General features: G+C 67.2%; 52 protein-coding genes, 1 tRNA gene, 1 pseudogene and 1 riboswitch (1 of these 55 cut by a window edge). Of the genes and pseudogenes, 25 read left to right on the top strand and 29 right to left on the bottom strand.

Features of this window, described 5'->3' with window-relative positions:
* The 4 genes from CVA01_RS15495 to CVA01_RS11720 form a co-directional block, all read left to right on the top strand.
* Positions 1–319, top strand: the 3' end of a protein-coding gene (locus tag CVA01_RS15495) for an ABC transporter transmembrane domain-containing protein (RefSeq protein ID WP_141330923.1). The gene continues 1,193 nt to the left of window position 1, outside the view; the window shows 319 of its 1,512 coding nt (coding positions 1,194–1,512); the start codon falls outside the window, past its left edge; the stop codon is at positions 317–319.
* A gap of 104 nt (positions 320–423) precedes the next feature.
* A complete protein-coding gene (locus CVA01_RS11730; RefSeq protein ID WP_141330921.1) occupies positions 424–2,061 on the top strand; it encodes a circularly permuted type 2 ATP-grasp protein in 1,638 nt (545 codons plus the stop codon).
* On the top strand, positions 2,055–2,966 hold the full coding sequence (locus CVA01_RS11725) for an alpha-E domain-containing protein (protein ID WP_141330919.1): 912 nt from the start codon (positions 2,055–2,057) through the stop codon (positions 2,964–2,966). The genes CVA01_RS11730 and CVA01_RS11725 overlap by 7 nt, the downstream gene beginning before the upstream one ends.
* 15 nt (positions 2,967–2,981) lie before the next feature.
* Positions 2,982–3,833 (top strand): transglutaminase family protein, encoded by an 852-nt coding sequence (locus tag CVA01_RS11720; protein ID WP_141330917.1) that lies wholly within the window; start codon positions 2,982–2,984, stop codon positions 3,831–3,833.
* Between the two features lie 64 nt (positions 3,834–3,897).
* On the opposite strand, the gene CVA01_RS11715 is transcribed toward CVA01_RS11720, so the two are convergent.
* The 3 genes from CVA01_RS11715 to CVA01_RS11705 form a co-directional block, all read right to left on the bottom strand.
* Positions 3,898–3,971 (bottom strand) — tRNA-Pro (locus tag CVA01_RS11715).
* Positions 3,972–4,035: 64 nt separating this feature from the next.
* Positions 4,036–4,536 (bottom strand): ribonuclease E activity regulator RraA, encoded by a 501-nt coding sequence (gene rraA, locus CVA01_RS11710; protein WP_141330915.1) that lies wholly within the window; start codon positions 4,534–4,536, stop codon positions 4,036–4,038.
* Between the two features lie 23 nt (positions 4,537–4,559).
* Positions 4,560–5,423: an alpha/beta hydrolase family protein gene (locus CVA01_RS11705; protein ID WP_141330912.1), complete on the bottom strand. Its 864-nt coding sequence runs from the start codon at positions 5,421–5,423 to the stop codon at positions 4,560–4,562.
* Between the two features lie 78 nt (positions 5,424–5,501).
* On the opposite strand from CVA01_RS11705, the gene secA2 reads away from it, so the two are divergent.
* From secA2 to CVA01_RS11685, 4 genes are all read left to right on the top strand, one after another.
* Positions 5,502–7,817 (top strand): accessory Sec system translocase SecA2, encoded by a 2,316-nt coding sequence (secA2, locus tag CVA01_RS11700; protein ID WP_141330910.1) that lies wholly within the window; start codon positions 5,502–5,504, stop codon positions 7,815–7,817.
* A gap of 164 nt (positions 7,818–7,981) precedes the next feature.
* Entirely contained in the window at positions 7,982–8,416 is a 435-nt protein-coding gene (gene odhI, locus CVA01_RS11695; RefSeq protein ID WP_014009840.1) for an oxoglutarate dehydrogenase inhibitor Odhl, read from the top strand.
* 119 nt (positions 8,417–8,535) lie between these two features.
* Complete coding sequence (gene ftsR / locus CVA01_RS11690) at positions 8,536–9,300, top strand: transcriptional regulator FtsR (RefSeq protein ID WP_014009841.1); 765 nt, start codon at positions 8,536–8,538, stop codon at positions 9,298–9,300.
* 230 nt (positions 9,301–9,530) lie between these two features.
* The gene (locus CVA01_RS11685; protein WP_014009842.1) at positions 9,531–10,076 is read left to right on the top strand and encodes a MerR family transcriptional regulator; all 546 of its coding nucleotides are present in this window, start codon (positions 9,531–9,533) and stop codon (positions 10,074–10,076) included.
* Here CVA01_RS11685 and CVA01_RS11680 read toward each other — a convergent pair.
* The 6 genes from CVA01_RS11680 to gnd all read right to left on the bottom strand — a co-directional run bounded on the left by CVA01_RS11680 (position 10,073) and on the right by gnd (position 17,093).
* Positions 10,073–10,588, bottom strand: coding sequence for a hypothetical protein (locus tag CVA01_RS11680; RefSeq protein WP_141330908.1), 516 nt, complete (start codon positions 10,586–10,588; stop codon positions 10,073–10,075). The genes CVA01_RS11685 and CVA01_RS11680 overlap by 4 nt on opposite strands.
* Before the next feature lie 41 nt (positions 10,589–10,629).
* Positions 10,630–11,562: a 3-methyladenine DNA glycosylase gene (locus tag CVA01_RS11675; protein ID WP_312775128.1), complete on the bottom strand. Its 933-nt coding sequence runs from the start codon at positions 11,560–11,562 to the stop codon at positions 10,630–10,632.
* Entirely contained in the window at positions 11,552–12,610 is a 1,059-nt protein-coding gene (locus tag CVA01_RS11670) for a hemolysin family protein (RefSeq protein WP_073884713.1), read from the bottom strand. Before CVA01_RS11670 ends, CVA01_RS11675 begins: the two co-directional genes overlap by 11 nt.
* The gene (locus CVA01_RS11665) at positions 12,600–14,006 is read right to left on the bottom strand and encodes a hemolysin family protein (RefSeq protein WP_014009846.1); all 1,407 of its coding nucleotides are present in this window, start codon (positions 14,004–14,006) and stop codon (positions 12,600–12,602) included. The genes CVA01_RS11670 and CVA01_RS11665 overlap by 11 nt, the downstream gene beginning before the upstream one ends.
* 6 nt (positions 14,007–14,012) lie before the next feature.
* A complete protein-coding gene (locus CVA01_RS11660; protein ID WP_082796552.1) occupies positions 14,013–15,173 on the bottom strand; it encodes a DEAD/DEAH box helicase in 1,161 nt (386 codons plus the stop codon).
* A gap of 471 nt (positions 15,174–15,644) precedes the next feature.
* Positions 15,645–17,093, bottom strand: a complete 1,449-nt coding sequence (gene gnd, locus CVA01_RS11655; protein WP_014009848.1) for an NADP-dependent phosphogluconate dehydrogenase — start codon at positions 17,091–17,093, stop codon at positions 15,645–15,647.
* A 145-nt stretch (positions 17,094–17,238) separates the two neighbouring features.
* On the opposite strand from gnd, the gene CVA01_RS11650 reads away from it, so the two are divergent.
* Complete coding sequence (locus CVA01_RS11650) at positions 17,239–17,763, top strand: PaaI family thioesterase (protein WP_082796549.1); 525 nt, start codon at positions 17,239–17,241, stop codon at positions 17,761–17,763.
* A gap of 21 nt (positions 17,764–17,784) precedes the next feature.
* Here CVA01_RS11650 and CVA01_RS11645 read toward each other — a convergent pair whose 3' ends face one another.
* From CVA01_RS11645 to CVA01_RS11630, 4 genes are all read right to left on the bottom strand, one after another.
* Positions 17,785–19,353, bottom strand: coding sequence for a bifunctional hydroxymethylpyrimidine kinase/phosphomethylpyrimidine kinase (locus CVA01_RS11645; protein ID WP_141330906.1), 1,569 nt, complete (start codon positions 19,351–19,353; stop codon positions 17,785–17,787).
* Positions 19,350–20,018, bottom strand: a complete 669-nt coding sequence (gene thiE, locus CVA01_RS11640; protein ID WP_073884717.1) for a thiamine phosphate synthase — start codon at positions 20,016–20,018, stop codon at positions 19,350–19,352. Before thiE ends, CVA01_RS11645 begins: the two co-directional genes overlap by 4 nt.
* Positions 20,011–20,874, bottom strand: coding sequence for a hydroxyethylthiazole kinase (gene thiM / locus CVA01_RS11635; RefSeq protein ID WP_141330904.1), 864 nt, complete (start codon positions 20,872–20,874; stop codon positions 20,011–20,013). Before thiM ends, thiE begins: the two co-directional genes overlap by 8 nt.
* A riboswitch (TPP riboswitch) is annotated at positions 20,864–20,960 on the bottom strand. (Overlaps the previous gene by 11 nt.)
* A gap of 112 nt (positions 20,961–21,072) precedes the next feature.
* Positions 21,073–22,497: an NAD(P)/FAD-dependent oxidoreductase gene (locus CVA01_RS11630; RefSeq protein ID WP_014009853.1), complete on the bottom strand. Its 1,425-nt coding sequence runs from the start codon at positions 22,495–22,497 to the stop codon at positions 21,073–21,075.
* A gap of 358 nt (positions 22,498–22,855) precedes the next feature.
* Between CVA01_RS11630 and CVA01_RS11625 the strand changes: the two genes are divergently transcribed.
* Positions 22,856–24,121, top strand: a complete 1,266-nt coding sequence (locus CVA01_RS11625; protein WP_141330902.1) for a class I SAM-dependent methyltransferase — start codon at positions 22,856–22,858, stop codon at positions 24,119–24,121.
* An 11-nt stretch (positions 24,122–24,132) separates the two neighbouring features.
* Here CVA01_RS11625 and CVA01_RS11620 read toward each other — a convergent pair whose 3' ends face one another.
* Positions 24,133–24,786 (bottom strand): DedA family protein, encoded by a 654-nt coding sequence (locus tag CVA01_RS11620; protein WP_014009855.1) that lies wholly within the window; start codon positions 24,784–24,786, stop codon positions 24,133–24,135.
* Positions 24,787–24,937: 151 nt separating this feature from the next.
* Positions 24,938–26,326: an MFS transporter gene (locus CVA01_RS11615; RefSeq protein WP_141330900.1), complete on the bottom strand. Its 1,389-nt coding sequence runs from the start codon at positions 26,324–26,326 to the stop codon at positions 24,938–24,940.
* Positions 26,327–26,522: 196 nt separating this feature from the next.
* On the opposite strand from CVA01_RS11615, the gene CVA01_RS11610 reads away from it, so the two are divergent.
* Both CVA01_RS11610 and CVA01_RS11605 read left to right on the top strand, forming a co-directional pair.
* On the top strand, positions 26,523–28,238 hold the full coding sequence (locus tag CVA01_RS11610) for an FAD-binding dehydrogenase (RefSeq protein WP_073884720.1): 1,716 nt from the start codon (positions 26,523–26,525) through the stop codon (positions 28,236–28,238).
* A gap of 26 nt (positions 28,239–28,264) precedes the next feature.
* A complete protein-coding gene (locus tag CVA01_RS11605; protein ID WP_141330898.1) occupies positions 28,265–29,704 on the top strand; it encodes an amidase family protein in 1,440 nt (479 codons plus the stop codon).
* On the opposite strand, the gene CVA01_RS11600 is transcribed toward CVA01_RS11605, so the two are convergent.
* The gene (locus tag CVA01_RS11600) at positions 29,701–30,210 is read right to left on the bottom strand and encodes a phosphoribosyltransferase (protein WP_014009859.1); all 510 of its coding nucleotides are present in this window, start codon (positions 30,208–30,210) and stop codon (positions 29,701–29,703) included. The two genes, CVA01_RS11605 and CVA01_RS11600, sit on opposite strands and share 4 nt — an antisense overlap.
* Before the next feature lie 45 nt (positions 30,211–30,255).
* On the opposite strand from CVA01_RS11600, the gene CVA01_RS11595 reads away from it, so the two are divergent.
* On the top strand, positions 30,256–31,200 hold the full coding sequence (locus tag CVA01_RS11595; protein WP_041630538.1) for a 2-dehydropantoate 2-reductase: 945 nt from the start codon (positions 30,256–30,258) through the stop codon (positions 31,198–31,200).
* Between the two features lie 6 nt (positions 31,201–31,206).
* Here the strand turns inward: CVA01_RS11595 and CVA01_RS11590 are convergent, their stop codons facing one another.
* Both CVA01_RS11590 and CVA01_RS11580 read right to left on the bottom strand, forming a co-directional pair.
* Entirely contained in the window at positions 31,207–33,066 is a 1,860-nt protein-coding gene (locus CVA01_RS11590) for a BCCT family transporter (protein ID WP_244938281.1), read from the bottom strand.
* Between the two features lie 406 nt (positions 33,067–33,472).
* The gene (locus tag CVA01_RS11580; RefSeq protein WP_041629970.1) at positions 33,473–33,943 is read right to left on the bottom strand and encodes a GyrI-like domain-containing protein; all 471 of its coding nucleotides are present in this window, start codon (positions 33,941–33,943) and stop codon (positions 33,473–33,475) included.
* Between the two features lie 168 nt (positions 33,944–34,111).
* Between CVA01_RS11580 and CVA01_RS11575 the strand changes: the two genes are divergently transcribed.
* Positions 34,112–34,942, top strand: a complete 831-nt coding sequence (locus CVA01_RS11575) for a DUF4261 domain-containing protein (RefSeq protein ID WP_014009864.1) — start codon at positions 34,112–34,114, stop codon at positions 34,940–34,942.
* A 24-nt stretch (positions 34,943–34,966) separates the two neighbouring features.
* On the opposite strand, the gene CVA01_RS11570 is transcribed toward CVA01_RS11575, so the two are convergent.
* The 3 genes from CVA01_RS11570 to CVA01_RS11560 all read right to left on the bottom strand — a co-directional run bounded on the left by CVA01_RS11570 (position 34,967) and on the right by CVA01_RS11560 (position 37,863).
* A complete protein-coding gene (locus CVA01_RS11570; protein WP_141330894.1) occupies positions 34,967–35,770 on the bottom strand; it encodes a hydroxymethylpyrimidine/phosphomethylpyrimidine kinase in 804 nt (267 codons plus the stop codon).
* A 202-nt stretch (positions 35,771–35,972) separates the two neighbouring features.
* Positions 35,973–36,437, bottom strand: coding sequence for an META domain-containing protein (locus CVA01_RS11565; protein WP_141330892.1), 465 nt, complete (start codon positions 36,435–36,437; stop codon positions 35,973–35,975).
* 142 nt (positions 36,438–36,579) lie between these two features.
* Complete coding sequence (locus CVA01_RS11560) at positions 36,580–37,863, bottom strand: pyridoxal phosphate-dependent aminotransferase (protein ID WP_141330890.1); 1,284 nt, start codon at positions 37,861–37,863, stop codon at positions 36,580–36,582.
* Between CVA01_RS11560 and CVA01_RS11555 the strand changes: the two genes are divergently transcribed.
* A complete protein-coding gene (locus CVA01_RS11555; protein WP_141330888.1) occupies positions 37,862–39,310 on the top strand; it encodes an aminotransferase-like domain-containing protein in 1,449 nt (482 codons plus the stop codon). The two genes, CVA01_RS11560 and CVA01_RS11555, sit on opposite strands and share 2 nt — an antisense overlap.
* On the opposite strand, the gene CVA01_RS11550 is transcribed toward CVA01_RS11555, so the two are convergent.
* The 3 genes from CVA01_RS11550 to CVA01_RS11540 are packed head-to-tail and all read right to left on the bottom strand — an operon-like array spanning position 39,291 to position 42,473.
* Positions 39,291–40,115, bottom strand: coding sequence for a Cof-type HAD-IIB family hydrolase (locus CVA01_RS11550; protein WP_141330886.1), 825 nt, complete (start codon positions 40,113–40,115; stop codon positions 39,291–39,293). The genes CVA01_RS11555 and CVA01_RS11550 overlap by 20 nt on opposite strands.
* The gene (locus tag CVA01_RS11545; RefSeq protein WP_141330884.1) at positions 40,112–40,666 is read right to left on the bottom strand and encodes an META domain-containing protein; all 555 of its coding nucleotides are present in this window, start codon (positions 40,664–40,666) and stop codon (positions 40,112–40,114) included. The genes CVA01_RS11550 and CVA01_RS11545 overlap by 4 nt, the downstream gene beginning before the upstream one ends.
* Before the next feature lie 46 nt (positions 40,667–40,712).
* Complete coding sequence (locus CVA01_RS11540) at positions 40,713–42,473, bottom strand: penicillin-binding transpeptidase domain-containing protein (protein WP_141330882.1); 1,761 nt, start codon at positions 42,471–42,473, stop codon at positions 40,713–40,715.
* Between the two features lie 110 nt (positions 42,474–42,583).
* Between CVA01_RS11540 and CVA01_RS11535 the strand changes: the two genes are divergently transcribed.
* The 5 genes from CVA01_RS11535 to CVA01_RS11515 are packed head-to-tail and all read left to right on the top strand — an operon-like array spanning position 42,584 to position 46,872.
* Positions 42,584–43,642, top strand: a complete 1,059-nt coding sequence (locus tag CVA01_RS11535) for an alpha/beta fold hydrolase (protein ID WP_141330880.1) — start codon at positions 42,584–42,586, stop codon at positions 43,640–43,642.
* A gap of 11 nt (positions 43,643–43,653) precedes the next feature.
* Entirely contained in the window at positions 43,654–44,529 is an 876-nt protein-coding gene (locus CVA01_RS11530) for a class I SAM-dependent methyltransferase (protein ID WP_014009873.1), read from the top strand.
* 44 nt (positions 44,530–44,573) lie between these two features.
* Positions 44,574–45,410, top strand: coding sequence for a thioesterase family protein (locus CVA01_RS11525; protein ID WP_014009874.1), 837 nt, complete (start codon positions 44,574–44,576; stop codon positions 45,408–45,410).
* A gap of 55 nt (positions 45,411–45,465) precedes the next feature.
* Complete coding sequence (locus tag CVA01_RS11520) at positions 45,466–46,224, top strand: glycoside hydrolase family 25 protein (protein WP_141330878.1); 759 nt, start codon at positions 45,466–45,468, stop codon at positions 46,222–46,224.
* A 48-nt stretch (positions 46,225–46,272) separates the two neighbouring features.
* The gene (locus CVA01_RS11515) at positions 46,273–46,872 is read left to right on the top strand and encodes a hypothetical protein (RefSeq protein WP_014009876.1); all 600 of its coding nucleotides are present in this window, start codon (positions 46,273–46,275) and stop codon (positions 46,870–46,872) included.
* On the opposite strand, the gene CVA01_RS11510 is transcribed toward CVA01_RS11515, so the two are convergent.
* Positions 46,830–48,020, bottom strand: a complete 1,191-nt coding sequence (locus CVA01_RS11510; RefSeq protein ID WP_244938278.1) for an ATP-binding protein — start codon at positions 48,018–48,020, stop codon at positions 46,830–46,832. The genes CVA01_RS11515 and CVA01_RS11510 overlap by 43 nt on opposite strands.
* A gap of 209 nt (positions 48,021–48,229) precedes the next feature.
* On the opposite strand from CVA01_RS11510, the gene CVA01_RS11505 reads away from it, so the two are divergent.
* Together CVA01_RS11505 and ligD are read left to right on the top strand one after the other, a co-directional pair.
* Positions 48,230–49,222: an isopenicillin N synthase family dioxygenase gene (locus CVA01_RS11505; protein WP_141330876.1), complete on the top strand. Its 993-nt coding sequence runs from the start codon at positions 48,230–48,232 to the stop codon at positions 49,220–49,222.
* 18 nt (positions 49,223–49,240) lie between these two features.
* A complete protein-coding gene (gene ligD / locus CVA01_RS11500) occupies positions 49,241–50,569 on the top strand; it encodes a non-homologous end-joining DNA ligase (RefSeq protein ID WP_014009879.1) in 1,329 nt (442 codons plus the stop codon).
* A gap of 6 nt (positions 50,570–50,575) precedes the next feature.
* Here the strand turns inward: ligD and CVA01_RS11495 are convergent, their stop codons facing one another.
* Entirely contained in the window at positions 50,576–50,881 is a 306-nt protein-coding gene (locus CVA01_RS11495; protein ID WP_073884729.1) for a thiamine-binding protein, read from the bottom strand.
* A gap of 15 nt (positions 50,882–50,896) precedes the next feature.
* Positions 50,897–52,027 carry an aminotransferase class V-fold PLP-dependent enzyme gene (locus tag CVA01_RS11490; protein ID WP_141330874.1) on the bottom strand — a complete coding sequence of 377 codons (1,131 nt, stop codon included), beginning with the start codon at positions 52,025–52,027 and terminating at the stop codon, positions 50,897–50,899.
* Between the two features lie 17 nt (positions 52,028–52,044).
* Between CVA01_RS11490 and CVA01_RS11485 the strand changes: the two genes are divergently transcribed.
* Entirely contained in the window at positions 52,045–52,398 is a 354-nt protein-coding gene (locus CVA01_RS11485; protein ID WP_141330872.1) for a DUF952 domain-containing protein, read from the top strand.
* A gap of 154 nt (positions 52,399–52,552) precedes the next feature.
* Positions 52,553–53,995, top strand: a complete 1,443-nt coding sequence (locus CVA01_RS11480; RefSeq protein WP_052302595.1) for a bifunctional phosphatase PAP2/diacylglycerol kinase family protein — start codon at positions 52,553–52,555, stop codon at positions 53,993–53,995.
* 154 nt (positions 53,996–54,149) lie between these two features.
* Here the strand turns inward: CVA01_RS11480 and CVA01_RS11475 are convergent, their stop codons facing one another.
* Together CVA01_RS11475 and CVA01_RS11470 are read right to left on the bottom strand one after the other, a co-directional pair.
* Positions 54,150–55,028: a DUF4062 domain-containing protein gene (locus CVA01_RS11475; protein WP_014009884.1), complete on the bottom strand. Its 879-nt coding sequence runs from the start codon at positions 55,026–55,028 to the stop codon at positions 54,150–54,152.
* 142 nt (positions 55,029–55,170) lie between these two features.
* Complete coding sequence (locus tag CVA01_RS11470) at positions 55,171–55,575, bottom strand: hypothetical protein (protein ID WP_141330870.1); 405 nt, start codon at positions 55,573–55,575, stop codon at positions 55,171–55,173.
* A 157-nt stretch (positions 55,576–55,732) separates the two neighbouring features.
* Here CVA01_RS11470 and CVA01_RS11465 point away from each other — a divergent pair.
* Positions 55,733–56,251 (top strand): annotated as a pseudogene (locus tag CVA01_RS11465) (hypothetical protein); the annotation flags it as partial.

Raw genomic sequence — 56,251 nt, 5'->3', positions numbered from 1 at the left:
GATGCTCGATCTGCCCGAAGGGCTCGACACCCGCGTCGGTGATGACGGCCACCACCTCACCGCCCACCAGGCCCAGCACCTCGCCCTGGTCCGGCTGCTGCTGCTCTCGCCGGACGCGGCGCGCTGGTCATCGCCCATCGCCTCAGCCAGGCCCGCCTGGCTGACCGCATCCTCGTCATGGACGCCGGACGCATCGTCGAGGACGGCACCCATGACAGTCTCGTCGCTGCCGGTGGACGCTACGCCACCCTGTGGGCGGCCTGGACCGGAGGCAACGGCAGGGGAGAGGGCTGATGTCCGGGCACGGTCTGCGCGCTGACGGCGGCAGGCGCACTGGAGTGACACGTGTGACCGGGGGTGAATGTTTCCGGCAGGTTAATTTCTCCGGGTGAACTTGGGGCTCATCGGGGTTATCGTCGGATCATGACCGATTCACCTGCCCCATACCCGGTCCGCGAGGGTACCTTCGACGAACTCTTGTCCCCCGACGGTGTGCGGTCGGTCTACCGGAAACTCCACCAGGTCTTCCAGGACATCCGCCCCGAGGACCTCAGTTCACGGGTCTCCTACCTGAGTTCCCGGTACCTCGACACCGGCGTCACCTTCGACTTCGCCGGACAGGAGGAGCCCTTCCCGCTGGACATCGTGCCGCGGCTGATCCAGCGCGCCGAGTTCGAGCGCACCGAACGCGGACTCAAGCAGCGCGTCCGCGCCCTGGAGGCCTTCCTCGCCGACGTCTACGGCCCCGGCCGCGTCTTCACCGACGGCGTCATCCCGCGGTCGGTGGTCACCACCTCAGAGAACTTCTGCCGTGCCGTCGCCGGCTACCAGCCACCCAACGGGGTGCGCATCCACGTCGCCGGCATCGACCTCATCCGTGACGGGGAGGGCGAACTCCGCGTCCTCGAGGACAACGCGCGTATCCCCTCGGGCGTCTCCTACGTCCTCACCAACCGCCAGGCCACCGTCTCCGCGCTGCCGGAGGCCGTGGGCCAGTACAATATCGCCCGCGTCGACGACTACCCCGCCCGGCTGCGCGCCGCCCTGGCCAAGGCCGCCCCGCCCGGCGTCCCTGACCCGATGATCGTCGTGCTCACCCCCGGTGTCTACAACTCGGCCTACTTCGAGCACTCCATGCTCGCCCGCACCATGGGTGTGCCGCTGGTGGAGGGGCGCGACCTCGTGGTCCGCCACGGTGTCGTCTTCCTGCGCACCACCCGGGGGCTCGAACAGGTCCATGTCATCTACCGTCGTGTCGACGACGAGTTCATCGACCCGGTGAAGTTCCGGCCGGACTCCCTGCTCGGCGTCGCCGGTCTGCTTTCCGCCCAGGCCAACGGCACCGTCACCATCGCCAACGCGGTCGGCAACGGAGTGGCCGACGACAAGCTGGTCTACACCTACGTACCGGACCTCATCCGTTACTACCTCGACGAGGAGCCGCTGATCCCCAACGTCGACACCTGGCGTCTCGAGGAACCCGAGGCCCGGGAGGAGGTCCTCGACCGGATGGACGAGCTGGTCATCAAGCCGGTTGACGGCTCCGGCGGCAAAGGCATCGTCATGGGGCCGATGTGCTCGAAGGAGGAGCTCGCTGAGGCGAAGACGAAGCTGCTGGCCGATCCGCGTGGCTGGATCGCCCAGCCGCTGGTGCAGCTGTCCACCGTGCCGACGATGACGTCGGACAAGGGCATGCAGTCCCGTCACGTCGACCTGCGACCCTTCGTCGTCAATGACGGTGAGGAAATGTGGGTCGTGCCCGGTGGCCTGACCCGTGTCGCGCTCCAGGAGGGGCAGATGATCGTGAACTCCTCCCAGGGCGGTGGTTCCAAGGACACCTGGGTCGTCTCCTCGGGTACCACCGGACCGGAGTCCGAGCACGGTCGCGTGATCTCGGCACCTGACCCGGACGCCCAGTCCCTCGACCGGCTCGAGACCTCCGTGCTCGATGCCCGTGACGACGAGGACGAGGTCCACCAGCAGCAGCAACAGCAGCAACAGACCACCACCGGAGCCACCGGAGCCACCGGAACCACCGAGAAGGGAGAAGGACAGTGCTGAGCCGCATCGCCGAATCCCTGTTCTGGATCGGCCGCTACATCGAGCGCGCCGACGACCAGGCCCGCGTCCTCACCGTCAACCTGGAGCAGTCCACCGAGGCGGACACCTCGTCCCTCGGCGTCGAACTCTGCCGGGCGATGGGTGCCCCGCTGGAACCCGGCGCGGGGTCCCGTGAAGTGTGGTCCCAGCTCGGGACCGACCCGGACTCCCCGCAGTCCATGGTCACCGCACTGAACAACTGCCGTGACAGTGCCCGCCGTGCCCGGGAGATCCTCACCACCTCCTCCTGGGAAGCCATCAACCGGGCGTGGCGCAAGGTCGCGTCCGGTCGCCTCGATCTCATGCGCCCGCCGTTGGCCTGCCGCGACGTCCACGACCACTGCGCGATGATCATCGGTACCCTCATCGGCACCATGCCCCGTGACGAAGCCTGGCACTTCCTCATGGCCGGCCGGTACATCGAGCGTATCGACATGACGGCCCGCATCATCTACGCCACCATCGTCGCACCGGCACTGCCGGCGCACCGTCACCTGCTGCTGCAGTCCTGCGGCGCCCAGCAGTCCTTCGTCATGTCGCGGGGTCAGGAGGACACACTCACCGCCTCGGTGGATTTCCTGCTGCGTGACCGGCTGTGCCCCCGGTCGATCGTCTTCTGCCTCGACCAGGCCCGCGAGAGCCTCTCGGCCCTGGATCCGACGACCCTGCGCTCCGGTTTCGAGGACGACGCCCAGCGTCTGCTCGGTCAGATGAGCGCCAGGATCGAGTTCATGCAGCCCAATGAAGCGCTCGAGCAGCTCGGCGAACTGACCCAGCTGATCCAGGAGACCAGCGCCGTGGCCACCCAGGCGCTCAGCCAGCGCTATTTCGAGGGCGCCCTGTCGTCCACGTGGCACGCGAAGTAGGGGAGACGAAGACCAATGACAACCACACTGCGCATCGTGCACACCACCGGTTACAACTACTCCGACCCTGTCTCGGACTCCTTCAACGAGATCCGGATGACGCCGCTCTACACGTCCCAGCAGCTCATCCGCGAGCAGTCGGTGACCATCACCCCGAAACCATGGTCCTACTCCTTCATCGACTACTGGGGCACCCACGTGACCTCCTTCGAGCTCCATGAACCCCACGACCAGATGATCGTCGGTGTGACCACCACCCTCGACGTGGACGCCGCCCCCTCCACCCGCACCGGACTCACCGTGGCGGACATGGCGGAGCACGAGGACGCCCTCAGCGAGTTCCTCGGGTTCTCGCCGATGGTCGAACCGTCCGAGGACCTGCTGACCCGTACCCGGGAGATCGCCGACAACGAGGAGACTGTCGATGAGATCGCCCTGGCGGTCGGCAGGCTCATCTACGAGGAGATGACCTACGAATCCGGCTCCAGTGACGTCACGGGGACCGCCGCGCAGGCCTGGGAGGCCCGCAAAGGCGTGTGTCAGGACTTCTCCCACATCATGGTGGGCGCGCTGCGGTCGGTGGGTATCGCCGCCCGCTACGTCTCCGGTTACGTCCTGCCGAAGAAGGACGCCGAGATCGGCGAGACGGTGGACGCCGAGTCCCACGCCTGGGTCCAGTGGTTCAACGACGGCGACAACAACGGCTGGTTCAGCTTCGACCCGACCAACAACGTCGTCCCCGGTGAGCTGCACGTCATCGTCGGCACAGCCCGCGAGTACGGCGATGTGCCCCCGTTGAAGGGGATGTTCTCCGGACAGGCGTCCTCGGAGCTCTTCGTCACGGTGCGTATGACACGCCTGGGGTAGGGGAGGGCACAGAAAAATCCCGCCGCCGGAGCCCTCTGAAGGGCTCCCGACGGCGGGATTACTGTCGGACTGACAGGATTTGAACCTGCGACCCCCACACCCCCAGTGTGGTGCGCTGCCAAACTGCGCCACAGTCCGTCCATCCGCGGTGACTACTCACTTGCGAACGGGGCAAAGCTTACAACACCCCGATTCGGTTGCGCTAATCGGCAGGTGACACCGGAGTTTCGGCGACGATGACGCCGTCAGCGTCCGCGTAGGCGATGTGCCCGGGCACGAAGTCCACGCCACCGAAGTGGACGACGACGTCCCGCTCACCGGCGCCGTCCTTGGCGGATTTGCGGGGGTTGGTGCCCAGCGCCTTGCAGCCGAACTCCATGCCGCCGACGGCGGCGGAGTCGCGGATCGCACCGTTGATGATCACACCGGCCCACCCGTGCTCCACACCGAACTCCGCGATCATGTCACCCATCAGTGCGGTGTGGACCGATGCGTCACCGTCGACGACGAGGACGCCACCAGGGTTGTCCTCCTGCAGGGTCTTCTTGACCAGGCCGTTGTCCTGGAAGCAGCGGATGGTGGTGATCGGACCACAGAAGTCGGTGTGTCCGCCGAGGTTGCTGAACTGGGTGTCGCAGCTGCGGGCGTCCGGCCCGATGATGTCGACGAGGTCGGCGGTGGGGATGAAGGTGATGTCAGTCATGTCACATCACTCTAGCGGTCGATTCAGCGGTCGAGGCCGGTCGCCCAGGCCGCCACCGTGTCACCGACCCGCTGTGCCGCGCCACGACGGGTGAGAAGGTGGTCGGCATCCGGGATGCTCACCAGCGATTTCGGCCAGGACGCCGCGGCGAAGATCTGTTCGGCGTCCCCCACCGGCACCGTCCGGTCCTCCGGGGAATGCAGTACCAGCAGCGGGACGCCGCGTTGGCCGGGCTCGGCGATGTCGGCGCGCACCGCGTCCTCGGCGGAGCGTGCGGCGAGGTCGGTGAGGAAGCGTCGACGGAAGGTCATCTCGCGTCCGGCGAGGTGGACTGTCCGGGCGTCCCCGTCATCGGTGGCGTCCTCGAAAGCGTCGAGGAGGGAGGATGCCGCCCGTCCGGGCAGGTACGGCGCGCCCACGGTGCACACCGCGCTCACCGACGGAATACGGGGCGCGGCCCGGAGAACCGCGGCTCCGCCGAGGGAGTGGCCCACGAGCAGGGAGGGGGCGACCAGCCGCTGATCCAGCCACCCGGCGACGGAGACGAGATCGTCGACATTCGAGCTGAAGGTCGTGTCCTCGAAGGGCACGCCGCCGTTCTCCGGGTCCGAGTCGCCGAGGCCCGGGAAGTCGATGCGGAGCGAGGCGATCCCGGCACGGGCCAGGGCCCGGGAGACCCGGAACACACCGGGCGCGGCACGGGTGCAGGTGAAACAGTGGGCGAGCAGCGCAACCCTGAACCCCGCTCCGCGGAACTCCTCCGGTGACATGGACCGGGCGGCGGCAGGCACGTCGAGTGTGCCGGTGATCGTCGACGGGGCGCCGTCGGCCCGTCGCAGGGATCCGGGCAGGGTGAGGTTGACCGAGGTGACGGACGGGGAAGCCATGACCGCAGACTACCGGGCTGTGCGGTGACGGTGATCGGTTAGGCTGGAGCGGACTGTATCTCCTTCGAAAGGCGTGTGATGGCCGGATTCGGCTGGTTCTGGAAGGCCATGGGATCGTCGACGACGGCGAACCAGAAGAAGTCGAAGACGATCGTGGGGGAGGCGGAGAAGGCCTCTGACCGGCTCTCCGACGCCTCTGACGCGGAGGTCGTGGAGATCGCCCATTCGTGCATCGGCTCCGACGAGGCGCGCACCGTCGAGGATGCTCCACTGCTGCTCGCGGCGGTCCGCGAGGCGGCGTCCCGCACCCTGGGGATGCGCCCGTTCGACGTGCAGCTCCAGGGTGCGCTGCGCATGCTCGTCGGCGATGTCGTGGAGATGGCCACCGGTGAGGGTAAGACCCTGGTCGGTGCGATGACGGCGGTCGGCTACGGCCTGCAGGGCAAGAAGGTCCACGTCATTACGGTGAACTCCTTCCTGGCGGGTCGTGACGAGCAGTGGATGGGCCCGTTGCTCGACTTCTTCGGCCTGACCCACGGTGCGATCGCGGAGGAGGCCGGCCCCGACGCCCGGCGTGAGGTCTACTCCTGCGACGTGGTGTTCGGCGCGATCAACGAGATCGGCTTCGATGTGCTGCGCGACCAGCTCATCACCCGCCGGGAGGACGCCGTGCGTACCCCCGCCGATGTCGCCGTGGTCGATGAGGCTGACTCGGTGATGGTCGACGAGGCCCTGGTGCCGCTGGTGCTCGCCGGCTCCGAGCCGGGCGCAGGTCCGGCGGCGTCGATCACCGACCTGGTCCGGCGGATGGACGAGGACCGTCACTTCACCGTCTCCGGAGACCGCCGGAACATCTTCCTCACCGACGCCGGCTCAGCGTTCGTCGAGAAGCAGCTGGGTATCGACTCCCTCTACGGAGAAGACGCCGGCGACCTGCTCTCCCAGGTCAATGTCGCGCTGCACGCCCAGCACCTTCTGGTCCGCGACGTGCACTACCTCGTGCGTGACGGTGCAGTGGCACTGATCGACAACTCCCGGGGACGCGTCGCCGAACTGCAGCGGTGGCCGGACGGTCTGCAGGCTGCGGTGGAGGCGAAGGAGGGGCTGACCGTCACCGACGGCGGCCGGATCCTCGACCAGGTGACGATTCAGGCGCTGCTCGGTCTCTACCCCCAGAAGTGCGGCATGACCGGCACTGCGGTCGCCGCGAGCGACCAGCTGCGACAGTTCTACGGGCTCTCGGTGAGTGTCATCGACCCGAACGACCCGACGCAGCGTTTCGACGAGGTCGACCACGTCTACGCCGAGGCCACCGAGCGGGACGCCGCGGTCATCGACCACATCGTGGAGATCCAACGGACCGGGAAGCCGGTGCTGGTCGGCACCCAGGATGTCGCCCAGTCGGAGAGCATCGCCGACGCGCTGGTCATGCGTGGTGTGGAATGCAATGTGCTCAACGCCAAGAACCACGAGGCCGAGGCCGGGATCATCGCCGAGGCAGGACGCCCCGGGCGGGTGACTGTCTCAACCCAGATGGCGGGGCGAGGCACCGACATCCGTCTCGGCGGAACCGAAGGTGAGCCGGGGCAGGAGGAGCATGACCGGGTCGTCGAGCTCGGTGGCCTGCACGTCGTGGGGGTGGGGCGGTTCCGCTCCGCCCGCCTCGACAACCAGTTGCGGGGCCGTGCCGGACGCCAGGGTGATCCCGGCTACTCGGTCTTCTTCGTGTCCCTGGAGGACGACATGGTCTCCGTCGGCGGTGCGGGTGAGGAACTCACCGCGCAGCCGGACGAGGACGGCCGGATGGAGCAGAAGAAGGTGCTCCAGTTCGTCGACCACTGCCAGCGCGTCACAGAGGGGCAGATGCTCGACATCCACGCGACGACGTGGAAGTACAACAAGCTCATCGCCGACCAGCGTGCCATCGTCAACGAGCGGCGCGACCGGGTGCTGGACACCGAAGCCGCGTGGGACGACCTGAGCTACCACGACGTGGAGAAGGCCGGGGCCCTGCAGGCCGCCGGTATCGACCACGAAGTGCTGGTCCAGGCCGCCCGGGAGATCATGCTCTACCACCTCGACCACGAGTGGAGCGAGCACCTGGCCTACCTCGACGACGTGCGGGAGTCGATCCACCTCCGTGCGATCGCCAGGGAGAGCCCGATCGACGAGTTCCACCGGTTGTCCATCGCTGCATTCGGTGAACTCGCCGAGCGTGCGGTGTCGCTGGCCAGGGAGACCTTCACCGAGGCGGAGATCACCGCCGACGGCGTGTCCCTGGGAGACCTGGGCCTCCACAAGCCCAGTGCGACTTGGACCTACATGGTCAATGACAACCCGCTGAGCTCCACGGGTGGTTCTGTGATGGGATCCATCGCCTCGATGTTCCGGTGAGTAACTTCACGGGTGTAATCCCGTAACGCGACGCCACCCGGATTCGTGACGGGTAGTATGATGAAAACGACTCACAGGCAGACCGCCTGTTGTGCCTAACGCCCCTCCGCGACCGTGGTGGGGCGACAACGGTCACCAGTACCAGATTCCAGGAGGAACTGAACATGAGCGACAACACCGGTATCCCGGAGGCCTCGGTCGAAACCACCTCGGTCTTCCGCGCTGACCTCCTCAAGGAGATGGAGACCGGTGTGCAGTCCGAGTCCTCACCCGCAGGTGTGGAAGGACTGCCCTCCGGCTCCGCGCTTCTCGTCGTGAAGCGTGGCCCGAATGCGGGCTCCCGTTTCCTGCTCGACCAGGACACGACCACTGCGGGGCGTCACCCCGACAGTGACATCTTCCTCGACGATGTCACCGTCTCCCGTCGTCACGCGGAGTTCCGTCGCAGCGGCGACGACTACGAGGTGGTCGACGTGGGATCGCTCAACGGCACCTACGTCAACCGCGAGCCGAAGAACTCCGCCGTGCTGAGCAACGGTGACGAGATCCAGATCGGTAAGTTCCGCCTTGTCTTCCTCAACGGGGCCAAGGAGGCCTGACCGGCCGGCGCGGACCGCGTGTCCGCATGATGTGACCGTCGGCCCGGACCCCGTCCGGGTCGGCGGACGTGTATCAAGACCTGAATGACCCGAAGTTCCAGCCGGTATCGAGGAGAATCGTGAGTTCGCAGTCCGGAGCAGCCCGCCAGTCCGACGACAAGACCGCGAAGGAGAATGCCCCCGCGCTCGACCGCGGCCAGGGAATTCTCCCGACCTCGTCGATCGGTGACGTGATCAAGAACCTCCAGGCCGATTTCCCGGAGGTCAAGGTCTCCAAGATCCGGTTCTTCGAGGCGGAGGGGCTGATCAGCCCCCGGCGCAGCAAGTCCGGTTACCGGCGGTTCTCCCCGGAGGACATCTCCCGGATCCGTTACATCCTCGGCCTGCAGCGGGACGAGTTCCTGCCGCTGAAGGTCATCAAGGAACGTCTCGACGCGATGGACGCCGGCAATGTCACCACCATCAACTCGCACAGTGATTCTGTCGCGGGTGCGGTGACCGCCGAGCAGTTCCGCGCTCCGCAGGTCCGTCGACTCACCCGGGCCGATGTCTGCGTGCGTTCCGGAGCCGACGATGATTTCCTCGGCGTCCTCGTCCGGATGGAGATGGTGGTTCCGGACGCCGCCGGGTTCTTCTCCACCGACGACGTCGAGGTCGTGCAGATCGCGGCGAAGCTGGGGGAGTTCGGTATCGACTCCCGCCACCTGCGCTCGCTGGTCACCATGGCCCGACGTCAGTCCGACCTGGTCAACCGGGTCACCGAGCCGGTGGCGCACCGCCGCGACGAGAACGCCGCAGAGCGTGCCTCGGAGGTCGGCCGCGAAGTCAGTGCACTGCTCGTCTCACTGCACGCCTCGATGGTCAAGTCCAATCTCGCCCGGTAGACGGCGAGAACTTCCTGACTTCCCTGAACGACAGGCGTGTTGTTACACGCCTGTCGTTGCTCTGCTCTGCTACCATCACCCTCAACGTCAAGTTGAACTTGAGACTTTGACGGTGGATCGAACATTTTCCTGCATGAGGGGGTTGACTGTTCCACCCGTCCGTCTAGTCTTGGGTCAGGTGAACTACAGGCGCGCGGAGGACACGCGCGCCGGAGTATGAGGAGACACGCATGGATCAGCAGGACGCTCTGTTCGAGGTCCACCACGACGACCAGGAGTCGGGGTACCGGGTGACCACGGCATGCCAGGTCGCGGGCATCACCTACCGCCAGCTCGACTACTGGGCGCGGACCAAGCTGGTCCAGCCGACGATCCGGACGGCCAAGGGGTCCGGAAGTCAGCGGCTGTATTCTTTCCGCGACATCCTCGTGCTGAAGATCGTCAAGGGACTGCTGGACACCGGCATCTCCCTGCAGAACATCCGGCGCGCCGTCGCCAAGCTCGAGAACTTCGGCATTGACGACCTCGCCGGCCTCACTCTCGTCTCCGACGGCAAGACCGTCTACGCCTGCAGCTCCCCGGAAGAGGTCATCGACCTGCTCAACGGTGGCCAGGGTGTCTTCGGCATCGCGGTGCCCGGACTGATGAAGGAACTGACCGGCACGATCACCGCTTTCCCGGCCGAACGCCGGGACGAGGACGGGGAGTCCGTCGACGAGGGCCAGGCCGTGATGGGCGACGAGCTCGCCGCCCGTCGCCGTCTCCGCAGTTCCTAGTTCTCTCCGCCGTCTTCTCCGCTGTCTCCTTCTCCGGCCGTCGCTGTCCGCAGGAAGTCGGCGGCTGCGCGCGCCTGGTCCTCCTGCACCATCGGTGAGGAACCGAAGGCCACCAGCGGTACCGGCAGTCCCTCAGCAGTGGTTCCGACGACCGGGGGGTCCTCGGGTGCTCCGGCAAGTCCGGCCGTGAGCTCAGAGCCGGCCGGCAGCCATACCGGTGCCACACCCGGCATCGCTGAGCGGTACTCGTCCACAGCCGCGGCTGTGTCCTTGATCTCGAGCCGGGGCCGGACGCAGAAGTCGCGCACCACCGGATCAGCCGCGGCGTAGGCGTCCACCAGAGACCGGGCGGTGTCCTCGGTAGCAGGATCCGCCCACACCAGCAGGCCGAGATCTCCGGCGATACACCCGGAGGCGTCACTGTCGTCGTCGCGGGAAAGTGCGAGCCACCCGATGAACACCGCGATGATGACGACCACCGCCACCGGTACCGCCCAGACCCATGTCGCCACACCCCGTGAACGGCGTGCGCTCGCGTGCCTCGGACCTTCAGTCACAGTCGGTCACCACCTGTCGTCGTCGCGAGATCCGGGTAGGCGGTCTCTATGAGGGAGACGATACGCTCCCTGAGCTGCTGTCCGCGGCCGGCGAACTCCTTCTGCCGTCGGACGTACTCGGCGCGTCCCGCCGGGGTCTCCACCGCCACGGGCTCATAGCCCCAGGCACGCAGATCATAGGGACTCGCCTCCATGTCCGTCGCCCGGACGTCGCAGGCCAGTCGGAACGTGTCGAGCCACAGATCCCCGGGGAGCAGGGGGCCGAGCTTCGTGGCCCACTTGTAGAGGTCCATCGTGGCGTGGAGGCAGCCCGGCTGCTCCATCTGCCGCTGGTTCTCCCGGGTGGGGGTGCGGTCATTGCGGGGAACGGCCTGCGGGGTGAAGAAACGGAAAGCATCGAAGTGGGTGCAGCTGATCCGGTTGGCTTCCACCACCCGGTCGGTCCCGGCGGCACCGAGACGCAGCGGCTCGGGATGGCGGGGCCGGTCCCGGTAGACCATCGCCCATTCGTGCATTCCGAAGCAGGAGAACCGCGGTGGGCGGGACGCCGTGCCCCGCAGCAGCGAGTGGATGAAGGTCACCGCACTGCCACGGGCGGCGAAGAAGGCCCCGGTGTCGAGGGTCCAGGCCTCGCCCTCCTCCGCGGCGACCACGTGATGGAACTTCGCGGGACCGGGGAGACTGCTGCGGTCGGCGTCCTCGGGGAGGAGAAGTCCGACACCGGTGCCGGGGGACCAGCGGCGCAACTGGCCGGGTTTCACCGGGTAGTAGGTGAACATGAAGTCCCACACCGGATGCCGCTCACCGGCTGACCGACGGGCACGGTGCGCGGCGGTGAGGGCGTCGGCGGCACGTTCGTGGTCGGCCCGGCGGTCCTGCCATTCCTCGGGGGTGAGGATCAGTGTGCGGGTCATCGTGTCAGTCATCATGGGTCCAGTCACGCACTGTTCCCACCAGTTCCTCGATGACGTCCTCCAGGGTGACCACACCGACGATCACCCCGTTCTCCGAGACCTGCGCCATGTGCGAACTCGTCTGGCGCAGCTCCTTCATGGCGACATCGAAGTTCGCCCCGCCCTCGACGGTGATCAGCGGACGCAGGTCATTGACGTCGAGCAGCTGCTCCGGGCCGGTCGCCGGATCGAGGACATTGTCGAGCACATCCTTGACGTGGACGTATCCCATGTAGGTTCCGGCGTCATCGGTGACGGGGAAGCGGGAGAAGCCCGTCTCAGAGACGGCGTCCTCGATCTGTCCGACGGTGATGCCCTGCGGACCGTAGGACAGCGCGCGGACGCGGTCGCGGGGGATGAGCACCTCGTGCAGGGTGCGCTTCGAGGAGTTCAGGGCGTTGGACAGCCGGTTGGCCTCGGCCGGGGCGATGAGGCCCTCGGACCTGGATTCGGAGATCATCTCCGCCAACTCGGAGGGGGAGACTGTCGAATCCAGCTCATCGCGCTGCTCGATGCCGAACAGGTGCAGGGTCATCCGGGCGATCCAGTTGAGCATGACCATGATCGGGTGCGCGATCTTGCAGAACAGCATGTGCGGGCCGACGAGGATGGTCGCCACCGATTCCGGTCCCGCCAGGGCGATGTTCTTCGGGACCATCTCACCGAGGATGATGTGCAGTATCGTGACCAGCAGCAGCGCGATGGCGAATCCGACCGGATGCAGCAGATCATCCGGCAGTCCGAGAGCGTGGAACGGCGCCTCGATGAGATGGGCGATGGCCGGCTCGCCGACCTTGCCCAGCAGCAGTGAGGCGATGGTGATGCCGAACTGGGCGCCGGCGAGCATGATCGTGAGATCTTCCGTCGCTCTGATCACCTGGCGGGCCCGACGGTTGCCGGAGGCGGCCATGTTCTCCAGCCGGTCACGGCGCGAGGAGATCAGGGCGAACTCCACGCCCACGAAGTAGGCGTTGACGGCCAGCAGGATGACAGTGAGGACCACTGCCCAGATATCACCGCTCATCGTCGGCACCTCCCTGTTCCGGATCGTCTGGCCGGGGCGTCAGCGTCACAGGACGCAGCAGGACCTTGTCGACGCGGCGGACGTCCATGGACTCCACCCGCGCCTCCCAGCGGACCTCCGGACCGTCGGCGAAAGCGTCCATCATTCCGCGGTCGTCCGCGGGCAGTGCGACGATGTCACCGACCGAGGGAATCCGGCCGAGCGTGGCCATCACCAGACCGCCGAGGGTTTCGTAGGGGCCGTCGGGGGCGGTATACCCGCAGATGTCGGTGAGCTCGTCACAGCGCAGTAGTCCCGCCACCTCCCAGCTCCGGCCGACCTGACGGATCTCCTGCTCTTCTTCCCGGTTGTCGTGCTCGTCCCAGACCTCGCCGAGGATCTCCTCGACGACGTCCTCGATGGTGACGATACCGGCGGTGCCGCCGTACTCGTCGGCGACCAGGATGAGCTGTGAGCCGGCGAGCCGGACCTGACGGAGTACCGCGTCCCCGCCGAGACTCTCCGGCACCGCCGGCACCGGACGGGCGAGTGCGCCGACCAGTGTCGTGGCGCGGGCCGCAGCAGGGATGGTCAGCGCGTCTTTCACATGGACGACGCCGACCGTCTCATCGAGATCACCGCGGACCACCGGGAACCGGGAGTGGCCGGACTCATGGGCCAGGCGGATGAGCACCAGGGCTGAATCATCGACGTCGAGCGTGTCGACCTTCGCCCGTGGGGTCATGAGGTCCTCGGCTGTGGCATCGCCGAAACGCAGCGACCGGTCGAGGATCCGGACCTTGGACTGGTCGAAACCCTCGGAGCCGGAGGAATGACGCACCAGGGCGCTGAGCTCCTGCGGGGAGCGGGCGGAGGCCAGCTCATCGGCGGGCTCGATGCCGAACCGCCGGACGATGTGGTTCGCCACCCAGTTCAGCGCACGGATGAAACCGCGGAAGATCTTGTTGAAGTGCCACACCGGGGCCGTGAGGACCCGGGCAGTACCCAACGGATTGGCGATCGCCATGTTCTTCGGCACGAGCTCGCCGAAGACCATCGACAGGATCGTCGCGACCACCAGGCTGAGTACCAGGGCGATCGGCATCGAGGCCGACTCACTCAACCCCACCAGTTCGAGCATGGGGGTGAAGAACTTCGCCAGGATGGGTTCGGCGAGATAGCCGGTGGCCAGCGTCGTCAGCGTGATTCCCAGCTGCATGCCTGAGAGCATGAAGCTGAGATTGCTGTGCGCCTTCTGCACCATCTTCGATGCAGCGTCACCGCGGGTGGCGACGTCGTTGTCGATCGTGGAACGTTCCAGACTGGTGGTCGAGAACTCCACGGCGACGAAAACGCCGGTGCCCGCGGTGAGCAGTACGAAGCCCAGGAGTCCGAGGATGCTGAGCAGGATGTCCATTGTCGCCTACCGGCCCTCTGCCAGCCCCAGCTCGCCGAAGTACCGGCGGATGCCCTGCGGATTCCGTGGGTCGTCGAGATTCCACTCGGTCGGGGTGACCCCGGCCTTGCGCATCATCGCCACGGTGTCCTTCTTCTGGTCCGCCAGCGTCAGGGTGAGCACCGTGCCCTTCTCACCGGCACGTGCTGTCCGACCGGCGCGGTGGACATAAGCCTTGTGCTCGGCCGGAGGATCGATGTGGACCACGAGGTCCACACCCTTGATGTCGATACCACGGGCCGCGATGTCGGTGGCCACGAGGACCGTCGCCGTGCCGTCGGTGAACTCGCGGATCGCCCGGGTGCGGGCACCCTGACCCTTGTCGCCGTGGAGGCCGACCGCGGGTGTTCCGTCGCGGACAAGCTTCTTGACCTGACGGTCGACGGTGTGCTTGGTGCGCATGAACATGATGGTCTTCGTCGACGCACGGCCGAGTGCGAGGACCACCTCATTGCGGAAAGGCTTGTCGGGGACCACACCGAGGAAGTGGTCCATCGAGTCGACCTTCGCCGCGACCTCACCGGTGGAATGGGTCACCGGATCGTTCATGTACTGGTCGATGAGCACCTTGATGTCACCGTCGAGGGTGGCGGAGAAGAACAGGTGCTGGGCATCGGAGGGCATACGGTCGAGCAGTCGGCGGACCTGGGGCAGGAACCCCATGTCGGCCATCTGGTCGGCCTCGTCGAGCGCGACGATCTCCACCTGGTCGAGGAACAGGGCCTTCTGGCCGATGAGATCCTCGGCACGGCCCGGGGTCGCGACGAGAATGTCGACCGGGCGGGCCAGTGCGGTGAAGTTGCGCTTGATGTTCACGCCACCGACGACTTCGATGACGCGCTGCCCGACGGCCTCGGCGAAAGGACGCAGCCGTTCGGCGACCTGCTGGGCCAGCTCACGGGTCGGGACGAGGACCGCGGCACGGGGATGCCCGGGCTTCGATGATCCACCGACCAGCCGGCTGATCACCGGCAGGCCGAAGGTGAACGTCTTACCGGAACCGGTCGGGCCACGGCCGAGGACATCGCGCCCGGCGAGCCCGTCGGGGATGGCGGCGGCCTGGATCGGGAAGGGATGCACCAGACCCTGGTGGGTCAGTTCATTGACCACCGGGTTCGGCAGACCCATCCCGGAGAACCGGATGGAGGTATCCACACCGGTCGCCGGACCCGCGGGTGCCGTGACCTGGGCAGCAGCAGGTCGCTGCGCCCGGACCTGGGAGACCTCGGGATTGCGGGTCCGCGGCTGCTGACCGTTCTTCGGACGTCCCTGCTGGCCACCGTTCCGGCGGTTCTGCCGGTCACCCTGACGGTGACGCTGACCGTCCTGGGTGCGCTCGGAATGACCGGTGGAACCGGACGGGCGGCGCTTACGGCCCTTGCCTTTGCCCTGGCCGTCGCGGATCGGACGGCCCTGAAGATCGACCTTTTCCGGACGGCGGTCGCGGTGACCGCGCCCGCCGCCGTTGCCGCCGTTGCGGGAACTGCCCGTGCCGTCGGACCCGGCGTGACCGGAGTCGACGGCACGGCTGCCCCGCACGACGCGACGACGACGCGTCCCACCGTTCGAGGCCGACTGTCTGTCGGAGGATGAACCCACTTACGCCTCAACCTCACTACGGTCGCCGGACCACAGGGTGTGGAAGTGGCCGGCGCGGTCGGTGCGCTCGTAGGTGTGCGCACCGAAGAAGTCACGCTGGCCCTGGATCAGGGCGGCGGGCAGACGCTCGGCACGGAGCGAGTCGTAGTACGACAGCGAGGAGGAGAACACCGGGACCGGAAGACCCAGCCGGGTCGCGGCGACGACGACGCGACGCCAGGAGTCCACCAGGCCGGAGACCTCACCCTTGAAGTACGGGTCGAGGAGCAGGGACTGCACCTCCGGATCGGTGTTGTAGGCGTCCACGATGCGGTTGAGGAACTTCGCGCGGATGATGCAGCCGCCACGCCAGATGGTGGCGAGGTCGCGGGGGTCGACGTTCCAGCCGTGCTCGGTGGAACCGGCCTTGATCTCGTCGAAGCCCTGGGCGTAGGCCACGAGCTTGGAGGCGTAGAGGGCGCGGCGGACGTCCTCGATGAAATCGTCCCTGGAGACCCCGAGGGCATCGAGGGTGGACAGCTCACCGGAGGGCAGCGAACCGGTGGTCGCGGCACGCTGCTCACGGGCGCCGGACAGGGCGCGGGCGAACACGGCCTCGCCGATACCGGTGGTGGGGATGCCCAGGTCGAGGGCGGCCTTGACCGTCCAACGACCGGTGCCCTTCTGACCGGCGGCGTCGACGATGACGTCGATGAGCGGCTTTCCGGTGGCCTCGTCGACCTGCGAGAGCACCTCGGCGGTGATCTCGATGAGGTAGGAGTCCAGGTCGCCGGCGTTCCAGGTGCGGAAGATGTCGGCGATCTCGGCGGGCTCGATACCCGCCGCGTAGCGCAGCAGGTGGTAGGCCTCGCCGATGACCTGCATGTCGGCGTACTCGATGCCGTTGTGGACCATCTTCACGAAGTGGCCGGCACCGTCGGGACCGATGTGGGTGCAGCACGGGGTGCCGTCGACATGCGCGGAGATGTCCTCCAGCAGCGGGCCGAGGGACTTGTAGGACTCGGCCGGACCACCGGGCATGATGGCCGGGCCGTTGAGGGCCCCTTCCTCACCGCCGGAGATACCGGCGCCCACGAAGTGGAGATCACGTGCAGACATCGCAGCCTCACGGCGGATGGTGTCGGTGTACAGGGCGTTACCACCGTCGATGATGATGTCCCCGGGCTCCATGGCGTCGGCGAGCTGCTCGATCACCGCATCGGTGGCCTTGCCTGCCTGGACCATGATCAGGGCGCGACGCGGGCGCTCCAGGGAGGCGACGAACTCCTCGACGGTGGCCGCGGGGACGAAGGACCCCGTGGAGCCGAACTCGGCCATGAAGTCGTCGGTCTTGGCGGTGGTGCGGTTGTAGACGGCGACGGTGTGCCCGTGGTTGGCGAAGTTCCGGGCGATATTGGAACCCATCACTGCCAGGCCGACGACACCGATCTGTGCGGAGGAATCTGTCATGGTCGCCTATAGTACCGCCCGTCCGACCAACTCTGCCGGATGCGTCCCGCCGGGGCCGGGCGGTGGCTAGACTCGTCGGGGAGCACAAGAACTGAGTCGGGAGTCACTAATTCCGACGGGACGCTGAGAGCACAGGGAGCACACGATGGCGGAGTACACCGAGGAGCAGAAGGCCGGATTCCTGGCGAAGAAGGAGGCTGTCCTCGCCAGGATGAAGGAGCTGCTGGAGAAGGTGGCGACCGGCGACATCACCGGTGATGAATCCACCGAACTGGCCGGCATCTTCGAGGGCGGGGTCCTCGGTCTGGACGCCACGCTCGGTGTGAAGTACGTGTCCTTCGCCCCGGAGCTCGTCGTCGAACTGACCGTCACCCGTGACCACGTCCAGCCCTGGGGCGTGACCAACGGTGGCGTCTACGCCAGCCTGGGGGAGTCGGCAGGATCTTTCGCCGGGTTCATCGCGGCCGCCGGCAAGGGCAATGTGATGGGCGTCACCAACTCGACGAACTTCCTGCGACCCTCGATGCCCGGTGACGTCATCCGGTCGACGGCGCACCCGGTCCACACCGGTCGGACCAGCCAGCTCTGGCGGATCGACCACGTCAATGCCGCCACCGGCAAACTGCTGGCCACCACCGAACTGCGGACCGTGGTCTCTCCGGTGCAGTGACAGTCCGTACAGTCCGGACCGTCAAGACCGGCGCGAGGCCTGGTCGAAGAACTCGACCTCCCACCGGGAGGCGTCGAGGTACGCCCGGACGGCCTCGGCACGTTGGGCCGGAGTCGCCTCGGCGAAGGCCTGCTCGACCAGGCAGATGGCCTGACTGACGCTCCCGGTGAACTCTTCGCCGGAGTAGGCGTCCACCCAGACGGCGAAGGGATTGTCCGTCGCCGACCGGTCGGCGAGCGTGAGACCGACCTCCGCGTAGAGCCAGTAGCAGGGCAGGACCGCAGCCGCACCGACCACGTGGTCACGGGTCTGCACGCAGCGCATGAGATGCGAGGTGTAGGACGCAGTGACATGCGAGGGCGTCGCGGCGTCAGCCCCACCGAGCCAGGTGCGGTGCAACTCGGCCTCCTCCTCGAGACACTCGGCCGCACCCTTCACCCAGAACAGGGCGGACGCCTGGTCAGGGGCGGACGCCGCCAGGGACGCCAGGGCAGGGGAGTAGAGGGAAAGGTAGACGGCGTCCTGTGCCAGGTAGAAGGAGAACTCCTCCCGGTCAAGGGTGCCGGCACCGAGGTCGGTGATGAACGGGAGGTCGAGGATGTCCCGGTACAGCGGCTCCGACGCGGCCCAAAGGGCGCGGGTCCAGGGTCCTGCCGCAGGAATCTGGGCGGCAGATGCCGCGGCGGGAGCGCCGGTGTCCCCGATCGCGGCCAGCTGGTCCGGACTCTCCAGCACCGTCGGCACTGAGGCGGTGAGCTGCCACGGGGTCGTGTCGGCGGCCGCAGCAAGACGACGGGAGCGGTGGGTGTGGTCGACCGGTCCGTTGCCCGAGCCGACGTGCAGGTCATCGGCGTACCGGATCGCCTCGGCGAGCCACCCGGTGGCCCAGGTGAGGGCGTCCTGGGTGGTGTCGCCGGCGGCGAGCCGGGTGGTCAGCGCGGAGGACAGGGAGCACCCGGTGCCGTGGGTGTTGTTCGTCGACACCCGGGCCACCGGCACGGTGTGGACATCGCCGTCCGGGGTGACGACGGAGTTGTCGGCGGATGCCCCGGACAGGTGACCACCCTTGACGATCACGGTGGTGTCGAGGTCGGCGGCGAGCCGGCGTCCCTGCTCGAGGGCTTCGTCGAGGGTGGCGGCCCGGGAGGTGCCGGCCAGGACGGCGAGTTCGGCGAGGTTCGGGGTGATGACATCCGCCAACCGGCAGAGATCGGCCAGGGCGGCCTCGGCGTCCGGGGTGAGGAGCCGGTCCCCGCTGGTCGCCACCATCACCGGATCGACGACAAGCACCGGGACCCGGTGTTCCCGGAGATACCCGGAGACTGTCCTGGTGATGTCGGCGGTGCCGAGCATGCCGATCTTCACGGCGTCCACAGTGACGTCGTCGAAGACGGCGTCCAGCTGGGCGGTGAGGAACCCGGTGTCCGGGGTGTGGATCTCCCGGACACCGTGGGTGTTCTGGGCGACCAGAGCGGTCACCACGGTCATGGCGAAGCCGCCGGCCTCACAGATCGCCTTGATGTCCGCCTGGATTCCGGCGCCGCCGGTCGGGTCGGTGCCGGCGATGGACAGGACGCGGGGGATGGTCACTTGATCTCCTGACGGGTGAGTGTGTCATCGATAAGGGTGCGCAGGTCCTGCGCGGCGGCCAGCGGGTCGGCAGCGGCCATGACAGCGGAGACGGTGCACAGGCCGTCCACTCCGGCACGCAGCAGGGCGGCGCCGTTGCGGGTACTGACGTGGCCGATGGCCACGGTGGGGATACCGAGGACGCGGGCCCGGGCGGCCAGTGTCCGAACCCCCTCGACACCCAGGGGTGCGGCAGCGTCGGGCTTGGTGGAGGTCTGTTCCACCGGTCCGATACCCAGGACATCGGGAGGGCGGATCCCGTTGGCGATGTCCCGGGCGACCGCATCGAGGTGGGCCGGGGTCTCCACCGACAGTCCGATCATGCAGCCGGACGGCAGCAGGTCACGGGCGGTACAGTAGGGCATGTCGTCCTGGCCGATGTGCAGGTGGAGCCCCAGTTCGACGGCGGTCTCCACCCGGTCGTTGACGAACAGCGGCACCCGGTCGGCGAGTGTGTCCTTCAGCTGGGCAGCACGTTGCGTGACGACCTCGTCGGTGGCGTCCTTGTCCCGCAGCTGCACCACGCTGACACCACCGCGCACGGCGGCGTCGACGATACCGGGCACGTGTGCCGGTCCACCACCGAGCTGCGGATCGGTGACCAGGTAGAGGGACCAGTCATTCATCGAGGCTCACCGATCCGGCGATGTCGGCGGCGGACAGCGAGTACAGCCGGTCGATCCAGGCGACTGCGAAACTGCCGGGGGCGGACGCCTCCCGGGCCGCAGCGGTCCCGGCGGCACCGGCGTGGGCGTGCGCGGCGACAACTGCGGCGTGCAGGTCGGGGCCGGCGGAACCGGTGAAGCCGGTGGAGCCGGTGGCACCTGACAGTTCGGCGCCGAGATAGGCGGCGGTCAGTGCTCCGAGCGAACAGCCGGTCCCCACGACGCGCTGCATCAACGGATCGCCCGAGGTCAACCGGGTGGTCCGGGTGGTGCCGTCGGGCCGGGTGCTGACGATGAGGTCGCGTGGTCCGGAGACCGCCACGACGGCCCCGGTCGCCGCGGACACGGCGGCCGCGGCCACGGAGGCGGACTCGACCTCGTCGGTGGAGTCCACGCCGCGCCCACCGGCGGACGGTCCGGTCTCCCCCGTGACGAGCCCCGCCAGCGCGCGGATTTCGGAGGGGTTGCCACGGACTGCGGCAGGGCGGTGCCGGACGATGTCGCCGGCGAAGGAGGTGCGGGCTGCGGCACCACCGCATGCCACCGGGTCCAGGACCCAGGGGGTGCCGGCCTCGCCGGCGCCCCGGACGGCCTCACGCATGGCGGTGTACCCGGCGGCGGTCGGCGTCCCCAGATTGACGAGGACGCCGGAGGTGACGCGGGCGAAGTCGGCGGCCTCCTCCGGGGTGTCGACCATCGCGGGGGACGCCCCGGCGGAGAGGAGGACATTGGCGGTGAACTGGGTGACCACCGTGTTGGTCAGGCACTGCACCAGTGGCACGGTGTCCCGGAGACGGTCGACGCGTGCAGAAATCATCTGACATTCCCTTCGCTAGTCCGAACTAGAGCAGGTTCGACGGGTGTGCTCTCAGCGCCGTCGGTGGCGCACCCCGTGTCTGTGGTGCCCAGGGTACCCGGAGACCCCGGGCATGCAGAAAGGACCCGACCGGGTGGCCCACAGATGTGGGCCACCCGGTCGGGTCGCGGTCCCCGGGGTGGTCGAGGAGCGGTGGAACTAGTCGGTGGTGGGCTTGGTGTCCCGGCCCTCGCCGACCTTCAGGTTGTCGCGGACCATGACGGAGCGGATGCCCTTCTCGTCCTCGAGCTCACGCAGACGGTGCAGTGTGTTGCGGCCGTGGAGCTGCTGGCGGGTGGCCACCAGGTGCCAGCGGTTCGGGGACAGGGAGTTCAGGCCCCAGCTGTAGGCGGAGACGAAGCGGTTGCGGAAGCCCACGAGGAACATGAGGTGGACGGCGAGCCACATGAACCAGCCGAGCACACCGGCGATCTCGCGGTCGCCGATCTTCACGACGGCGTAGAAGCGGGACACGATCGCCATGGTGCCCTTGTCGTGGTAGTTGAAGTCCGGGCGGGCGTTGGTGCCCTCGACCTCGCCACGGATGATGTCGGCGACGTGCTCGCCACCCTGGATGGCGACCTGGGCCAGGCCGGGCAGGCGGTTGTAGCTCATCATGTCACCGATGACGAAGATCTCCTTGTGACCTTCGATGGCGAGGTCGCCACCGACCGGGACGCGACCGGCGCGGTCGGCGTCCACACCGTCGATCTGGTCGGTGACCATCTTGCCCAGCGGGCTGGCGGAGACACCGGCGGACCAGATCTTGCAGTAGGAGCCGACGGTGGTCTCCTCTTCGGTCTTCATGTTCTTCCAGGTGACGCCGTGCTGGTCGACGTTGGTGACCAGGGAGTTCGGGATGACCTCGACGCCGAGCTTCTCCAGACGCTTCTGGGCCTTCTTGCCCAGGTTCTTGCCGAAGGGCGGGAGGACCTGCGGGGAACCGTCGACGAGGAGGATCCGGGCACTGTTGGTGTCGATGTCCCGGAACTCGTTGTTCAGGGTGCGGTGCGCCATCTCGGCGACCTGGCCGGCGAGCTCGACGCCGGTCGGGCCGGCACCGACGATGACGAAGGTCAGGAGGCGCTTCTTCTCCTCCGGATCGTCGGTGATCTCGGCACGCTCGAAGGCGCCGGTGATCCGGGCGCGGATCTCGAGGGCGTCGTCGATGCTCTTCATACCCGGGGCGAACTCGGCGAACTGGTCGTTGCCGAAGTATGACTGGCCGGCGCCGGCGGCGAGGATGAGGGAATCGTACTGCAGCACGACCTCACGGCCACCCAGGTCTGCGGTGATGACCTTGGAGGGGACGTCGATGTCGCGGACCTCGGCCTTGACCACGCGGGTGTTCTTCTGCTTGCGCAGGATCTGGCGGATGGTCGGGGCGATCTCACCGGAGGACAGGACGCCGGTCGCCACCTGGTACAGCAGCGGCTGGAAGAGGTGGTGGTTGGTGCGGTCGATGATGGTCACGTCGACATCGGCGTCCGCGAGGCGCTTCGCTGCGAACAGTCCGCCGAAACCGGCTCCGACGATGACGACGTGGTGACGACCGCCGGCGGGGCGGGTCGGGGTGGATGCCATGGAAACAGTCTCCTCGCTCTACGGAGCTGTCGGTCACCTGTGTGGGGCCACCGTACAGAACCGTGCATGTTGTGATCGGCCGCAGCTCGTGCAGGTGGTCGGTGGCGGTTTCTTCCGTCGACCCGGCCTGCCTGGCGGCAACGTCGGTTGTTATGCGGCTAGTGTAGTGGTTTATTCCCAGTTGTTCAGAGCGTGGGTGCGTCTCCGGCGCCCGTTTCTGGGCGAGATGTCCGTTTGCGGGAGTCAGGCCCCCACAGGGGTGCCTGAAAATACCCCTGCAACAGGCGAAGACCACCCCGTCGGTGCCCCCGGTCAGTGTCCGGGCGCCGGCACCGAGAGTTTCTGGAAGGAGTTGCCGGTGTCCGAGGGTTTCATCGACCCCGAGCGGTGGCCGGACCTGGTCCGGCGCCCGGAGGCGACGCTTCTCGGTTCGCGCGCCGCCCGGGTGCGGGAACGTCTCGAACTGCTCACCCGTGACAACGGCATCGCCCTGACCCCGGGAGCGCGTCCCCGGTTCGTCGTCCGGGACGGCCTCGTCCTCGACCGGATCGTGGCCGACGGTTGGCTCGGTCTGGCGGAGGGGTACATGGCCGGCGAGTGGATCGCCGACCCGCTGCCGGAGGTCCTGGGCGTCCTGCTGTCGCAGCCACTGGAGAGCGGCCTCGGCGCCCTGATGTCGCGGCGCAGGCGCCGTGATTTCGGCGGGGTCGGGACCGGGGAACTCCCGGACGCGCTCGTCGAGCTGTACACCGGGGCGACCCGCGCCACCGGCTCGGCCCTGTTCGCCTCGGGGACGCGGACCTCCGCGACCCGTGACGTCACCCAGTTCGGCCGCGTCACCCCGGTGGTGGAGAGCTGGATGGACGCCCCGTCGGTGGTGGAGCGCGCAGACCTCGATGATGCGCAGGTCCACCGGACCAACCGGATGCTCGACATGGCGCGCACCGGTCCCGGTGACCGGGTGCTTGAACTGCCGAGCAGTGGTGGCGCGTTGGCGGTCATCGCGGCGCGCCGTGGTGCCCGCGTCGATGTGCTGACCGCCGATCCCGACCACGCCGAGGTTGTCCGGGCACGTGCCCATGCCGCGGGCGTCGGTGGCGCAGTCAGGGTCGAGACGATCCGTGGCGTGGTGCCGTCACCGCGGCAGTGGTCGGGCACCTATGACGCGGTGTTCAGCGTGGAGCGTGCCGAGACACTCGGGGACGAGGGGCTCGGGCAGTTCTTCGATGCGGTGGAGCGCATGCTGTCGCGCGACGGGATCGCCGTGATCCAGTCGGTTGTCCACGCCGGGGGCTCGGAACTGGCGGACGACGTGGTGGCGCAGAGTCTCGACGTCATGCGTGCCTATGTGTGGCCGGCCCTGCGCTACCCGACGACGGTGCGGATGACCGCACAGGCCAACAAGGCGGGCCTGGAACTCCTCCGCGAGGTCCATACCGGGTCGCATATGGCGCTGACCCTGGGGCTGTGGCGGGCAGTGTTCACTTCACGCGAACGGCAGGCCGCCGCCGCCGGCTTCGATCCGGTCTACCGCCGGCTGTGGGACTACCAGCTGGCACTGCATGAGGCACTGGTGGATGCCGGCGCGCTGGACTGTGTGCAGCTGGTAATGCGACGGCATTGACGTCTCTGACGTCACTGATCTTCTGCGTCGCTGTCGCCGGCGAACCGTTGACGCATGTTCCGGCGCTCACGGCGGGCATGGAGCTGCATCCGGGTGACCTTCACCGCGACGGGGAGAAGTACTGCACCGACGCCCACGATGACGATCAGGTCGAGGTAGTCACGGACGAAGGGGATACCGCCGAGCAGGAATCCCAGCACGGTGATCCCGGCTCCCCAGGCGAAACAGCCGATGACCGACCAGAAAGTGAAGGCCGCGCGGGGCATCTTCGCGATGCCGGCGACGAGGGGGGCGAGGGTGCGGACGACCGCGATGAACCGGGCGATGAGCACGGTGAAGGGCCCGTAGCGGGAGAAGAACTCCTCGGTCTTCGTCACGGCGTCCGGACCGATCCAGTTGAGGACGCGGGACTCCAGCGCCGCCTGGCCGTATCTGCGTCCCAGCGTGTACCCCACCTGGTCGCCGATGACGGCGGCCATCGGGATGCAGAGACACAATGCCCACAGTGGGGCGAAGGGGTTGTCCGACGCGGCCATGATCCCCGCGGTGAACAGGAGCGTGTCACCGGGGAAGATGAACCCGATGAGGATGCCTGTCTCCATGAAGATGATGATCATGATTCCTGCGAGGCCGAAGGAACTCAACAGGTTGTCGACGTCGAACATGCAGCGATTGCCTCGCTTTGTCAGGGGAGGGGACGCCCTGGGCAACGGCAGCGGGCCGTCCCGGCGAAATGAAACGCCACCCACAATAGGCCAACGGCCCCGGAAACTGTGCTTCCGGGGCCGGATAAGTGATGCGGGTTCAGCCGCCGGATCAGACGCTGTAGAGGTCGATGTCCCTGGTCTCCCGCATGACACGGATGGCGACGAGCGAGATCACCGTCACCACGCCGAGGTAGACGCCCACGGCCCAGGGGCCGTAGCTGGTGGCCAGGGCCACGGCGATGAACGGGGCGATGGCGGCACCGAGGATGGACGCGAAATTGTAGGCGATTCCGGAGCCGGTGTAGCGCACGTTGGTGGGGAACATCTCCGGGAGCACGGCGGACATCGGGCCGAAGATCAGGCCCATGAGCAGCATGCCGAGGGAGAGGTAGATACCGGCGCTCAGTCCGGTGGCGGTGTCCGGGTCGAGGAAGAGCTGGAAGGCGCAGCAGTAGACCAGGATGAGGCAGGACGCGATGGTCAGGAACTTCTTCCGGCCGATGGTGTCCGCCAGGTGGCCGGCGATCGGGATACCGATGACGAAGAACAGGGCGGAGATGAGCTGGATGACCAGGAAGTGCTCGTACTCGATGCCCAGGCCCTTTCCTTCGTCCTTGTCTCCGATGCCGAAGGACAGGAACCAGGTGGTCACGATGTAGAAGAGGGTGTAGGTGGAGACCATGACGAAGGTGCCGAGGATGACGTCTTTCCACGCGTTCCGGAAGACCTCCTTGGTCGGGACCTTGACGTCCTCGCCCTTGTCGAGGGTCTCCTGGAAGACAGGGGTCTCGTCGAGCTTGAAACGGACCCACAGACCGATGGCCACCATCACGGCGGAGCAGAGGAAGGGCACGCGCCAGCCCCAGGAGAGGAAGTCTCCCTTGATGTCACCGTCGGTGTGGTTCATGATCGTGACAAGCAGCAGGAACAGGCCGTTGGCCAGCAGGAATCCGAACGGTGCGCCGAGCTGTGGCCACATGGCGGCCCGGGCGCGCTTGCCTTCCTCGGCGTTCTCGGTGGCCAGCAGGGCTGCGCCGGACCACTCTCCGCCGAGGCCGATGCCCTGGCAGAAGCGGAGCAGGGCGAGCAGGGCCGGGGCCCACAGACCGATCTGGTCGTAGGTCGGCAGGCAGCCGATGATGAAGGTGGCGATACCCATGGTGAGCAGCGCGCCGATGAGCGTGGCCTTGCGTCCGATGCGGTCACCGAAGTGGCCGAAGAGGACCGAGCCGACCGGGCGGGCGACGAAAGCCAGTCCGAAGGTCGCCAGGGAGGCGAGCAGGCCGACGGTGGAGTTCTCGCTCTTGGGGAAGAACAGGTCGGGGAAGACGACGACGGCTGCCGTGGCGTAGGCGTAGAAGTCGTAGAACTCGATCGTCGTACCGATGGTGGACGCGATGATCACGCGCCCGCGGCTGTTTCCGTTCGTCCGGGCCTTGTCACCGGTCCGGTCGGTCGAGGGTTCAGGCGGTGGGGTGGGCTGGAGGGTGTAGGTCATAGTTCGCGGCGCTTCTCTTCGGGGTCAGGTACGCCCCGACGGTCTCCCACTGTGTGGGATGCCAGGGCCAGTGAATGGGAAACTACTCTCTCACATTGTGAGCGTCAAGTTCCTAAAGTATGAGACTGAAGCTGAATTCGAATTAATGTCGTTAACTTGCTGCAGGGTGCACGGGCGGTCCATAGGATAGTTCGCCATGGGAGAGAGAACTGATGTCATCGTCGTCGGCTGCGGACTCGCCGGCATGGTCGCCGCCCATGAGGCGCAGAAGGCGGGGCTCAAGGTCCTGGTGCTGGACCAGGAGAACCGCAACAACCTCGGGGGACAGGCCTTCTGGTCGCTCGGTGGACTGTTCTACGTCGGAAGCCCCGAGCAGCGGCTCATGGGTGTGAAAGACTCCGAGGATCTCGCATGGCGGGACTGGGAGAACTCCGCGGACTACGAGGACACCGCCCCCGGCGGCAACGACCACTGGGCCCGCGAGTGGGGCCGTGCCTACGTCCACTTCGCGGCCACCCAGAAGCGCGACTATCTCAAGGGCCTCGGTCTCAACGTCCTGCCGACGGTCGGCTGGGCCGAGCGTGGCAGCGGTGACGCCTCCGGCCACGGAAACTCCGTGCCCCGCTTCCACCTCACCTGGGGCACCGGGCCCGAGGTCGTCCGTGTCTTCCGCGAGCCGCTGCTCGAGGCGGAGAAGGCAGGTCGGGTGACCTTCGCCTTCCGTCACCGCGTCGACGAACTCACCGTCGAGGGGGACGCCAACGGCATCCGACGCGTCGTCGGCGTCAAGGGGAGCATCCTCGAACCCTGTGACGACCTTCCGCGTGGCGTCGAGTCCTCCCGGGAGGTCGTCGACACCTTCGACATCCGGGGCGCCGCGGTCGTCGTCACCTCCGGCGGTATCGGAGGAAACCTCGACCTGGTCAGGAAGTCCTGGCCGACCGACCGGTGGGGCGAGTGCCCGGAGGGCCTGGTCACCGGCGTCCCCGCCCACGTTGACGGACGGATGATCGGCATCTCCGAGGAGGCCGGTGCGTCCACCGTCAACACCGACCGGATGTGGCACTACACCGAAGGCATGAAGAACTGGGACCCCATCTGGCCCAACCACGGCATCCGGATCATCCCCGGTCCGAGCTCACTGTGGTTCGATGCCGCCGGTGACCGCCTGCCCACCAACCTCTTCCCCGGTTCGGACAACCTCGCTGCCCTGGCCCACATCGGCCGCACCGGTCACGGCTACAGCTGGTTCGTGCTGGACAAATCCGTCGCCGGCAAGGAGTTCATCTTCTCCGGCTCGGAGCAGAACCCCGACCTCACCGACAAGGAGTTCCGCAAGCTCCTCGGCAAGATCGGACCCGGCATGCACGTCGCGGTCCAGAACTTCATGGACCACGGCGAGGACTGGGTCATCGCCAATGACCTTGACGCCCTCGTCACGGGGATGAACGACCTCGCATACGCGGAGAACCCGGACGCACCTCTCATCGACGTCGACCACCTGCGCCGTCAGGTGGAGGACCGGGACAGTCAGATCGACAACAAGTTCAGCAAGGACGCCCAGGTCAACTACATCCACACCGCGCGGAAGTTCCTCGGCGACAAGATCGTCCGCGCCGCGTCCCCGCACCGCCTGCTCGACGAGAAGCACGGACCGTTGATCGCGGTGCGACTGCGGGTGCTCACCCGCAAGACCCTCGGTGGCATCGAGACCGACCTGTCGGGACGCTGCCTGCGCTCCGACGGCTCGGTACTGCCCGGGCTCTACGCCGCCGGTGAGGTCGCCGGTTTCGGTGGTGGCGGCATGCACGGGAAGAATGCGCTGGAGGGCACCTTCCTCGGCGGCTGCATCCACTCCGGCAAGCGGGTCGGCGAGGCACTCCGCGTGCAGGTGCGTGCTCTCCAGCGCTGAGCAGGCATTGCCGATAGTCTCAGGGGATGAATACCCCGGAGATTCCCTGGCACACCTTGGACGCACACGACTGGCGCGATCACGTCGCCACGTTCACGGACGACCCGGAACGGGAACCCGGGTCGCCGGGTGGGGCAGAGACCGGCGTACGTGCCGCCCTGACGCGCATCGCCCGCTACGACCGGGATCTCAACGCCTTCCAGACCGTCCTCGCCGATGAGGCTCTCGCTACCGCGACCGATCTCGACCGGCTGGAACCCGCTCAGCGTGGCCGACTGCACGGCGTTCCGGTGGCGGTGAAAGCCGAGATCGACGTCAAGGGCGTGGTGACCACCTTCGGCACCCGGGCAAACACCACTCCGGCGACCGCGGACGCCCTCGTCGTGCAGAAGCTCAGGGACGCCGGCGCGGTCATCATAGGGGTGACGCGCATGCCCGAGTTCGGGGCCTGGCCCTACACACAGACGGACGGTTACGGTGTCACCCGCAATCCGCACGACCAGTCGAAGACGCCCGGCGGCTCCTCGGGTGGTTCGGCAGCCGCGGTCGCCGCCGGACTGGTCCCCGTCGCCCTCGGCGGTGACGGTGGCGGGTCGATCCGCATTCCCGCGGCGAACTGCGGTCTGTTCGGCCTCAAGCCCCAGCGTGGTCGGGTTTCCGCGTCCCCGAACCCCCACCTGTGGCATGCACTCGGCACCACCGGCCCGCTCACCCGTTCCGTGCGGGACAGTGCTCTGGTCTATGACCTCGTCAGCGGAAACGTCGACGGGGACGCCTACCGTGCCGAACCTGTCGGGTCACTGGTCGAGGCGGTCGACGGTGCCGCTGCGGCACCGCGGTTGCGCATCGGTGTGTGCCTCACTCCGCCGGCGAAGACCGGGAAACTCCACCCCGAGCATGCGGCGGCGGTGCACCGTGCCGCTGATCTGCTGCGCGCCGCAGGGCACACGGTCACGGAGTACGACCCGCACTATCCGGACCCCACCGCGTCCTTCATCCCCCAGTTCTTCGCCGGAATCCGCACGGAGAAAAGGGGGGTCGAACACCCGGAGCGACTGGAGGCACGCACCCGGGCCGTGGTCCGGACGGGTGCCTGGGTCCGCCGCCCGGTCCACCGGTGGGCGGAGAAGAAGGGCGGGACGATCGCCCGCGCCCTGGACCACGTCTGGACAGAGGTGGATGTCCTGCTCACCCCGACGGTGCCTGACCGGCCGGGTGCGGCGGACGCGATCGCCGGCAAGGGTGCGGTGCGGACCCTGCTCGCGGCCAGCGGGCCGGTGGCCTACACCGCGATGTGGAACGTCACCGGGTTCCCGGCGGCGTCCGTCCCGCTGGGCACCGGCAGCGACGGTCTGCCGCTGTCCGTGCAGCTCGTGGGGCCGGACAACGGCGAGGAACGCCTCGTCGCGCTGTCCTCCGAACTGGAGACGGCACTGGATGCCGGGACCGCCGACGAGACGACCTAGCTGGCGTTGCCGCCGGCCGGGGTGCCGGTCGGGGTGATCACCGGGAAGTCGGACCAGGGGAAATCGATCCACTGGTCGGTCTTCTTCCACGCGTAGTCCGGGGTGATGATCGACCGGGACTTGTGGTAGATCACCGCGGTGCGCGACTCGACGACGGTCTCCGCGCAGTACTGCTGGACGAGTTCGAGGGTCTTGCCGGAGTCAGCGACATCGTCGGCGATCAGGACCTTCATGCCCGACAGGTCGACGGCCTCGGGCGTCGGCGGAAGCATCACCGGAGCTTCGAGGGTCTCACCGATACCGGTGTAGAACTCCACGTTGATCACGGAGACGTTCTTCACGCCCATCGCGTAACCGAGCGCACCGCCGATGAGCAGGCCACCGCGGGCGATGGAGAGGATCAGGTCGGGCTTGTAGTCGTCGACGATCTCCTGGGCCAGTTCCTTGATGGCGTCGCCGAAGAGTTCGTAGGAGAGGATCTCGCGTTCATTGCTCGTGGGGCTCATGGGGTCTCATCGTAGCGTGTCCGGCGCATTCCTAAGATGGTGGACATGCGAATCGGAATCATCGGAGCCGGCGCGGTCGGCACATTCTTCGGCGCGCGGCTCGCCCAGGCAGGTCACGACGTCACGGTCCTGGCACGGGGAGCCGCACTCGACGCGGTCCGCGCCGACGGACTGCGGGTCGACATCGACGGGCAGGAGCCGCAGTTCGTGCCTGTCCACGCCGCGGCGTCCCCGGCGGAACTCACCACCGCTGACGGTGAGGCCCTCGACGTGGTTCTCCTGGCGGTCAAGGCCACCGGCGTGACTCTCGCGGAGCGACAGGCGCAGATCGCCGCGCTGGTGCAGGGTATCCCCGGGGATCCGGTGATCGCCACGACACAGAACTCGGTGGAGGTCCACCGCCTCGTTGCCGATGCCGTGGGCACCGACCGTACCTGGCCCGGCGTGGTGCGCGGCTACTTCATCCACACCGGTCCGGCGACGGTGAGGTTCGTCCCGCCGCTGGCCAGTTTCACCGTCGGACTCTGGGAGGGCGCCGGAAGTACCCGGGACGCCACCCTCGCAGCCTTCGCCGAGACCTTCACCGCCGCGGGGATCACCGGCATCGTCCGTGACGACCTGTGGTGCGACATCTGGGAGAAGGCCATGTTCGTCACCTGCTTCGGTGCACTCGGAGCGGTTGCGCAGCAGCCGATCGGGGCGCTGCGCACCACCCTGCGGTCCAGTCTCGAGGGCATGGTCACCGAGGCGGACGCCGCGGCACGGGCCACCGGTGTGGAACTGCGGGAGGACGCGGTGGCCCGGACCATGGCCTTCATCGACGCCCAGCCGGAGGATGCCACGAGCTCCATGCAGCGTGACATCACCGAGGGCATCTCCGGCGAGCTCGATTCCCAGCTCGGCGCGATCATCCGGGCCGGGGATAACGGGGGAGCGGACACCCGGCTGCTCGATCTGGTCCACGGACTGCTGCAACTGCGCCTGAGCTGAGGCGGTTCAGTCCCGGTTCACTCCCGGGGTGACCGGATCGCCGTCGGCGTCCTCGTCACCGATGTCGTCACGGCGATCGTCATCGGGTGTCCAGCCGTCAGCCCACTCACCGGAGCCGTAGTCGTAACCGACGGCATTGCCGGCCTCATCGGTGCGCTGGTACCACTCAGTGACCTCCTGGGAGGTCGAGTCGAAGTCCGCACCGGCACCGTGACCCTCCTCGGCGCGTCCCACAGAGAGCTCGAAGTCGTCGCCGTGCTCCTCAAGCCCCTTGACCACCGCATTGTGGATGGCGGTCTCGGCGTAGTTCCGGCGGATCGCCGCCGGGTCGGTACTGAGGTCCCTGATGAAGGCCACGATGAGCCCGATGAGGACCACCGAGAACGGGATGGCGATGAGGATGGTCAGGTTCTGCAGACCACTGAGGGCGTCCTCGCCGCCGGCGAGCAGCATGACCACGGCGATGCCCATCATGCACAGGCCCCAGAAGATGACCGTGTACTTGCGCGGTTCGGGGTTGCCTTTCTCCGACAGCGTGCCCATGATCACTGACGCCGAATCAGCGGAGGTCACGAAGAAGACCGCCAGGACGAACATGATGATCCACGGGGTGATCTGCGCCAGGGGGAGGTTGTCGAACATGGAGAACAGGATCTGCTCCGAGGAGTCGTTCCCGTCCATGCCGACGGCCCCGTTGCGGTGCTGGGTGATGGCGGTACCACCGAAGATCGTGAAGGCCAGGATGAGGATCGCGGTCGGAACCAGGGTGGTGACCACGGAGAACTCCCGGAGGGTGCGTCCTCTCGAGATCCGGGCGATGAACATGCCGACGAACGGGGTCCAGGCGATCCACCATGCCCAGTAGAAGGCGGTCCAGGACGCCTGGAAGTCGACGGTGTCCTGGCCCCAGGACAGGGACTTGCCCATCATCTCGATGAGGCCGGAGGCGTAGGACGCCGCGCCCGAGGGCACGAGGTTGAGCAGGAACAGCGTCGGTCCGACGAGGAAGACAAACAGGATCAGGCCCAGCGTCAGGCTGATGTTGATGTTCGACAGGTAGCGGATACCCCGGGAGACCCCGGAGACGGCGCTGATGATGAACGCGAGGGTGAGTACCGCGATGATGATGATCAGGGCACTGTTGGCCAGTGGGCCGGCCCCGGAGACGATCTCCACGCCGGTGCCGATCTGGATCGCCGACAGGCCCAGGGTGGCGGCGGTGCCGAAGAGGGTGGCGATGATCGCCATGATGTCGACGAGGCGTCCGGCGAAACCGTTGGTCTGGTTCTCGCCGAACAGTGTGCGGAACACCGAGGACAGCAGGGAGACCCGGCCGCGACGGTAGGTGCTGTAGGCCAGTGCGCCGCCGACCAGTGCGTACAGGGCCCACGGGGACAGTCCCCAGTGGAAGTGTGCCTGGGCCATCGCCTGGTGGACGGCTTCGGGGGTGTCGGCGTCGACGGTGTGGGGCGGAGGCGACAGGTAGTACGACAGCGGCTCGGAGGGGCCGAAGAAGAAGATGCCGACGCCGATGCCGGCACCGAACATCATGGCGATCCAGGAGAACCGGGAAAACTCCGGCTCTTCGTCGTCCTTACCCAGCTTGATCTGGCCGAACCTGGAGAATGCCAGGTAGACCATGACGATCAGGGCGGTGATCATGACGATGTTCAGCAGCCAGCCGGTGTTCTCCATCGCCCAGGAGAACATCGACGACGACGTCGAGGCCACCGAGTCCGGGCTGGTGACACCCCAGATGATGAAGGCGAGGATGAGGGGGGCGGTGATGCCGAAGACCATCTTGTCCAGGCCGAACCTGTTGCGCTGTTCATCGATGCTGATCCCGGGGACAAGGCCGGGGTGCATGTCATCGGGGTAGAGGCCTACCGCACCCCGCCGTGTGGCGGGGTCGGAGGTACGGGCAGTCGGACTGTCAGGTGAATCTGGTTCAGTCATTCTCCCAGGTTAGCGGCATGCCCCCGGGCCCTGTTCATCCACCTCTCAGAATCTGCCGTCCGGCCCGGTTCCGCGGTGACCTGGGACAGCAACCGGCAGTAGTTCATGAGCTGTTCGGGTGAGGCGCATTGCGGCGGCGGCGTCCACGCCGTTCTGCAGCAGCTCGCGCAAGATGACCCGCGGGCCGGAGTAGATGTGGCGGCTCAGCGGGTCGACGACTCCCGAGGTCGACCTGGAAGGTGTTCTGGTCCCCGTTGCGCATCGGCATAGCGACGTATCTGGCACAGGGGAGGCAGATTGGTACCGGAAGAATTACTTACTCCACGTAGGCGCCGAGCAGGGTCTCGTTGTCGGCCGGGTCACCGTCCGGGGTCGGTTCGGTGAGGTACTGCTCCCAGGCGAGGCCGGTGGGAGTCAGACCCTGCTCGTTGACCCAGTCGAAGAGGTGCCCGTAGGCGGCGACGATCAGGTCGTAGCTCCCTCGGACCAGCAGGGTGACCGCCCGGCCGGCAGGCAGGACTTCCGGGGTGACGTCACCGTCGGCGCTGATCGGGTCGGTGACGGGCACCGCGGCGGAGAGGTCGATGGTCTCCGCTGGCATACCGTGGGTGACAGCCATGGCCGGTCCGGAGGGGCTGACGCCGGCCTTTCCCAGACTGTTGAAGATCAGCGGAAAGGCGCGGTCGTAGTGGTCTCTGATGCCGTCCATGGGAAGTGTCTCGCGGACGACGGCGAGATGCTGTTCCGGGCGTTCGGCAAGTTCCGGGGTGGGGAAATCGGTGGTCATCACAGCCTCCTGGGGTGTTGTGGTGGTGTCGCCCGTCGATTCTACCGGCAGCGGGGGTGGACGTGGGAACGGGTGATCGATTAATGGATTTCTTTCCGTCCAGGCTTCCAGCGTCATCGAGCTGATCCTCACGCAACCGGACAAAGGGTCTCAGGTACCCTCGCGACCATGTCTGACGAGAACCCCGCCACCCCGTCCGCCACATTCGAACCGCGTCTGATGCTCGGTGACCTGCTGTTTGAGTCGCTGCCTGGAGAGGAAGACGTGATCGCGCAGGTGTCCGATGTGCCGGGTGACCTCGGTGTCGCCGTGGAACCGGTCGCAGGGAAGGAGGGGATTCTCGAGGTCCGGATCGCGAAGTTCGGTGCCATCGCCTTCCTCACCCTCATCGACGCGCCCGTCCCGGACCATGAGGCCGAGTCCAACGCCCACCAGCTGTACTGCCAGGGCGAGGACCGTGACCGCATCTCCACGCACAAGGCACAGATCCTCGTCGCCGTGCCGCCGGAGTTCACCGGTGACGCCGCCGAACAGGTCGCTGACCTGTCCGCACCGCAGACCCAGCTGATCGCCGCCCGTGTGCACGGCATGCTGACGATGGCTCTGTCACGTCTGCCCGGTCTCGTCGGCTACTACTCCGGGTCCGCGGCGGCGACGTTCGGCCTGCCGTTCCTGCACCAGGTCGTGACCGGTCAGTTCGGCTCCACCCCGTGGCCGCTGTGGGTCTCGGCCTGGCTGCGACCGGAAGCGGAGGGCTTTTCCGGTTACACCCACGGTCTCTGGGCGATGGGACATCCTGAGCTGCAGGTGGTGAACGCCTCCATTTCGCCGGAGGACCTGTTCATGTACCTCATGGACACTTCCGCCTACCTCGTCCTTGAAGAGGGGGAATTCGCCGACGGGCAGTCCACCGGACGCAACGCCGAGGAACTGTTCACTCTGCACGCCGAGCCGTGGGTCGTCGACCAGAGTGTCCCGGCGTTCCGGATCGGGATGTGAGGCGCACGAAGCGGGCGGAAGGAACTACGCGCCCTGCCAGACGGTGTCGAACGGGGTGTTCGCGGTGACACGGTGCTCGATGCCGCGGGTGACGAGGTCCTTGGCGACGTGTACCGCAGTGGCGACATCATTGCCCTTGGCCAGCTCCGCGGTGAGTGCGGCGGCGACGGTGCAGCCGGCACCGGAGACGCGCTGCTCGCCGACCTTCGGCACGGCGAAGCGGGTGATCTCGTGGCCGTCCCAGAGAACATCCACGGCGTCCTCGCCCGGAAGCTCGACGCCCCCCTTGGCCAGCACGTAGGGGACTTTCTCACCGATACGCTTCGCGGCCTCCTCGAGATCCTCGACGGTCTCGATGTGTTCCATGCCGGACAGGCTCTGGGACTCGAAGACGTTCGGGGTGACGACGGTGGCGAGCGGGAGGATCTTCTCCTTGAGGGCGTTGTCGGTGTCCAGCGCCGCGCCGGGCTCCTGGCCCTTGCAGATCAGCACCGGGTCGAGGACCAGGTTCTCCCAGGAGCGTTCCGCGAGCTTTTCGGCGACGATCTCGATGGTGGCAGGGGTTCCCAGCATGCCGACCTTGGCGGTCTTCATGTTCTCGACCGGGTGGGTGGCCAGGGCGGCCTCGAACTGCTCGGCGATGAGCTCCGGGTCGACCGGATGGAAACGGTGACCCCAGCCGTTGTTCGGATCGAAGGCGACGATGCAGGACAGTGCGCCGACGCCGTAGACCCCGAGCTGCTGGAAGGTCTTCAGATCGACCTGGATGCCGGCACCGCCGGTGGCTTCAGAACCGGCGATGACGAATGCGATGGGGGGATTAGACATAGGCCAATCGTAAATGACGCCGGGGGTCCGGGGGTGATCCGCCACACCTGGGATGCCAGGTAGGTCACGTCCGGTTCGCCTGTGCTCGAGGGTGCCCGCGCACCGGAGAATAAACAGGGTATACAGGATAAACCGCCGTGACCTGCAGTGACGGCAGGCCATGGCGATCATGGTCGATCAGTGGGTGACCGGGACCGGGTGTCTAGGCCGGACGCAGCAGTCCGATGATCTGGCCGTCCTGGCCGCGGACGACCATGACCACGCCGTAGTGGTCGATGGTCTTGACTCCGCCGAGCCACTGGTTGTCGCAGGCGATCATCGTCGAGATGAACGGGTTGACGTGGGCAGTGCGGATACCGTTGCCGGTGACGGTGTAGGTCGAGCCGATGCCGTTGCAGCCGTCGGTGCCGGAGACCCGTCCGTTATGGAAGGTCAGTTCACCGTTACCTGCCGGATTGAGGTCGACCCAGCGTCCCGCGAACTGCAGGCTCGGCAGCGAGGACAGCGACCCTTCTGCGAGCGACGGGGTGGCGTCCGGCAGAGCGGGGGCGGCCGTGGCGGCGGGGACTCCGGCGAGGCCCACTGCGGCGACGACCGCGGCCGTGCCGGTGAGGACCCTACGGGTCAGTCGGGGATGTCGGGTGGTGTGTGTCGCGGTGTGTGTCATTGTTCCTGCCACTCCTCGTGGCGGTCGGAGACAGTTGACGCCGGTCACGGGATGCCGGTGTGATCGGCGTCTCAATAACTACCATCGCGTTCGCCCGGCCAATCGTTAGCGCCTGGCATATTTCGGTCGGAGGAGTCCACCGTCACTGCCGGTAGGACGCCAGGAAGTTCCCCATCCGTTCCATTGCCGTGCCCAGCACCTTCTCCTCCGGCAGCAGCACAATGCGCAGATGGTCCGGGGTGGGCCAGTTGAAGCCGGTGCCGTGGACCAGCAGGATGTGCTCGCGCTCCAGCAGGTCCATGACCAGCTGTTCGTCATTGCGGATCTGGTGGACCTCCGGATCCAGGCGCGGGAAGGCGTACAGTGCCCCGCGGGGCGTCACGCAGCTCACCCCGTTCATCGCGTTGAGTGAGGACGCCACGACGTCCCGACTGCGGCACAGTCGACCACCGGGGGCGGTCAGTCCACCGATCGACAGGTCGGCGTCCTCCCTGGAAGCGGCACCGCCTAACGCTGCGACGACCGCCTGCTGTCCCGGCACGTTCGCACACAACCGGGTGGAAGCCATGAGATTGAGCCCGTGGAGGAAGTCCTCGGCATGGTCCGTCGGCCCGGTCACCACCAGCCATCCGGCGCGGTAGCCGGCCAACCGGCTCGACTTCGACAGACCGGAGTAGCTCAGCGTCAGGAGGTCAGGGGCGACGGTGGCCAGGGGAGTGTGGGTGACGCCGTCGTAGGTGATGACGTCGTAGATCTCGTCGACAAGCAGGGTCAGGGAGTGGCGCCGGGCGATGTCGGCGATACCGCGCAGGAGATGCGGCGGGTAGACCGCGCCGGTGGGGTTGTTCGGGTTGATCACCACGATCGCCGTGGTCCGGTCGGTGATCCGGGCCTCCATGTCGGCGAGATCGGGGTTCCAGTTGTCGGACTCGTCGCACCGGTAGTGCACCGCGTTACCGCCGGCCAGGGTGACCATTGCGGTCCACAGCGGGTAGTCGGGGGCGGGGACAAGAATCTCGTCGCCGGTGTCCACGAGTGCCTGGCAGGTCATGGTGATCAGCTCGGAGACCCCGTTGCCGAGGAACACCCGGTCGCGGTCGAGCTCCGGGAAGTCCGGGACGGCGGCGTAGCGGGAGATGACGGCCTCCACCGCCTCCGGTAGCCCGTGGGAGTCCGAGTAGCCGTGGGAGACGTCGAGGGTGCGTGCCATGCGCTCCACGATCGACGGAGGAGCGGTGAACCCGAACGGCTGCGGGTTGCCGATGTTGAGCTTGAGGATCTCGGTGCCCTCGCGTTCCAGGGCTGCGGCACGGTCGGCGACCGGGCCGCGGATCTCGTAGAGGACATTGCGGAGTTTCGAGGACCGCCGTACCGGGCCCAGTAGCGGTTTCGCACTGTTCACGGTAGCGCTATCATGGTTTCTCATGTCTGACAGTAGCAGTTCCCGACTGGCCGCAGAACTGCGCACCTGGATCGCCGGACGTGCCCCGGGGACCCGGCTACCCTCCACCCGGACCCTGGCGAAAGAACACGGGCTCGGTCCGGTGACCGTGCAGGAGGCCCTGCGCTCGCTCACCGCCGACGGCCTCGTCGAGACCCGCCCGGGGGTCGGCACCTTCATCGCCACGGCGTCGGAGACCCGGCGCGTCCGCCCGACGGACTTCTCCTGGCAGGTCGGCGCGCTGGGGGAGAGGGCCGGACGGATACCCGGTGAGTCCCGGTCCACGCCTGCCTCCGGTGTGCTGCGCCCCACCCCGGTGGACGCCGTCGCACTGCACAACGGGTACCCGGGAAGGGACCTCCTGCCAGAGAAGGCGGTCCGGCAGGCCCTGGGGCGGGCTGCCCGGTCGGATGCGGCCGTGACGGCCGCACCGCGGGCCGGCCTGCAGGAACTGCGGCACTGGTTCGCCCAGGACCTGGCCACGCAGACCCCTCCTGGTGTCACACCGGTCACCGCTACGGATGTCACCGTGCTGCCCGGTACACAGTCGGGGCTCTCTGCGATCTTCCGGGCGGTCACCGGGCCGGGAGAGCCGGTGGTCCTGGAATCCCCGACCTACTGGGGTGCGGTGCTCGCCGGCCCGCAGACGGGCGTCCGGATGGTCCCGCTGGCCACGGGCCCGGACGGCCCTGACCCGACTGAGCTTGACCGCGTCCTCGCCCGGACCGGGGCACGACTGTTCTACGCCCAACCACGGTTCACCAACCCGACCGGTGCGGTGTGGTCCCCGGAGACCCGGAGCCGCATCCTCGAGGTCGTCGCACGCCACGGTGCCTTCCTTGTCGAGGATGACTGGGCGAAGGACTTCGCGATCGACGGTGTGGCGGCGTCCCTGCCACCGATGGCCGCCGGTGACGATTCGGGCCGGGTGATCTACCTGCGGTCCCTGTCGAAGTCACTGTCCCCGGCGCTGCGGGTCGGCGCGGTCATCGCCCGTGGTCCGGTGCGCGAGCGGATCCTCGGCAATGTCGGTGCCTCGTCGATGTACGTCTCCCCGCTGCTCCAGGCCGCCGCCCTCGACGTCCTCGGGACACCGGCCTGGCGCAGTCACCTCAGGACACTGCCCGACCGGCTCGCGCACCGGCGGGACCTGCTGGTCACCGCGGTGAGGATGCACCTTCCCGAGGCAGAACTGACCGCCGTGCCGACCGGTGGCCTCAACCTGTGGCTGCGACTGCCGGACGCGACGGACCTCGACCGGCTCGTCGCCGACTGCGAGGCCAGAGATGTGGTCATCGCCGGTGGCGACGACCTCTTCCCGAGCGAGCCGACCGGCCGGTTCCTGCGGCTGAATTTCGCCGGCCCGGAACCCGGCCGCTACGGCGAGGCTGTGCGGATCCTCGGGGAGGTACTCAGAGCAGGGCTTCAATGACGAGGGCGACCCCGTCTTCGTCATTGGAGGAGGTGAGTTCGTCGGCGACATCTTTCACCGCGTCTTCGGCATTGGCGACAGCGACCCCGTGACCGGCCCAGGTGAGCATTTCCCTGTCGTTGAGCCCGTCGCCGAAGGCGAGGACCTCGGAACGCTCCACGCCCAGTCGGGTGCACAACTGCGCCAGTCCGGAGGCCTTGGACACGCCCGCGGCCATGACCTCGACGAACGGCGCACCGGACAGGGTCATCTCGAACAGTCGGTTGTCCAGTTCACCGGCGTCCACCAGACCACGGGTGATCCTGTAGAGCTCCGGGCTGCCGAGTGTCTCGTGCCGGAAGACCAGTTTCAGCGCGGACGCTCCTGTGACGACCTCGAGGGGCTCACTGTGCATCGCCGCGGGGTCGCGCTTGTGGTCGGAGAAGGTCGCCAGGTCGGCGTATCCGTTCTGGGCGACGAAGCGCTCCCCGGCGTCCCGGACCGCGGCGTAGCGCACCCCCGGCACAGCGGCGTCGAGCACGGTGACGAACCGGGCGATGACCTCGGCCGGGACCTCGTCGGAGAAGAGCAGTTCACGGGTGGTCAGATGCACGCCGAAAGCGCCGTTGCTGCACAATGCCCACTGGTCGAAGCCGAGGACCGGCTGCAGGTGCCGAAGACCCACCGGGTTTCGGGCGGTCGCGGGGACGACGTGGATCCCGGCGGACGCCGCGGCGTCCAACGCCTCCAGGGTTCGCGGACTCACCCCGCCGGCGCTGTCCAGCAGGGTGCGGTCCAGGTCGGTGGCGATGAGACGGACACTCACGCGGGCACCGCGGGGATCAGTTCACCGAGTTCGGTGCCGCCCTCATTGGTCACCGAGAGGTGGTCGCCCTCATGTCGCACCTCGTGCATCGACACAATCCACGGGCTCCACGGGCCGGTGCAGGCCATCATGGTCGTGGGGAAGGGCTCCACGGTGGCCACCGACCCCTTACCGCCGGACCCGGAGTCCAATGTCCAGGTCGACTGGAAGTTGTTGCAGCCGTCGGTACCGGTCAGGGAGCCGTCGTCGGCGAAGTTGATGATGGCGCCGCCGTCCGGGTCACGCCAGGAGCCGGTGTAGGCGTCCCCGGTGCCGGGGATGATCCGGATGTCGGGATGTCCGGGCATGGTCATGGGGTCCTCCGTGGTGTCGTCGCCGGGTTCGTCTGTATCGGACTCCGCCGGAGTTGTGGGTGCCGCGGACGTCTCCGGGGCCGCCGAGGTCGATGAGGGCACCGACGTATCTGCTGCGTCGTCGTCTGAGTCGCTGCAGGCGGCGAGGGACACTGCCAGTGCAACGGCGGGCAGCGCGGTAAGGACGCGTCTGTTCATGCCTCTACTCTGCCATGTCCCGGAACCGGCCCGATTCTCCCCGGCTCTACTGCGCGGTGACCTCTGACAGGGCCTCGTCGCGCAGGAACTCACCGGACAGGTTCACGGCCGGGGTGGAGGAGTCCGCCCCTTCGATGAAGGTGCAGAAGGCCACGTCGCCGACCACGCCGACGAACCAGCCGTGAGCGGCGCCACCGTCGACCTCGGCGGTGCCGGTCTTGCCGCCGAGCCCCGGAATGTCGCTGAGCTGGGACGCCGTGCCTGATTCCACGGTCTCCCGCATCATCGACCGCAGGGACTCGACCACCGCAGGATCCATCGGCTCCGGGGACTGGTCGGCTTCCGTCCTCTCACCGGTGACCAGTGACGGGGTGACCATTTTTCCGCCGTTGGCGACCGAGGCCTCCATGAGCGCCAGACCGAACGGGGACGCGACGACCTCGCCCTGTCCGATGGCGGACTCCACCCGGGCGGCCCCCTGGTCGGTGGTCGGCACCGAGCCGGTGACCGAGGTCATCCCCGGGGCGTTGAAGTCCACGCCGAGGCCGTACTGTGCCGCGGTGTTCTTCAGGTCGTCGGGCTCCAGGTCACGGGAGATCAGCGCCTGGGTGGTGTTGCAGGACTGTGCGAAGGCGGTGTGCAGCGGCACATCGCCGAGTTCGAAGTCATGGTCGTTGGGGATGGTGCGCCCGTCGACATCCACACTCGCCGGGCAGGAGACCGTGTCATCGGCGTGCACGGTGCCCCGGGCCAGGGCGGCCGAGGTGGTGACCGTCTTGAAGGTCGATCCGGGCGGGAAGAGCCCGGTGAGCGCCGGGGTGCCCTCGGCGGAGGCTGCGTCATTCTGGGCGGCGGCGAGGACTCCGCCCGTGGAGACCGACATGGCGACGATGGAGGCCGGCTGCTCCTCCCCGTCGAGCACCCTGTTCGCTGCTGCCTGCACGCCCAGGTCCATGGTGGTGTGGACCGGATCGACGTGCTCGGCGTCCTTCTGGCCGAGGACAGTACCCGGGTTGCCGTCGGCGTCGGTGGTCGCGAGGGTCCAGCCGGCGGTGTCGTCGAGCCTCCCGTTCCAGTAGTCGGTGAGGCCACCGTCGAGCGGGGAGGAGGACGCGGTCGCCGGCAGCAGTCGACCGTCCTCGCGGGTAGAGACACCGGGGAGGTCCGATACGGCATCCTTCACCGTGTCCCAGTCCTCGGCGCGCAGGGAGAACAGGGCGACCTCGCCGTCGGCGTCGGTGATCTGCGCCTCGGCGTCGGCGGTGTCGAAGTCGGGGATCACGGGGCGCACGGCGTCTGCCACGGCATTGAGGTCGGCGTCGGCAGTGGCGGTGACCACGGTGACCGGCGTCCAGGTCAGCTGGGGATCGTTGCGGCGGTCGAGGATCTGCAGGCCGTAGTTCCGGTCGTCGGAGTAGGTCAGCGTCGACTCCGGGGTGAGGTCGTCGGAGAACAGTGCCGGGTCCCAGGTGACCTTGTCGCTGTCGCCGGTGGACAGGGTGCCGGTGGAGGTCACCTCCTCACCGTCCGGGACGGTCCAGGTGGCGGTGGTGGAGCCGTCGTCACTGTCGAGGTGGAGGGTCGTCTCGCCGATGGATTCCTCCATACCGGTCAACCAGGCTTCGGCTGCCTCCGGGTTGGTGGTGTCGGAGGCGGCGTCCGCCCAGTTCCCCTCGTTGACCGCGGAGAGGAACTTGTCGGTCGGGGAATCCGTCCACGGCATCGAGCAGCCGGAGAGGGTCACCGCGGAGACCGTGAGAACGGCGGCTGCGGCGAGGGAGGCGGGGGACCGGGTCAGCAGAGACATGCGTCCAGGCTACGGATGACAGTGGCGCCCGGCAGGCTTCCCGTGTACTTTCGTCGGCAACATTGTGAGGCCAGTCACAGTTACTCTCCGACCGGAAGGACCCCCACTTCATGCTGCGCAACGACTTCTACACCGCCGAGGCCCAGGGCCCGTACGAGACCGCCTCCATCGGGCGCCTGGAGCTGGAGGACGGGGGAGTGATCGAGGACTGTTGGCTGGCCTACGCCACCGCCGGTGAGCTCAACGCGGACAAGTCGAACGCCATCCTCATCCCCACCTGGTACTCCGGCACCCACGGCACCTGGTTCCAGCACTACATCGGGGAAGGCCACGCACTTGACCCGTCGAAGTATTTCATCATCAGTGCGAACCAGATCGGCAACGGGATGTCGGTCTCCCCGGCCAACACGGAGGACGCCTCGATCGCGATGTCGAAGTTTCCCGACGTGCGCATCGGCGATGACGTCGTCGCCCAGGAACGCCTGCTGCGCGAGAAATTCGGCATCGAGAGGCTCTTCGCCGTCGTCGGCGGGTCCATGGGTGCCCAGCAGACCTATGAGTGGATCGTCCGCTTCCCAGACAAGGTGCAGCGGGCCGCGCCGATCGCCGGCACCGCGAAGAACACACCCCATGACTTCATCTTCACCGAGACCCTCAACGAGACGGTGAGGGCGGATCCTGGTTTCAACGGCGGCGAGTACTCCTCGCATACCGAGGTCGCCGACGGGCTGCGTCGTCAGTCCCACCTGTGGGCCACGATGGGCTTCTCGACGGAGTGGTGGAAGCAGGAGGCGTGGAAGGGCCTCGGGCTGGGGTCGGCGGAGTCTGCCCTGGCTGACTTCCTGGATCCGCTGTTCATGTCCATGGACCCCAATACGCTGCTCAACAACGCGTGGAAGTGGCAGCGCGGCGACGTCTCCCGGCACACCGACGGCGACCTCGCCGCCGCCCTGGGCCGGGTCACGGCGATCACCTACGTCATGCCGATCAGCGAGGACATGTTCTTCCCGGTGCGTGACTGTGCCGCGGAACAGTCGCTGATCCCCGGCAGTGAGCTGCGCGTCATCGACGACATCGCCGGGCACCTCAGCCTGTTCAACCTTTCTCCCACCTACATGGAACAGGTGGACGCCGCCCTCGGTGATCTCTTCGGCAGGGAGACGTCGTAGAGTCTGGTGCTGTGAAAAGTCCCGTCGAGAACGCCGCCCCGGAATCCGCCGAGAAGTACACCCACGGCCACGGTGACGCCGTGCTGGGCAACCACGCGCGGCGCACCGCCACCGACTCCCTGGCTTTCGCCCTGCCGTACCTCACGGCCGGGTCCAGGGTTCTCGACGTGGGCTGCGGTCCGGGATCGATCACCCTGGACCTTGCGGCGATGATCGCCGGACTCGGTGGTGCGGCGTCCCAGGTCACCGGTGTGGAGAACACGCCGGTGCCGCTGGAGGCCGCCTGCGCTGCGGCTGAGGCCCGCGGGATCGGTGCGCAGTTCCTGCCCGGGGACGTCTACCGGTTGCCGTTCGAGGACGCCTCCTTCGATGTCGTGGTCGCCCACCAGGTCTTCCAGCACCTCACCGACCCTGTCGTCGCGCTGCAGGAGTGCCTGCGCGTCACCGCGCCGGGCGGCGTGGTTGCGCTGCGGGACGCCGACTATGCCGCGATGTCCTACCACCCGGCCCCGCTGGGTCTGCGGGAGTGGACGCACCGCTACCGGGCGATGGCACAGGCCAACGGGGCGGAACCGGATGCCGGACGCCATCTCGTCGGTTGGGCACTGTCCGCCGGTTGTCCCATCGAGGATCTCACCTACTCGACGTCCACCTGGGTCTGGTCGAACGCCCCCGGTGGTCGACCGACCGCGGACCTCGCCGACAGCTGGCGTGCCCGGGTCAACGAGGAGCGTTTCCGCGACCAGCTCGCCGGCGTCCTGGGTACCTGGGACGCCGATGCGGTCGAGGCTGCCGCCGGCCGGATCTGCCACGGCTGGCGTGAGTGGGCCGATGATCCGGCGGCGATCTTCCTCATGCTGCACGGAGAGCTGCTGATCCGTCGCTGAGGTTCCGGCACGCGTCGGGCCGCGGAGCTCTACGATGGGGCATCGTGAGCGAAAACTTGAATCAGCATTCGACCTTCAGCGATGTCAGTGCGGTGACCCCGATCGACGACAACCGCTGGACCGCGGACATCCACCCGGGCTGGACCATCCTGGGCAACCCCAACGGCGGATACCTGCAGGCCACGATGGTCAACGCGGCGTCGGACCTGGTCGCCGGGGAGCATCCGCATCCGGTCGCGGTGTCCACCCACTTTCTCCGTGCGCCCCGGCCCGGGACCGTCGCAATGGAGGCGGAACTGCTCCGTGCAGGCCGGACGACCACCCAGGTCCGATGCCGGATGAGTCAGGGTGGGAAGGTGACCGGAGAGACCACGGTGACCTTCGGATCCCTGGCATCGGCCGCTGACCTCGGCCAGTCGGGGACCTGGAACTCCGCCGGACTTCCGCCGGCCCCGCACCCGGTCGAGGGATGCGCGACGTACCCGGCGGCAGGGGAGCAGCCTCCCGTCGAGATCTACCGGCACGTCGGCCTCCGTCCGGAACCCGGACAACCGATGTTCACCACGGGAGAAGGCCGCGGGGTCGGGGTAGCCCGGGCCTGGGTCACACTGCCTGGTGGGGAGGACTTCACCCCGGAGTCCCTTCTGCTGGCGGCGGACGTGCTGCCTCCGGCGACCATGGACATCCGGCCGGCCGGTTGGGTGCCGACCATCGAGCTGACCACCTATGTGCGGGCACTTCCGGCTCCAGGCCCGGTGAATGTCCTGCTCACCGCCAACTTGATCCTCGGCGACCGGGTCGACGAGACGGCGACGGTGTGGGACTCGACCGGCGCGGTCGTGGCGCAGTCCCACCAACTGGCCGGGATCCGCTTCGCCTGATCCGCCTGACCGAAAATGGTCACGAATCGATAACGACTTATGTCAGGGTCGCGCCATGCGCACCCCTACCACAGTCATCCTCTCCCTCGCGGTGGCAGCCGCCGCCGTCCTCGCCGCCCCGTCCGCCTCCGCCGACAGCTCAGCGTCCGGCTCCGGACCCGCAGGTTCCCTGTCCCCGGACAGTGCCGTCGACGGTATCGACGTCTCGAGCCACCAGCACAACGTGGCCCCGGTGTCGGACTGGATCCAGGCACGGTCAGCCGGTACCGATTTCGCCTACGTCAAGGCGACCGAGGGCACCGACTACGTCAACCCGAACTGGCTGGGCGACATCAACCTGGCCCGACTCACCGGGATCCGCGGTGGCAACTACCACTTCGCCCGCCCCTCCGACGCCCCCGGCGACGCAGTCGCGCAGGCGAACGTCTTCGCCACCGCCACCATAGGCTCGCCGGCACCGACCCTCGCGCCGGTCCTGGATATCGAAGACAGTGGCGGTCTGTCCCCGGAGCAGCTCCAGTCCTGGGTCCGTGACTTCCTCAACACCCTCAAGCTGCGGACCGGACGGGACGCGGTGATCTACACCTACCCGAACTTCTGGAAGTCGGAGATGGGGAACACCGCCGCGTTCGCCGATCACCCGCTGTGGATCGCCGACTACAACGGTGGCGACTCCCCGGACGTCCCGGGTGGTTGGAAGACGTGGACGATCTGGCAGACCACCTCCACCGGGAACGTCCCTGGTGTTGAGGGGCCGGTGGACCGCAACGTCTTCAACGGGAACGCTCAGGGGCTGGACAGGCTGCTCGGGTAAACTCATGGTTCGACCAGATCCGCGACCCGATGGAGAGCGACAGTTCCGATGAGTAACCAGTACCCGTACGGCAACGACGGTTACGATGACCAGACCCGTCAGTACCGCCGTGAGGACTACGGGCAGCCCCCGTACCGCCAGAGCGGTCAGCAGGGTCAGCAGAACTACCAGCAGTACCAGCAGCCGCAGTACCAGTCGCAGCAGTACCAGGACTCCTACGAGGACAAGGGGCCGTCGTTGCTGGCGGGCAAGTTCGAGGCGAAGAAGGTCTCGGTCAACCTCGTGCTGCTCGGCGTCCTGTCCGCGATCGTCACCTTCGCGGTGGTGCTCATCGTCGACCAGCTCATCGCCGTGGTCAGCGACACGGTGGCCCAGGGGCCGGGTGCCGCGGTGATCCACGGGGTGGTTGCGGGCATCCTCGGCGTCCTCGCCGGTCTGCTCTACATTCCCGTCTCCGGAACCGGTAACGAGGGGCTGTTCAATGCGGCGATCGTCGCGCTGACCGTCGCCGCCGCCGTGTTCTACGTCATTTTCGGTGGCCTGCTGGACAAGGACTGGTCGACGCTGCTGTCCCTCGCCGCGATTCTCTGCGCGGGCATCACGGCCTACGCTGCCCCGTCGCGGATCGAGACCGCCAGGGTGCGGTAGGGGGGAACCCGGGAGAGGGGGAGGACTGCCGGAGGGGATCGGTCTTCGGCGTGATCGCGGAGGTATGCGGCGAGGTAGGGGACCTCGATATCCACGAGACCGTGGCCGGCAGGGGAGATCAGACCACGGTCGATGAGCCGCCGACGGTAGGTGGAGGCCTGATTTGCGGCGATTCCCATGCGCCCGGCGATTGCTCCGGTCGGCGCCGGAGTCCCGAGGAGGGCGACCGACCGGAGGAACTCCAGCTCGCGTTCCGGGATCTCCCGGAGGGCAGGGGCATGGACCTGGAGCCCCATTCTCTCTCTCGTGAACGGCAGCGCCGCAGCGACATCTTCCGTCGTGATGCGACCCCCGGTACTGAATGTCCAGCTCACCGAGCCCAGGAGCTGGATCAGGTAGGCGTAGCCGTGGCAGTAGTCCGTGGCGGCGGTCAGTGCGTCCTCGGTGAACGGCCGTCCACCGTCATCCGCGGTCTTGCGCAGGGCGTCAGCAACCTCCGCATCGCGCAGCGTGCCCAGCTGTACCGCGCAGGCACGGCGGAGGAACGTGGTGCCGGGGTGATCGAGCAGTGCGGAGATCTCGTAGGGAAGGCCGGCGACGGACATGGCCACCGGGAGGCCATCACGGACAAGATTCTGGATGGCGTCGGTCAGGCGGTGGAGATCGGCCGGCCGTGCGGCATGGATCTCGTCGACGGTGATGAACAGTCCGCTGTCCCTGTCATCAAGCGTGGTGACCAGGGAGTGGAGGAGGGTGCGCAGGGACTCCCGGACGGGAAATGCGCTCTCGGCCTGGGTCGTGACTGAGCCGATACCGGCGACTGATCCGCCGGTCACGATACGTCGGGTCTTCTTTCCGGTGATGTCGCGGAGGAGTGCGGGGATATCTGTCGCCACGAGATCATCCACCATGTCGTGGGACGACGTCACCCTGAGCACCGTCCAGCCGCGGTACCGGGCCTCCTCCTCCAGCAGGTTGAGAAGGACGGTCTTCCCTGACCCTCGCGGTCCGCTGACCAGTGTGAAACCGTAGGGTGACCCGGGTCCTTCGAGGAGTGCGAGTCCGACGTTCATGGTCACGAGCTCACGGCCGACAACGACGGTGGGGGTGATCCCGAAGCTCGGTCGGAACGGATTTCGGGGAGCCATGGGAGCCTCCTGGAGTTCGGCGCGCCTGTACGATCTGTACGACATCATTTCCGCTGTGCGATTTGTACGATTCGTACGATATGACGGGACTTGTACGATTTGTACGATATCCCGGTGATCAGGGGTGCCGCGGTGGGGGAGGTCTGGATTCTGCGGGGAACCTGAGTAGTATGACCTGCGTCCACGCCCGTGAAAAAAGGTAAGTCTACATGTCGGCAACTCCCGATATTCCGCTCATTGATGTCGCTGTCTGGCGCACCGGGGATGCTTCCCGGCGCGTGGCCCTGGCCATGCGCCTGGACCAGGCGATGCAGGATTCCGGTTTCTTCATGGTGACCGGCCACGGCATCGATCCCGAGCTCTCCGCCCGGGTCCGCGCGACGGCGAAGGAGTTCTTCCACCTGCCCGACGAGGTCAAGGAGCAGTACCGGACCCCGGTCGGCGGACGCGGCTGGATCCGCAAGGGAGACGAGGCCAACGCCTACTACGGCGAGGAGATCGACCCGGAGAAGGCGGACCTCAAGGAGACGCTCACCTTCGGCCGCGACTTCCGTACCGGGGACGCCGAGATCGACGCGGAGTACTTCAAGGACAATGTCTACCCGGCAGAGGTTCCCGAGCTCCGGGAGCTGGTCCTGACCTGGATCGACCAGGCCCGTGCCCTCTATGTCGACCTGCTGGAGATGCTCGCCACCGCGCTCGGCCTCGATGAACAGTACTTCGTCGAGCGGGCCTCGAAGTCCCCCAACACCTTCAACATCAACCGGTACCCGGCCCTGTCGGTCGTCGGGCAGGCCCGCCAGGGTCAGTACCGCATCGCCCCGCACACCGACTGGGGCCTGGTGACCATCCTCGACCGGCAACCCGGCTACGGCGGACTCGAGGTCCAGACCCTCGACGGTGAGTGGGCGACCGCCCCCTTCGTCGAGGGCGCGATGACGATCAACATCGCCGATCTGCTGGCCCGCTGGACCGGTGACCGGTGGCGTTCGACAAAGCACCGCGTCCTCGCACCACCGCAGGAGGCACCGTCCGAGGAGTTGTACAGCATCATCTGCTTCTGCGAGCCGGACATGGACCAGATCGTCGAGCCTTTCGCGCCGCCGGTCGGTGGTGGCGTCCACTATGAGCCGGTCCGTGCCGCCGACTACTTCACCGAGCGTAATGACGCCGCGACGGTGGGGGCGGACGTCGCCGGCTGACCGTGCCACCATGGGGGCATGGCTGATACCGACACCACGAACACCACAGACACCGTCGATGTCGCCGGCCGCACCGTCCGGTTCACCCACCCGGACAAGGTGATGTACCCGGCGACCGGGACGACCAAGCACGACCTGCTGGATTACGCGCGGGCCGTCGCCCCGTGGTTCACCGCCCACGCCCATGACCGGCCTGCCACCCGCAAACGCTGGGTGGACGGGGCCGGCACGGCAGCAGACCCGGGGGAGTCCTTCTTCGAACGTAACCTGCGCGACGGCACGCCGGAGTGGGTGAGGACGCGTGAATTCGTGCATGAGTCCCGCACGGTCACGTACCCGCTGGTCAATGACGCCGCCACACTGGTCTGGCTGATGCAGCTGGATGCCCTGGAGATCCATACCCCGCAGTGGCGTTACGGACCGCGCGGCGGGATCCACGGACCAGACCGGGCCGTCTTCGACCTGGATCCGGGGAAGGACGCCACCCTGGCCGACTGTGCCGAGGTAGCGCACCTGGTCAAGGAGAAGCTGGATACCCGTGACCTGGTCTCCGTCCCGGTGACCACCGGGAGCCGCGGTATCCATGTCTATGCGGGGCTGGCCGGTGACCACCGACCGTCCGTGGTCCGGGACCTGGTCCATTCCATCGCCGATGAGATCGCGCAGGAGCATCCCGACCTGGTGACCTCGACGATGTCCAGGGAGAAGCGACAGGGGAAGGTACTCATCGACTGGAGCCAGAATGACGGCGTGAAGTGCACCTGCGCGCCCTATTCCCTGCGCGGCCGGTCGCAGCCGACGGTCGCGGCACCGCGGTACTGGGAGGAGATCGACGCGGACGTCCGCCAGCTCGGCTACCGGCAGATCATGGAGCGGCTGCTCACTGACGGTGACCCCATGGCGTCGCTGCTCGGTCCGGACGACAGTGGTCCCGCCTTCGTCATCCAGGAACATGACGCCACCAGCCTGCACCAGGACTTCCGGCTGGAGCATGACGGCGTCCTCGTCTCCTGGGCACTGCCGAAGGGCGTGCCGGAGACGACGGAGCAGGACCGTCTCGCGGTGCAGACCCCGGACCACCCGCTGGAGTACGCGTCCTTCGAAGGACGCATCGGGGAGGGGAAACCTGGTGCGGGCACCGTGACAATCCGGGACGCCGGCAGCTACGTCCTGCACTCGTGGGACGAGGACAAGATCGTCGTGACGCTGCACGGGCGCCGGGGGCGTCGGGGCCGCCGGGGACACGGCAACCGGCTCCTCGGTGGGGAGCCGCAGAAGTTCGCCCTGATCAGGACGGAGATGGAGGGTAACCCGGACAACTGGCTGATGCACCGGATGACGGAGTGATGTCCGTCAGTCCCCGTCGATCGCGGCGTTGAGCCGCTCGACCTTTCCGGTGATCTCCCCGCTGCGTCCGGGCCGGAGATCGCCCTTGAGTACCAGGGAGACCCTGGGGGAGACCTCGGCGACGGCCTCGCAGGCCCGTTTGATCACGGGCATGACCTCATCCCATTCACCCTCGACGGTGGTGAACATCGACGAGGTTTCCTGGGGCAGGCCGGAGTCGCGGATGACCTCCACGGCCCGGGCGACGATGTGGGACATCGAGCCGTCCGGTTCCGCGGTCGTGGACGGGGCTATGGAGAAGGCGAAGAGCATGCCCCGAGGCTCCTCCTACAGGCCGAGCTTGTCCAGCCCGGCGCGCAGACGCTCGACAGTGCCGTCGACGTCCTGCAGCTTGTCCAGGCCGAACAGGCCCAGGCGGAAGGTGGAGAAGTCCTCGCGCTCACCGCACTGCAGCGGCACGCCGGAGGCGACCTGGATTCCGGCCTCCTTGAACTTCGCGCCGGACTTCACCGCGGGATCGTCGGTGTAGGCGACGATCACGGACGGGGCGGCGATGCCCTCTGCGGCGATCGGGGTGATGCCACGGGAGGTCAGCAGTTCGGTGACCTTCGCGCCGAGCTCGATCTGGGCGGCGCGGAGCTTCTCCAGGCCGATCTCGCGGGCCTCGACCATGAGCTCGGCATTGTGTGCGAGCGAGTCGGTCGGCATGGTGGCATGGTACGGGGTGGTGCCCTCGACGTAGGACTCGGCGATGGTCAGCCACTTCTTCAGGTCGATGGCGAAGCTGGTGGAGGTGGTCTCCTCGACAGCCTTCCGGCCTGCCTCGCTGAGCATGATGTAACCGGCACACGGGGTGCCGGACCAGCCCTTCTGCGGGGCGCTGACCAGCACGTCGACACCGGTGTCGGTCATGGAGACCCAGGAGGCGCCGGAGGCGACACAGTCGAGGACGAACAGGGCCCCGACCTCGTGGGCGGCCTCGCCGAGGGCGCGGAGGTAGTCGTCGGGCAGCTGGATACCGGCGGCGGTCTCCACGTGCGGGGCGATGACGACCTGCGGCTTCTGCTCACGGATCGTGGCGGTGACCTCGTCGATCGGGGCGGGGGACCAGGGGGAGGTGGTGGCGTCCTCGGCCTGGCTTGCGGTCAGCACCGTGACATCGTCGGTGATCTTCCCGGCGTCGATGATCTGGGACCAGCGGAAGGAGAACAGACCGTTGCGCACGATGAGGGTCTTCCGGCCGGTCACGAGCTGCCGGGCGACGGCCTCCATGCCGTAGGAACCGCCACCGGGGACGATGGCGACAGCTGAGGCGTCGTAGGCGCCCTTGAGCACGGAGATGATGTCCTGCATGACGCCGACGAAACGCTTCGACATGTGGTTCAGGGACCGGTCGGTGAAGACGACGGAGTACTCCAGCAGACCGTCCGGATCAATGTCAGTGTGGGGAAGTGTCATGGGTAACATTTTGGCACATGACCATCTACCACATTGCCGCAAGGTCCTCCTGGGACGCCGCTGTCGCCGACGGTGAATACCGGGTGTCCACCCTCGAGCAGTCCCTCGACGAGGTGGGGTTCATCCACGCCTCCTTCGCCGACCAGATCGCGGGAACTGCAGACCGGTTCTACCGCCCGGCGGCCGAGGCAGGCGTCCGGTTGTGCGTCCTGGTCATCGACGAGGACTCCGTGCGCGCCGCCGGGACCGAGATCCGCGAGGAGGCGGCGAACGGGCAGCGGTTCCCGCACATCTACGGGCCGCTGGCGACCGACTGCGTCACCGAGGTTCGCGAGGCCGCGTTCGGTGCGGACGGCGCATTCCGTTACTGACCACACATCACTTCGACCTGCGGTAACGCCGGAGCATCCACCAGGTAGTCTGGGATGGTCGGTAGTCAGCTGCAGGTGGACGGAGAGTGCGTCAATGAGTAGTCGTGTCAGGGGTCGGATCGGGGGCCGGTTCAGGCGGACCGCGGTGGGCGAGATGCTCTCAGGCGTCGTGCGGATGGACCGGGACGTGTTCGACGCGGTCGCCGAAGCGGAGAATCCACGCCTGGACGCCTTCCTGCCCAGGCTCACCGGTGCCGCCAACTACTCGAAGCTGTGGATCGGGATCGCCGGTGCCATGGCACTCACCGGCAACCCCCGGATCCAAAGGGCCGCGATGCGTGGAGTGGTCAGCGTGGCGAGTACCAGTCTCATCGCCAACCAGGTGGCGAAGCGCTGGTGGCGGCGGCAGCGACCGGGGCACGGGTCGGTGTCGGTGGCGCGTCAGGTCCGCCGGTACCCGAAGTCGAGTTCCTTCCCCTCGGGTCACTCCGCCAGCGCCGCAGCCTTCGCGTCCGGTGTGGCGGTGGAGGCCCCGGGGATCGGAGCAGGGGTAGGTGCCCTGGCAGGTCTCGTCGGTTTCTCCCGGGTGTACACCGGAGCGCACTATCCCGGCGATGTGCTGGCAGGATTCGGCCTCGGTGCGCTGATCACCGCGATCGGAGCGAAAATTGTGCCGCCGCCGGTGGTGCCGGACATCTCCGGGGTTGAGACGCATATTGTCGATGCGCCGGCGCGTCCTGAAGGTGAAGGACTGGTCCTTGTCGTGAACCCGGCCTCGGGCGGTGGGACAGGGGAGAGGGTCCTCAAGGAGGTCGAGAAGGCACTTCCGGCCGCCGAAATCGTCACCCTCGGGCCGGACGATGACGTCGAACTGGTCCTGGAGGACGCCGCATCCCGGGCTGAGGTGCTCGGCATCGCCGGTGGCGACGGCACCGTGGCCGCAGCCGCGGGTGTCGCCCGTGCCGCGGGCAAGCCGCTGGCGGTGTTCCCGGGTGGGACATTCAATCATTTCGCAAAGCAAATTGACTGCGCGACAGTTGACCGGACCATCGCCGCGGTGAAGGCGGGGACGGTGGAGAAAGTCGATGTCGTCACGCTCAACGGTGGGACCACACTGCTGAACACCGCGAGTATCGGTGTCTACCCGCGGTTCGTGGAGATTCGCGAGAAGTACGAGGGGAAGACCGGTAAGACAGTGGCCGCGGTCATCGCCGCCTGGCGGGTGCTCAAGGAGGAGAATGCCGTCGAGATCAGGTACGACGGCAAGACCCTGAAGACCTCGCTGTTCTTTCTCGGCAACTCCCTGTATCGGCCGTCGGGGTTCGCTCCGGTCGACCGGGCGACGATCGAGGACGGCCTGCTCGATGTGCGGATGCTGGAGACCGGTCGTCGGTTCTCGCGGCTTCGCACCGTGGTGGCGCTGCTGACCGGAAACTTGGGGCGCAGTCCGCTGTACCACGAGCTGCATCGCCCGGAGTTCCGCTGCGAGATCCTCAGCGAGCCCACCGAGGTCGCCTATGACGGTGAGGTCGGGGACAAGGTCTCGGAACTGGACTTCGTCGCACACTACCGGGTGCTGTCGGTCTACCGGCCCTGAGGCTGTCCTGTCTCAGTCTAACTGACACTTTTCTCACTCATTCTGACACTATCGACCTGGGGGTTTGCCGCTGCCCGGCGTCAATACCAGCCTCTGGCGTCTCAGTTGATCTGACAGTTCCGTAACCGCGCCAATGTCCAGTTCTGCGCAGCGACTACCTGGAGCGGACCTCGGTGGTGAACTTGGCGTTCTTGTCCTCCCCTCCCTCCGTCCACGCTGCGGCGATCTCGACCGTTCCACTGCTAAGGGGGATTACGATCCAGCTTCGGGTGGAGTGTGCTTCCAGGGTGAACGGAGTGGTGGGAAGGTCGCCGTCGTGGACCCTGCAGCCGTCGAGCCCGGTCACCGTGAAGGTCAGATCCTCAGCGGGCACGGACCCTGTGTTCTCGACTACCAGTCGGTTGCTGGTGGTCTTGTATTTTTGCTTGCCTCGCTTGTCCACTCCGTCAGGTTTCTCGGTGTGTTCGTGATGCCACGCAAGCTGAGCTCCCGAGAGTGTAATCGTCCGGGAATGTGCAGAAACATCCCATCCCGCTTCGTCAATGTCATGCTGGAGCGCCCGAACTACCTGACCTGCAAGGTCCTGGGGATCGTTATAGTCCCCGAGCAGTCCGCTGTCTTGAAGACCTTGCCTGAAGTCTCGCAGTGCCACCTGCTGGTCGAGGTCGGCTTCGCGGGGAACGTCCTCGTTCGAGAAGTACACGTGCACGGGTTTTCCTAAGGCATGCGCCCTCTGGATCTCTTCTGCGGTACCCGAGACACTGACACCCGTGTCTGTGCCGAGCCGACTGTCGAAGAATGCGACCACCACGTCAGCGCGGTCAACGGCCTGTGAGTTGATGATCGCCTGGGGCCGGTCGCCGAGGGTAGGCACGGCGGAATGCTCGTACAGCCAAGGAAGTAGAGCAACCCCCATGCGTCGTCCGCTGTTGATGTTCCAGTTGTTGATTGCCTCGCGGACGCTGGCGCGTTCTTGCTGTGTGTCACCCGGGGAGGCGATGAGGACCAGTACTCCGGTCAGTTGAAGTGTCATGCCGTCATCGTAGTGGTGCGACGGACGCGGATCGTCGCTGAGCGACGGAGGCGTCTACCGCGCGGTTCCGGCAGAGAGCTCTACAGCGAAGTATTGCTCCACCACGGGCGGGTGCTGGGGTTTGTCACCTCTGCGTTGTCGATCATGGTCGTCGGCCGCGCCCGGCCAACTCGTCGAACCGGGCCTCCCACTGGTCACGCAGCGGGGTGGGCAGGGCCAGCCGTGGCCGGGCGTCGATCAGGGTCTGCCGTTTCAGGAGGTGGAGGTCGCCGGCGTCCCGGGCGCGGTTGAGGATGACCTTGTAGAGCGCGTCGATGTACCGCGGGGCCCACAGGTCAATCTCGCCCAGACGCTGGTTCTCGTCGAACTGGTCCAGGTGGTCTGGCAGGGTGAGGACGCCAGCTGTGGGGATTTCTGTCCAGACCGTGCAGAGTATAAGGGATCTTTGAGAAGCGTCAGTCGACCAGGCATCGCTTGTGAAGCCATACTCGCACCGCCGCTCCCAGGACGTGAGCCGGGGCGTCGGTGTGGCGGTCGTGGCGAACATACAGCGCACACCACCCCCACTCTTGTCGACTGAGCGAAAACATGGTTCACTCAACGATAGTGTCCCAACACTTGCACAGCCTTTCAAAATATTCCGCTGACGTGGCTTTTGGTACACCTGACGTTTCTCCCCATGCACTCACCACCAAGAGGAATCAATGCGACACAAAGTACTCAGACCGCTGCTCGCGGATGTCCTCGCCCTCGGACTGAGCTCAACACTGACCCCGACTTCGGCGGCGCAACCCAGCATCACCACCGGGCCCGACGACTCGGCCTCCGCGCGGGCCAACGCTGAACAAGAGGCGATCGACAACGCTGCCGAAGCCGCCGCAACCCCCGCTCCCGGTCGAGAAGACCTCGAACCCGCCGAGCCCGGCTTCGATGACAACACGATCGACAACGATGCCGGGGCCGACTGGCACGCCACCACTGACCCCGAGGCAACGATCACCCCCGGTCAGATGCGCTCAGACACCGAGGACATTCCCGGCGGATTCACCAAAGAAGAAGCAGACCGCGCCGAGGTCCAGGAAGCCGCCGAACAGCAGGCCCAACAAGACCGCGCTACCAACCCGCTGGCACGCGCACTCGCGGCAGAACCAGTCAACTGCACCACCTACTGGCCCAGCCCCTACAAGGTCTGCGGAGCAATCCGCGAAAAGTATGACGCCATC

The organism is Corynebacterium variabile, assembly GCF_006539825.1.
Taxonomy (GTDB): domain Bacteria; phylum Actinomycetota; class Actinomycetes; order Mycobacteriales; family Mycobacteriaceae; genus Corynebacterium; species Corynebacterium variabile.
Note: the sequence above shows the minus strand (reverse complement) of the source record. Positions and strands in the feature narration are given on the sequence as shown.

Coding starts and splice junctions, on each gene's coding strand:
- CVA01_RS11730 (WP_141330921.1), top strand. CDS start 424: ATGACCGATTCACCTGCCCCATACCCGGTCCGCGAGGGTACCTTCGAC.
- CVA01_RS11720 (WP_141330917.1), top strand. CDS start 2,982: ATGACAACCACACTGCGCATCGTGCACACCACCGGTTACAACTACTCC.
- rraA (WP_141330915.1), bottom strand. CDS start 4,536: ATGACTGACATCACCTTCATCCCCACCGCCGACCTCGTCGACATCATC.
- CVA01_RS11705 (WP_141330912.1), bottom strand. CDS start 5,423: ATGGCTTCCCCGTCCGTCACCTCGGTCAACCTCACCCTGCCCGGATCC.
- secA2 (WP_141330910.1), top strand. CDS start 5,502: ATGGCCGGATTCGGCTGGTTCTGGAAGGCCATGGGATCGTCGACGACG.
- odhI (WP_014009840.1), top strand. CDS start 7,982: ATGAGCGACAACACCGGTATCCCGGAGGCCTCGGTCGAAACCACCTCG.
- CVA01_RS11685 (WP_014009842.1), top strand. CDS start 9,531: ATGGATCAGCAGGACGCTCTGTTCGAGGTCCACCACGACGACCAGGAG.
- CVA01_RS11675 (WP_312775128.1), bottom strand. CDS start 11,562: ATGATGACTGACACGATGACCCGCACACTGATCCTCACCCCCGAGGAA.
- CVA01_RS11670 (WP_073884713.1), bottom strand. CDS start 12,610: ATGAGCGGTGATATCTGGGCAGTGGTCCTCACTGTCATCCTGCTGGCC.
- CVA01_RS11665 (WP_014009846.1), bottom strand. CDS start 14,006: ATGGACATCCTGCTCAGCATCCTCGGACTCCTGGGCTTCGTACTGCTC.
- CVA01_RS11660 (WP_082796552.1), bottom strand. CDS start 15,173: ATGGGTCTGCCGAACCCGGTGGTCAATGAACTGACCCACCAGGGTCTG.
- gnd (WP_014009848.1), bottom strand. CDS start 17,093: ATGACAGATTCCTCCGCACAGATCGGTGTCGTCGGCCTGGCAGTGATG.
- CVA01_RS11650 (WP_082796549.1), top strand. CDS start 17,239: ATGGCGGAGTACACCGAGGAGCAGAAGGCCGGATTCCTGGCGAAGAAG.
- thiE (WP_073884717.1), bottom strand. CDS start 20,018: ATGAATGACTGGTCCCTCTACCTGGTCACCGATCCGCAGCTCGGTGGT.
- thiM (WP_141330904.1), bottom strand. CDS start 20,874: ATGATTTCTGCACGCGTCGACCGTCTCCGGGACACCGTGCCACTGGTG.
- CVA01_RS11630 (WP_014009853.1), bottom strand. CDS start 22,497: ATGGCATCCACCCCGACCCGCCCCGCCGGCGGTCGTCACCACGTCGTC.
- CVA01_RS11620 (WP_014009855.1), bottom strand. CDS start 24,786: ATGTTCGACGTCGACAACCTGTTGAGTTCCTTCGGCCTCGCAGGAATC.
- CVA01_RS11615 (WP_141330900.1), bottom strand. CDS start 26,326: ATGACCTACACCCTCCAGCCCACCCCACCGCCTGAACCCTCGACCGAC.
- CVA01_RS11610 (WP_073884720.1), top strand. CDS start 26,523: ATGGGAGAGAGAACTGATGTCATCGTCGTCGGCTGCGGACTCGCCGGC.
- CVA01_RS11605 (WP_141330898.1), top strand. CDS start 28,265: ATGAATACCCCGGAGATTCCCTGGCACACCTTGGACGCACACGACTGG.
- CVA01_RS11600 (WP_014009859.1), bottom strand. CDS start 30,210: ATGAGCCCCACGAGCAATGAACGCGAGATCCTCTCCTACGAACTCTTC.
- CVA01_RS11595 (WP_041630538.1), top strand. CDS start 30,256: ATGCGAATCGGAATCATCGGAGCCGGCGCGGTCGGCACATTCTTCGGC.
- CVA01_RS11590 (WP_244938281.1), bottom strand. CDS start 33,066: ATGCACCCCGGCCTTGTCCCCGGGATCAGCATCGATGAACAGCGCAAC.
- CVA01_RS11580 (WP_041629970.1), bottom strand. CDS start 33,943: ATGACCACCGATTTCCCCACCCCGGAACTTGCCGAACGCCCGGAACAG.
- CVA01_RS11575 (WP_014009864.1), top strand. CDS start 34,112: ATGTCTGACGAGAACCCCGCCACCCCGTCCGCCACATTCGAACCGCGT.
- CVA01_RS11570 (WP_141330894.1), bottom strand. CDS start 35,770: ATGTCTAATCCCCCCATCGCATTCGTCATCGCCGGTTCTGAAGCCACC.
- CVA01_RS11565 (WP_141330892.1), bottom strand. CDS start 36,437: ATGACACACACCGCGACACACACCACCCGACATCCCCGACTGACCCGT.
- CVA01_RS11555 (WP_141330888.1), top strand. CDS start 37,862: ATGTCTGACAGTAGCAGTTCCCGACTGGCCGCAGAACTGCGCACCTGG.
- CVA01_RS11560 (WP_141330890.1), bottom strand. CDS start 37,863: ATGAGAAACCATGATAGCGCTACCGTGAACAGTGCGAAACCGCTACTG.
- CVA01_RS11545 (WP_141330884.1), bottom strand. CDS start 40,666: ATGAACAGACGCGTCCTTACCGCGCTGCCCGCCGTTGCACTGGCAGTG.
- CVA01_RS11540 (WP_141330882.1), bottom strand. CDS start 42,473: ATGTCTCTGCTGACCCGGTCCCCCGCCTCCCTCGCCGCAGCCGCCGTT.
- CVA01_RS11535 (WP_141330880.1), top strand. CDS start 42,584: ATGCTGCGCAACGACTTCTACACCGCCGAGGCCCAGGGCCCGTACGAG.
- CVA01_RS11520 (WP_141330878.1), top strand. CDS start 45,466: ATGCGCACCCCTACCACAGTCATCCTCTCCCTCGCGGTGGCAGCCGCC.
- CVA01_RS11515 (WP_014009876.1), top strand. CDS start 46,273: ATGAGTAACCAGTACCCGTACGGCAACGACGGTTACGATGACCAGACC.
- CVA01_RS11510 (WP_244938278.1), bottom strand. CDS start 48,020: ATGGCTCCCCGAAATCCGTTCCGACCGAGCTTCGGGATCACCCCCACC.
- CVA01_RS11505 (WP_141330876.1), top strand. CDS start 48,230: ATGTCGGCAACTCCCGATATTCCGCTCATTGATGTCGCTGTCTGGCGC.
- ligD (WP_014009879.1), top strand. CDS start 49,241: ATGGCTGATACCGACACCACGAACACCACAGACACCGTCGATGTCGCC.
- CVA01_RS11495 (WP_073884729.1), bottom strand. CDS start 50,881: ATGCTCTTCGCCTTCTCCATAGCCCCGTCCACGACCGCGGAACCGGAC.
- CVA01_RS11490 (WP_141330874.1), bottom strand. CDS start 52,027: ATGACACTTCCCCACACTGACATTGATCCGGACGGTCTGCTGGAGTAC.
- CVA01_RS11485 (WP_141330872.1), top strand. CDS start 52,045: ATGACCATCTACCACATTGCCGCAAGGTCCTCCTGGGACGCCGCTGTC.
- CVA01_RS11480 (WP_052302595.1), top strand. CDS start 52,553: ATGCTCTCAGGCGTCGTGCGGATGGACCGGGACGTGTTCGACGCGGTC.
- CVA01_RS11475 (WP_014009884.1), bottom strand. CDS start 55,028: ATGACACTTCAACTGACCGGAGTACTGGTCCTCATCGCCTCCCCGGGT.
- CVA01_RS11470 (WP_141330870.1), bottom strand. CDS start 55,575: ATGTTCGCCACGACCGCCACACCGACGCCCCGGCTCACGTCCTGGGAG.